41 protein-coding genes and 1 tRNA gene (2 of these 42 only partly in view) are annotated in these 57,671 nt (G+C 61.3%); 20 read left to right on the top strand and 22 right to left on the bottom strand.

The features are described 5' to 3' along the window. Positions 1–623, bottom strand: partial view of a response regulator transcription factor gene (locus AWM79_RS05090; RefSeq protein WP_017131248.1) — the 5' portion only. It extends 79 nt beyond the left edge of the window; 623 of the gene's 702 nt are visible here — the first part of the coding sequence; it begins with the start codon at positions 621–623; the stop codon falls past the left edge of the window. Between the two features lie 157 nt (positions 624–780). Between AWM79_RS05090 and AWM79_RS05085 the strand changes: the two genes are divergently transcribed. Together AWM79_RS05085 and AWM79_RS05080 are read left to right on the top strand one after the other, a co-directional pair. After that, on the top strand, positions 781–1,938 hold the full coding sequence (locus tag AWM79_RS05085) for an efflux RND transporter periplasmic adaptor subunit (RefSeq protein ID WP_017131247.1): 1,158 nt from the start codon (positions 781–783) through the stop codon (positions 1,936–1,938). Positions 1,939–1,940: 2 nt separating this feature from the next. Further along, the gene (locus AWM79_RS05080; protein ID WP_017131246.1) at positions 1,941–5,030 is read left to right on the top strand and encodes an efflux RND transporter permease subunit; all 3,090 of its coding nucleotides are present in this window, start codon (positions 1,941–1,943) and stop codon (positions 5,028–5,030) included. Positions 5,031–5,137: 107 nt separating this feature from the next. On the opposite strand, the gene AWM79_RS05075 is transcribed toward AWM79_RS05080, so the two are convergent. The 10 genes from AWM79_RS05075 to AWM79_RS05030 all read right to left on the bottom strand — a co-directional run bounded on the left by AWM79_RS05075 (position 5,138) and on the right by AWM79_RS05030 (position 15,253). Beyond that, positions 5,138–5,773 carry an FMN-dependent NADH-azoreductase gene (locus AWM79_RS05075; protein ID WP_060782302.1) on the bottom strand — a complete coding sequence of 212 codons (636 nt, stop codon included), beginning with the start codon at positions 5,771–5,773 and terminating at the stop codon, positions 5,138–5,140. 39 nt (positions 5,774–5,812) lie between these two features. Beyond that, positions 5,813–6,253: a carboxymuconolactone decarboxylase family protein gene (locus tag AWM79_RS05070; protein ID WP_060782301.1), complete on the bottom strand. Its 441-nt coding sequence runs from the start codon at positions 6,251–6,253 to the stop codon at positions 5,813–5,815. Between the two features lie 321 nt (positions 6,254–6,574). After that, the gene (gene dctM / locus AWM79_RS05065) at positions 6,575–7,858 is read right to left on the bottom strand and encodes a C4-dicarboxylate TRAP transporter large permease protein DctM (protein WP_017131243.1); all 1,284 of its coding nucleotides are present in this window, start codon (positions 7,856–7,858) and stop codon (positions 6,575–6,577) included. Next, a complete protein-coding gene (locus AWM79_RS05060; RefSeq protein WP_017131242.1) occupies positions 7,858–8,496 on the bottom strand; it encodes a TRAP transporter small permease in 639 nt (212 codons plus the stop codon). The genes dctM and AWM79_RS05060 overlap by 1 nt, the downstream gene beginning before the upstream one ends. Positions 8,497–8,607: 111 nt before the next feature. After that, entirely contained in the window at positions 8,608–9,594 is a 987-nt protein-coding gene (locus AWM79_RS05055) for a TRAP transporter substrate-binding protein (RefSeq protein WP_060782300.1), read from the bottom strand. 190 nt (positions 9,595–9,784) lie between these two features. Further along, on the bottom strand, positions 9,785–10,597 hold the full coding sequence (locus tag AWM79_RS05050; protein ID WP_060782299.1) for an HpcH/HpaI aldolase/citrate lyase family protein: 813 nt from the start codon (positions 10,595–10,597) through the stop codon (positions 9,785–9,787). 69 nt (positions 10,598–10,666) lie between these two features. Further along, complete coding sequence (locus tag AWM79_RS05045) at positions 10,667–11,881, bottom strand: CaiB/BaiF CoA transferase family protein (RefSeq protein WP_060782298.1); 1,215 nt, start codon at positions 11,879–11,881, stop codon at positions 10,667–10,669. After that, entirely contained in the window at positions 11,881–13,230 is a 1,350-nt protein-coding gene (locus AWM79_RS05040) for an MmgE/PrpD family protein (RefSeq protein ID WP_017131238.1), read from the bottom strand. Before AWM79_RS05040 ends, AWM79_RS05045 begins: the two co-directional genes overlap by 1 nt. 10 nt (positions 13,231–13,240) lie before the next feature. Next, positions 13,241–14,404, bottom strand: coding sequence for an acyl-CoA dehydrogenase family protein (locus AWM79_RS05035; protein WP_060782297.1), 1,164 nt, complete (start codon positions 14,402–14,404; stop codon positions 13,241–13,243). Between the two features lie 21 nt (positions 14,405–14,425). Continuing rightward, positions 14,426–15,253, bottom strand: a complete 828-nt coding sequence (locus AWM79_RS05030; protein WP_208599929.1) for an HTD2 family dehydratase — start codon at positions 15,251–15,253, stop codon at positions 14,426–14,428. 130 nt (positions 15,254–15,383) lie between these two features. Between AWM79_RS05030 and AWM79_RS05025 the strand changes: the two genes are divergently transcribed. From AWM79_RS05025 to AWM79_RS05015, 3 genes are all read left to right on the top strand, one after another. Beyond that, on the top strand, positions 15,384–16,277 hold the full coding sequence (locus AWM79_RS05025; protein WP_060782296.1) for a LysR family transcriptional regulator: 894 nt from the start codon (positions 15,384–15,386) through the stop codon (positions 16,275–16,277). Between the two features lie 132 nt (positions 16,278–16,409). Continuing rightward, the gene (gene tal, locus AWM79_RS05020) at positions 16,410–17,330 is read left to right on the top strand and encodes a transaldolase (protein WP_060782295.1); all 921 of its coding nucleotides are present in this window, start codon (positions 16,410–16,412) and stop codon (positions 17,328–17,330) included. A gap of 214 nt (positions 17,331–17,544) precedes the next feature. Further along, positions 17,545–19,005, top strand: a complete 1,461-nt coding sequence (locus AWM79_RS05015) for a DHA2 family efflux MFS transporter permease subunit (protein WP_017131233.1) — start codon at positions 17,545–17,547, stop codon at positions 19,003–19,005. An 89-nt stretch (positions 19,006–19,094) separates the two neighbouring features. Here AWM79_RS05015 and AWM79_RS05010 read toward each other — a convergent pair whose 3' ends face one another. The 3 genes from AWM79_RS05010 to AWM79_RS05000 form a co-directional block, all read right to left on the bottom strand. After that, positions 19,095–19,493, bottom strand: a complete 399-nt coding sequence (locus tag AWM79_RS05010; RefSeq protein ID WP_017131232.1) for a VOC family protein — start codon at positions 19,491–19,493, stop codon at positions 19,095–19,097. Between the two features lie 100 nt (positions 19,494–19,593). Then, a complete protein-coding gene (locus AWM79_RS05005) occupies positions 19,594–20,865 on the bottom strand; it encodes a Zn-dependent hydrolase (RefSeq protein ID WP_060782294.1) in 1,272 nt (423 codons plus the stop codon). A gap of 96 nt (positions 20,866–20,961) precedes the next feature. Beyond that, the gene (locus tag AWM79_RS05000) at positions 20,962–22,452 is read right to left on the bottom strand and encodes an NCS1 family nucleobase:cation symporter-1 (RefSeq protein WP_060782293.1); all 1,491 of its coding nucleotides are present in this window, start codon (positions 22,450–22,452) and stop codon (positions 20,962–20,964) included. Between the two features lie 667 nt (positions 22,453–23,119). Here AWM79_RS05000 and hydA point away from each other — a divergent pair. The 3 genes from hydA to preA all read left to right on the top strand — a co-directional run bounded on the left by hydA (position 23,120) and on the right by preA (position 27,385). After that, on the top strand, positions 23,120–24,559 hold the full coding sequence (gene hydA / locus AWM79_RS04995) for a dihydropyrimidinase (protein WP_060782292.1): 1,440 nt from the start codon (positions 23,120–23,122) through the stop codon (positions 24,557–24,559). Between the two features lie 177 nt (positions 24,560–24,736). Continuing rightward, positions 24,737–26,104, top strand: a complete 1,368-nt coding sequence (locus AWM79_RS04990) for an NAD(P)-dependent oxidoreductase (RefSeq protein WP_017131228.1) — start codon at positions 24,737–24,739, stop codon at positions 26,102–26,104. Further along, complete coding sequence (preA, locus tag AWM79_RS04985; RefSeq protein ID WP_060782291.1) at positions 26,105–27,385, top strand: NAD-dependent dihydropyrimidine dehydrogenase subunit PreA; 1,281 nt, start codon at positions 26,105–26,107, stop codon at positions 27,383–27,385. A 16-nt stretch (positions 27,386–27,401) separates the two neighbouring features. Here the strand turns inward: preA and AWM79_RS04980 are convergent, their stop codons facing one another. Then, positions 27,402–28,022 (bottom strand): TetR/AcrR family transcriptional regulator, encoded by a 621-nt coding sequence (locus AWM79_RS04980; RefSeq protein ID WP_017131226.1) that lies wholly within the window; start codon positions 28,020–28,022, stop codon positions 27,402–27,404. Positions 28,023–28,632: 610 nt separating this feature from the next. Between AWM79_RS04980 and AWM79_RS04975 the strand changes: the two genes are divergently transcribed. The 8 genes from AWM79_RS04975 (at position 28,633) to glgX (ending at position 41,986) form a co-directional block, all read left to right on the top strand. Beyond that, complete coding sequence (locus tag AWM79_RS04975; protein ID WP_060782290.1) at positions 28,633–29,652, top strand: alpha/beta fold hydrolase; 1,020 nt, start codon at positions 28,633–28,635, stop codon at positions 29,650–29,652. 14 nt (positions 29,653–29,666) lie between these two features. Continuing rightward, entirely contained in the window at positions 29,667–30,620 is a 954-nt protein-coding gene (locus tag AWM79_RS04970; protein WP_017131225.1) for a D-2-hydroxyacid dehydrogenase family protein, read from the top strand. Positions 30,621–31,148: 528 nt separating this feature from the next. Continuing rightward, positions 31,149–32,714 carry a glycogen synthase GlgA gene (glgA, locus tag AWM79_RS04965; protein WP_060782289.1) on the top strand — a complete coding sequence of 522 codons (1,566 nt, stop codon included), beginning with the start codon at positions 31,149–31,151 and terminating at the stop codon, positions 32,712–32,714. Positions 32,715–32,728: 14 nt separating this feature from the next. Further along, positions 32,729–34,534, top strand: coding sequence for a malto-oligosyltrehalose trehalohydrolase (gene treZ, locus AWM79_RS04960; RefSeq protein WP_060782288.1), 1,806 nt, complete (start codon positions 32,729–32,731; stop codon positions 34,532–34,534). Beyond that, positions 34,531–36,612, top strand: coding sequence for a 4-alpha-glucanotransferase (gene malQ / locus AWM79_RS04955; RefSeq protein WP_060782287.1), 2,082 nt, complete (start codon positions 34,531–34,533; stop codon positions 36,610–36,612). The genes treZ and malQ overlap by 4 nt, the downstream gene beginning before the upstream one ends. After that, positions 36,609–39,362 carry a malto-oligosyltrehalose synthase gene (locus AWM79_RS04950; protein ID WP_060782286.1) on the top strand — a complete coding sequence of 918 codons (2,754 nt, stop codon included), beginning with the start codon at positions 36,609–36,611 and terminating at the stop codon, positions 39,360–39,362. The genes malQ and AWM79_RS04950 overlap by 4 nt, the downstream gene beginning before the upstream one ends. Positions 39,363–39,383: 21 nt before the next feature. Further along, positions 39,384–39,674 (top strand): DUF2934 domain-containing protein, encoded by a 291-nt coding sequence (locus AWM79_RS04945; protein ID WP_017131220.1) that lies wholly within the window; start codon positions 39,384–39,386, stop codon positions 39,672–39,674. Between the two features lie 161 nt (positions 39,675–39,835). Further along, a complete protein-coding gene (glgX, locus tag AWM79_RS04940) occupies positions 39,836–41,986 on the top strand; it encodes a glycogen debranching protein GlgX (protein WP_017131219.1) in 2,151 nt (716 codons plus the stop codon). Positions 41,987–42,127: 141 nt separating this feature from the next. On the opposite strand, the gene glgB is transcribed toward glgX, so the two are convergent. The 3 genes from glgB to AWM79_RS04925 form a co-directional block, all read right to left on the bottom strand. Then, positions 42,128–44,362, bottom strand: a complete 2,235-nt coding sequence (gene glgB, locus AWM79_RS04935) for a 1,4-alpha-glucan branching protein GlgB (RefSeq protein ID WP_017131218.1) — start codon at positions 44,360–44,362, stop codon at positions 42,128–42,130. Next, the gene (gene treS, locus AWM79_RS04930; RefSeq protein WP_060782285.1) at positions 44,359–47,697 is read right to left on the bottom strand and encodes a maltose alpha-D-glucosyltransferase; all 3,339 of its coding nucleotides are present in this window, start codon (positions 47,695–47,697) and stop codon (positions 44,359–44,361) included. The genes glgB and treS overlap by 4 nt, the downstream gene beginning before the upstream one ends. Positions 47,698–47,877: 180 nt before the next feature. Further along, entirely contained in the window at positions 47,878–49,875 is a 1,998-nt protein-coding gene (locus tag AWM79_RS04925; RefSeq protein ID WP_017131217.1) for an alpha-1,4-glucan--maltose-1-phosphate maltosyltransferase, read from the bottom strand. A 224-nt stretch (positions 49,876–50,099) separates the two neighbouring features. Between AWM79_RS04925 and AWM79_RS25245 the strand changes: the two genes are divergently transcribed. Continuing rightward, complete coding sequence (locus tag AWM79_RS25245) at positions 50,100–50,267, top strand: hypothetical protein (protein WP_017131216.1); 168 nt, start codon at positions 50,100–50,102, stop codon at positions 50,265–50,267. Between the two features lie 46 nt (positions 50,268–50,313). Beyond that, a complete protein-coding gene (locus AWM79_RS04920; RefSeq protein WP_017131215.1) occupies positions 50,314–50,553 on the top strand; it encodes a DUF3203 family protein in 240 nt (79 codons plus the stop codon). Between the two features lie 130 nt (positions 50,554–50,683). Here AWM79_RS04920 and AWM79_RS04915 read toward each other — a convergent pair whose 3' ends face one another. Both AWM79_RS04915 and AWM79_RS04910 read right to left on the bottom strand, forming a co-directional pair. Next, positions 50,684–51,430 (bottom strand): SDR family oxidoreductase, encoded by a 747-nt coding sequence (locus tag AWM79_RS04915; RefSeq protein WP_060782284.1) that lies wholly within the window; start codon positions 51,428–51,430, stop codon positions 50,684–50,686. A gap of 267 nt (positions 51,431–51,697) precedes the next feature. Further along, a complete protein-coding gene (locus AWM79_RS04910; RefSeq protein ID WP_060782283.1) occupies positions 51,698–52,822 on the bottom strand; it encodes an MFS transporter in 1,125 nt (374 codons plus the stop codon). 315 nt (positions 52,823–53,137) lie between these two features. Between AWM79_RS04910 and mrdA the strand changes: the two genes are divergently transcribed. Next, complete coding sequence (mrdA, locus tag AWM79_RS04905) at positions 53,138–55,030, top strand: penicillin-binding protein 2 (RefSeq protein WP_017131212.1); 1,893 nt, start codon at positions 53,138–53,140, stop codon at positions 55,028–55,030. Positions 55,031–55,133: 103 nt separating this feature from the next. Here the strand turns inward: mrdA and AWM79_RS04900 are convergent. Together AWM79_RS04900 and AWM79_RS04895 are read right to left on the bottom strand one after the other, a co-directional pair. Next, positions 55,134–55,218 (bottom strand) — tRNA-Leu (locus AWM79_RS04900). Between the two features lie 434 nt (positions 55,219–55,652). Further along, on the bottom strand, positions 55,653–56,525 hold the full coding sequence (locus tag AWM79_RS04895) for a LysR family transcriptional regulator (RefSeq protein ID WP_017131211.1): 873 nt from the start codon (positions 56,523–56,525) through the stop codon (positions 55,653–55,655). Between the two features lie 250 nt (positions 56,526–56,775). Here AWM79_RS04895 and ampC point away from each other — a divergent pair, with 250 nt between their 5' ends. Continuing rightward, a protein-coding gene (gene ampC / locus AWM79_RS04890; RefSeq protein WP_060782282.1) for a class C beta-lactamase crosses the window boundary here: on the top strand, positions 56,776–57,671 show its 5' portion. The gene runs 271 nt beyond the window's last position; only the first 896 of its 1,167 coding nucleotides appear in the window; its start codon is at positions 56,776–56,778; its stop codon lies off the right edge, out of view.

The raw sequence follows: 57,671 nt of genomic DNA, 5'->3' as shown, positions 1-57,671 counted from the left end.
TCGTCGAACTTGCGCCGCAGCTTGGAAATCGCCACGTCCACCGAACGATCGGTGCCGTTGAACTCGATGCCGCGCAGACGTTGCAGGATCTGGTCGCGGCTGAGAACCTCACCGGCATGTCGGGCCAGCACCACCAGCAGGTTGTATTCGCCGCAAGACAGCTCCACGGGCTGCTCACGCCAGCTCACGGTGCGCTCGGACAGGTCGATGCACAGGCTACCCATCAGGATCTGGTCGCTAGCCACCTGCGGCTCGCTGAGGCTGCTACGGCGCAACAGCGTGCGAACCCGAGCCAGCAGCACCCGCGGCTCGCAGGGCTTGCTCACATAGTCATCGGCGCCCATTTCCAGGCCTAGCACTTGGTCATGGCTGTCGTCGCGGGCGGTGAGCATCAGGATCGGCAGCGTCGCCGAATCGGCCCGCAACAGCCGACAGACCTGCAGGCCATCGAGACCGGGCAGCATCAGATCGAGGATCACCAGGTCCGGCGGATTCTGCCGGGCCTGCTCGCGTACCTGGTCGCCACGGGCCAGCACATTGACCTGATAGCCGTTGCGCTCCAGATAACTGGCAATCAGTTCGCAAAGCGCGGCGTCGTCTTCGACCAGGAGAATCGTCGGCATAAATTAACCACAAGTAGGTGAACAACCGTAAAGGATATACGCCCTTTCGTGTGCGCGAGCACCAGCTTCACACTTTTTCACCAACCACCTACACAGCTTCACAGCACCTGTTGACAGCCACCCTTAGCATGCCTGGGGTCATTACTGGAACTTGATTATGTTGAAGAAGCTGTTGGCCCTGCCTTGCCTGTCGGCCCTGGCTCTGCTGTTGAGCGCCTGCGATCGGTCCGTGGGCGAGCCCGAAGCCCCGCCCGCGCCCAAGGTGCGGGTCGAGACCATTCACAGCCAACCGCTGTCGATCAGCAGCGAACTGAGCGGGCGCATTGCCGCGCCGCGCATCGCCCAAGTCCGTGCGCGGGTTGCCGGTGTGGTGCTCAAGCGTATGTTTGCCGAAGGCAGTGACGTCAAACAGGGCGATGTGCTGTTCCTGATCGACCCGGCACCGTTCAAGGCCGACCTCGACAGCGCCATGGCCAGCCTGCAGAAAGCCCAGGCTAATGCGTTCCAGGCGAAATTACAGCACCAGCGCTACCGCGAACTGGTGGACAGCAACGCCATCAGCCGCCAGGACTACGACAACGCCCAGGCCGCCGCGCGCCAGAGCGCCGCCGATGTCGCCGCCGGTCAGGCTGCGGTGCAGCGAGCGAAACTGAACCTGGACCATGCCACCGTCACCGCACCGATCTCCGGGCGTATCGGTCGGGCGCTGGTCACCGAAGGCGCGCTGGTCGGCCACAACGAAAGCACCGCACTGGCGTTGATCCAGCAGTTGAACCCGATCCATGCCGATCTGGCCCAGTCCACCCGAGAGCTGAACGATCTGCGTCGGGCCTTTCGCGCCGGTCAGTTGCAACAGGTCGGGCAGAACCAGGCCAAGGCGACGTTAATCCAGGACGACGGCAGCGCCTATCCGTTGCCCGGCAAGCTGCTGTTCACCGATATCAGCGTCGACCCAAGCACCGGGCAGATTATTCTGCGCAGCGAGTTCCCGAACCCGGATCTCGACCTGCTGCCGGGCAGCTTCGTGCGAGTCAAGGTCGAACAGGCGTTCAACCGCGAAGGCATCAGCGTGCCACAACGGGCGATCCTACGCGACAGCGCCGGGGTGCCTCTGGTGCTGCTGGTGGACGCCGACCAGCGCGTGAGTCAGCAGCCGGTCAGCCTCGGCGCGGCGCAGAACGACCGCTGGATCGTCAACGATGGCCTCAAGCCTGGCGACCGCATCATCATCGAAGGCCTGCAGCACGCCCGCCCCAACGAACGGGTGCAGGTCGATGACGGCCCTATTTCCCTGGCCCGGTCCGAAGGACAGTGAGCATGCCGCATTTCTTTATCGACCGCCCGATCTTCGCCTGGGTGGTCGCGTTGTTTATCCTGCTGGCCGGCGCGCTCGCCATCCCCAAGTTGCCGGTGGCGCAGTACCCTAACGTCGCGCCGCCCAAGGTGGAAATCTACGCGGTGTACCCCGGTGCCTCGGCGCAGACCCTCGACGAAAGCGTGGTCAGCCTGATCGAACAGGAACTCAACGGCGCCGATCATTTGCTCTACTTCGAATCCCAGAGCAGCCTGGGCAGTGCCACCATCACCGCGACCTTCCAGCCCGGGACTAGCCCAGAGATGGCCCAGGTGGATGTGCAGAACCGCCTCAAGGCGGTCGAGCCGCGCCTGCCCGCCGCCGTCACCCAGCAAGGCTTGCAGGTGGAGAAGGCTTCTTCCGGCTTCCTATTGCTGGCTACCCTCACCTCCCATGACGGCCAATACGACGATACCGCGCTCAGCGACTACCTGGCACGCAACGTGATGAACGAGATCAGGCGTCTGGACGGCGTCGGCAAAGCCCAACTCTACGGAGCCGAACGCGCCCTGCGAATCTGGATCGACCCGCAAAAGCTGGTGGGCTTCAACCTCACCGCCGCCGACATCAGCGCCGCCGTGGCAGCGCAGAACATCCAGGTTCCGGCCGGCAGCATCGGCGACCTGCCGGGGCCGTCGACCCAGGAAATCACGGCGGCGGTGCTGGTCAAGGGCCAGCTATCGCTCCCCCAGGAATTCGCCGATATTGTCCTGCGGGCCAACCCGGACGGGTCCAGCGTGCGCGTCGGCGATGTCGCCCGGGTCGAAGTGGGCAGCCAGGAATACCAATATTCGACACGCCTCAACGGTAAGCCCTCGACCGCCTTCAGCGTGCAACTGGCGCCCGGCGCCAACGCCCTGAAGACCGCGACGCTGGTGCGGGAGAAAATGGACGAACTGTCGCGCTACTTTCCGGCGAACGTGGAATACAAGATTCCCTACGACACCTCGCCGTTCATCAAGGTCTCGATCACCAAGGTGCTCTACACCCTCGGCGAAGCCATGCTGTTGGTGTTCGCCGTGATGTTCCTGTTCCTGCAGAATATCCGCTATACGCTGATCCCGACGCTGGTGGTGCCGGTGGCGCTGATGGGGACCTTTGCCACCATGCTGGCCCTGGGTTTCTCGATCAACGTGCTGACCATGTTCGGCATGGTGCTGGCCATCGGTATTCTGGTGGACGACGCCATCGTGGTGGTGGAGAACGTTGAGCGGATCATGGTCAATGAAGGCCTGGCGCCGAAAGCGGCGACTCGCAAGGCCATGGGCCAGATCAGCGGAGCAATCGTCGGCATCACCCTGGTGCTGGTGGCGGTGTTCATTCCCATGGCCTTTATGCAGGGCTCGGTCGGAGTGATCTACCAGCAGTTCTCGTTGTCCATGGCCACCTCGATCCTGTTCTCGGCGTTCCTTGCCCTGACCCTGACGCCGGCGCTCTGCGCGACCCTGCTCAAGCCAATCGCCAGGGACCGGCACGATGCCAAGGGGGGGTTCTTCGGCGGGTTCAATCGACGCTTCGAACAGATGAGCGCAGGCTACGAACGCTGGGTAATCCAAATCCTGAAACGCAGCGGTCGTTACCTGCTGCTCTACGGCTTGCTGCTGGTGGTTCTCGGCCTGCTGTTCAGCCGCCTGCCAGCCTCGTTCCTGCCGGTGGAAGACCAGGGCTACACCATCACTGATATCCAACTGCCGCCGGGTGCGAGCAAGAACCGCACGGTCAAGGTCGTGGAGCAAATCGAGGCCAATAACGCCACGGAGTCCGGTGTCGGAGACACCACCATGATCCTCGGTTTCAGCTTTTCCGGCAGCGGCCAGAACGCTGCGCTGGCCTTTACCACCCTCAAGGACTGGTCACAGCGCGGTGCCAGGGACACGGCGGCAGCCATCGCCGAACGGGCGAATATCGCCTTCGGCGACCTCAAGGATGCGCTGGCCTACGCCATCCTGCCGCCGCCGGTGAATGGCCTGGGCACCTCCAGCGGCTTCGAGCTGCGCCTGCAGGACCGTGGCGGCGTCGGTCATGCAACCTTGATGCTGGCCCGTACAGAGCTGCTGGCGGCGGCGGAAAAGAGCGAGGTACTGGCTAATGTCCGCGAAAGCGCCCTGGCCGAAGCACCGCAGGTGCAATTGGAAGTCGACCGCAAACAAGCCAATGCTTTGGGCGTGTCGTTCGCCGATATCGGCAATATCCTCGCCACCGCTGTCGGTTCGTCCTATGTCAACGACTTCCCGAACCAGGGACGCATGCAGCGGGTGGTCATCCAGGCTGAGGGCGACAAGCGTGCCCAGGTGGAGGACCTGCTGAAGATCCATGTGCGCAACAACAACGGCAAGATGGTACCGCTGTCGGCTTTTGTCGAAGCTCGCTGGATCCAGGGTCCGGCGCAACTGACCCGATACAACGGCTACCCGGCGATTGCTATCTCCGGCGAATCGGCGCCCGGCTACAGCACGGGCCAGGCCATGGAGGAAATGCAACGTCTGGTGACGCGGTTGCCAGCGGGCCTGGGCCTGGAATGGACCGGGCTGTCGTTGCAGGAGCGCTTGTCCGGCTCCCAGGCACCGATCCTGCTGGGCCTGTCGTTGCTGGTGGTATTCCTGTGCCTGGCGGCGTTGTACGAGAGCTGGTCGATTCCGACCTCGGTGCTGCTGGTGGTGCCGCTGGGGGTACTCGGCGCGGTGCTGGCGGTGACCTTGCGCGGAATGCCCAACGATGTGTTCTTCAAGGTGGGGCTGATCACCATCATCGGTCTGTCGGCGAAGAACGCGATCCTGATTATCGAGTTCGCCAAGAGCCTGTACGACGAAGGGCATGACCTGCCGAGCGCCACGGTGAAGGCCGCACGGCTGCGCTTGCGACCGATTATCATGACTTCGCTGGCGTTCATTCTCGGCGTGGTGCCGCTGGCAATCGCCACCGGGGCCAGTTCGGCGAGCCAACAGGCCATCGGTACCGGGGTGATCGGCGGGATGATCAGTGCAACCCTGGCGGTGGTGTTCGTACCCATGTTCTTTGTAGTAGTCATGAAACTGGTCACGCGCAAGGCTTGAGACTCTCAGGCCTTGCGCGTGACCACCAGCATGGGCATAGGCCGTACTTTCAACCCCTCGGTGAAAGCGCAAAGGCCGGTGTCCGGGTAGCAAACCCGGCGCGTTGATCAGGCGGCCTTCAGCGCCCACTGCCGAGCAACGACCGCCAGCTCGGCCTTGGCCCGTTCCAGGGCCTCAAGGCGCGCCTCGGCCTCGGCAAACTGCAACGGCTGGGCGTCGACGAACTGCGGGGCCTGCACGCCGATAAAGGCAAACGCCGCCTTCAGCGCCGGGGTCAACGCATCCATCGACGCTAACGGACTGCCGGGGCGCAGATCGGCGCCCCGGCTGGTCAGGAACAGCACCTTCTGCCGGCTCAACTGGCCGACAATGCCCTGCGGGGTATTCAGATAAGTCAGATCGGTACGGATGATGTTGTCGATAAAGGCCTTGAAGGTCGAAGGCATCGACCAGTTGTACATCGGCATGGCGAACAGGCAGGCATCGGCCTCTATCAATCGTTTGCACAGCGCATCCGAGGCAGCAAGTGTCTGCTTCATGGCCTCTGTGCGCGCCTGCGAGGGAGTATAAGTAGCGACCGCAAAGTCCTCGGTGACATGCGCGGGAGTTTCGACGCTCAGGTCCAGGTAATCGATTTCCAGCTCAACACCGAGTTCGTGCAACTGCTCGATAAAGTACCGGGACAACGCTCTGGAGTTGGACCGTTCGCCTTTGGCGCTGGCGTCAACATGCATCAGTTTCATTACGAATAACCTCTTGGTGCACCAGGGAAAATATTGACCTCAAACCGACAACTGTTGGCGGAACGCCACGGCCAGGCGGTTCCAGCAGTTGATCGAGGCAATCGCCACGCTCAGGTCGACCAGTTCGCATTCGCTGAACTGCAGGCGGACATGGGCGTATAATTCGTCACTGATTGGATTATTGGCGAGCAAGGTCAAGGCCTCGCTCCAGGCCAGCGCCGCCCGCTCGCGAGGGCTAAACAGAGGCGAGTCACGCCACGCCAAGATACCGTACAGGCGCCGTTCGGTTTCACCCTGACTGCGGGCCTCCTGGCTGTGCAGGTCGGCGTAGAACGAGCAATGGTTGAGTTGCGAGACCCGCAACCTCACCAATTCTAGCAGGGGCTTTTCAATGGACAGGCCGAAGCTGACCTCTTCCAACAGCAGCAGCCCCTTAAGAGCCTGGGGTGAAGCAGCATAGAAATCCAGGCGCGGTTCCAAGGTATGACTCCATCGTGATGACTCATAACGCTGTTCACATGCTGCCCAGCCTAAGGCTTCGACATTGAATGGCGGATAGCCAATCCGAGCTTTTTTGCAGAGGCCAACGCCACACCCTGATTGGCTGGCGGGACTTGCCGCAAATTGGCTGAGGGACGCATCGCCCAGCCACTGCCTGAACTCACCTACAGGCTGTCGCTGCTAGGACTGTCTCGCCAGGCAATGCCGTTTGAGTAAAGCGATGAAGTGCTCAAAGACCGCTACGAACCCATTCGCGGCGGCCTTTCAATGAAGTATCAGTAGTCTATGCCATCAATCCACTCACGGCATCCCCAGCCAGTGCGGCAAGGCCAGCGAGATAATTGGTACGTAGGTCACCAAAATCAGGAACGCCAGCAGAATCATCAACCACGGCAGCGCCGCACGAATGGTCTGGCCGAGGCTCAGACCGGTCACCGCCGAGGTCACGAACAGGTTCAGGCCCACTGGCGGATGCACCAGACCGATTTCCATGTTGACCACCATCACGATGCCCAGGTGAATCGGGTCGATACCCAGCTTCATGGCGATCGGGAAGAAGATCGGCGCGAGGATCAGTACGATGGCCGACGGTTCCATGAAGCTGCCCGCCACCAACAGCACGACGTTGACCACCAGCAGAAAACCAATAGGCGTCAGGCCTTCGGAGACCACCCAGTTGGTGATCTGTTGCGGGATCTGTTCGGTGGTCAACACATGGGCGAAGAGGATCGCGTTAGCAATGATGAACATCAGCATAATCGACAGACGACCGGACTCCATCAGCACTTTCGGGCAGTCGCGGATCTTCATGTCCTTGTAGATGAACAGTGCGACAAACGCCGAATACACCGCTGCCACCGCTGCTGCTTCGGTCGGGGTGAACAGACCGCTGTAGATGCCGCCGAGGATGATCACCAGCAACAGCAAGCCCCAGAACGCCCGGCGGGCCGCCGACAGCCACTCACGCAAAGTCGCTCGCGGTTGCGCCGGGAGCTTCTTGATCCGGGCGACGATATAGATCGCCACCATCAGCATCAGGCCCAGCAACAGCCCTGGAATCACCCCGGCCATAAACAGCTTGCCCACCGAGGTCTCGGTCGCCGCCGAATACACCACCATCACGATCGACGGCGGAATCAGGATACCCAAGGTACCGGCATTGCAGATGATCCCGGCACCGAATTCCTTCGGATAACCGGAGCGCACCATGCCCGCCACGGCAATCGAGCCGACTGCCGCCACGGTGGCCGGCGACGAGCCGGACAAGGCTGCGAACAGCATGCAGGCCAGCACGGCGGCAATCGCCAGGCCACCACGGATATGCCCGACGCAGGCGTTGGCGAAATCGATCAGGCGCCTGGCCACGCCGCCGGTGGTCATGAAGGCACCGGACAGCAGAAAGAACGGGATCGCCAGGAAGGTGTAGCCGTCGGAGGTCTCGAACAACTTGATCGCCAGGGAACTGAGGGAGTCCTGGCTGAAGATCAGGATCGACACCGCCCCGGACAACCCCAGGGAAATCGCAATGGGCACCCCGAGGAACATGAAAGTGAACAACAGCAGGAACAGACAGAGTACGGCCATCAGTGCTGCTCCTTGTGCTCGCCAGCGAGCTTGCTGGCTTCGCCGGCTTCATCGGCCAGACCGAGACCGCTCTGGCGCCGGGTAAAGATGCGATAGAAGATTTCCAGGTAGCGGATCAGTACCAGGGCAAAGCCGATGGGCACGATCACTACGATGTAGCCGACCTTGATGCCGAATTGGTCGAGGTCCTCGGCGCCGATGCTGGCGGTCAGCAAAGCGTTCAACCACTTGTAGCTGGCCACCATGAACAGTCCGGCGTAGGCCAGGCAGCAGGCACAAGCCAGCAGCGCCAGGTAGCGTTGCACCGGGCGCGGAGTCAACTTGACCACGGCATCGACACCCAGATGGCCGGCAGTGCGCACCCCGTAGGAAATGCCGAAGAAGATCAACCAGCCGAACATGGCCTTGGTCAACGCCACGCTCCAGGTCATTTCCTGGGCCACGGTCATGGTGGCGTCGCCGAGGGCGTTGAAGAAGTCGCTGCTCCAGACCCAGCGATCGGCCAGGTTGAAGAACAGCGTGTAGACGTTGTTGGCCATCACGTAGACAAAGGTCACCAACGTCATGGCGGCCAGGAGGAAGGCGATCAGGCCCTCCTCGAAATGCTCCCAGATGCGACGCAGCGATTGCGCTTGCATGGACAGGACTCCGCGAGAGAAAAAAGAGAGAGACTCTTCTCGACCTGATCGTTCGCCACGCTCGGCATGGCAACGATCAGTCACAGGTGTGGTTCACAAACCCGCTGTCGGTCAAGGCTGGTTGGACTTGTCCGCCGCATTGATCAGGTCGGCACCGATTTCACCCTCGAACTTCTTCCACACCGGCTTCATTGCCTCGCGCCATTGCGTGCGCTCTTGTGGGGTCAGCTCGATGAGCTCGCTGGTCTTGGCGTCGATGATTTTCTGCTTCGCGGTCTGGTTCAGCGCTTCGGCCTGTTTGTTCACTTCAATGCTGACTTCGGCCATGGTCTTTTCCAGCTCACTGCGGATGTCAGCTGGCAGGCCGCTCCAGAACTTGCTGTTGGTGATCACCATGTAGTCGATCAGGCCATGGTTGGACGCGGTGAAGTACTTCTGCACCTCGTTAACCTTCTGGCTTTCATAGTTCGACCAAGTGTTCTCGGTGCCGTTGACAGTGCCGGTCTGCAGGCCCTGGTAAACCTCGGCGAAACTCATCTTGCGCGGGTTGGCACGGATCGCCTTGAACTGCTCTTCAAGCACACTGGAGGCCTGGACGCGGAACTTCAGGCCACGGGCATCGCCCGGCACCCGCAGTGCCTTGTTCGCCGACAGTTGCTTGAGGCCGTTGTGCCAATAGGCCAGGCCGAGAATCCCCTTATCCGTCATCGAAGTCAGCAACGCCTTGCCCTGGGCGGCTTGGAAACGGTCGACGGCGGCCAGGTCGTTGAACAGGAACGGCAGGTCATAAATCTGTACCTGCTTGGTGTACTGCTCGAACTTGGCCAGAGACGGTGCCAGCATCTGCACGTCGCCCAGCAGTAACGCCTCCATTTCCTTACCGTCGCCGAACAGCGAGGAGTTTGGGTAGACCTCGACCTTGACCCGGCCAGGCAGGCGCTCTTCGACGAGCTTCTTGAATAGCAGCGCGCCCTGCCCCTTGGGCGTATTTTCCGCAACCACATGGGCGAACTTGATAACGATGGGATCGGCCGCCTGTACGAGGCCAGTGACAACCAGGGTAGCGGCGCAGAACAGCGCCCGTGTCAGCTTGAGCATGAAAATCACCTTCTTATTGTTGTGTTGTCAGGCAGGTTGCCTAAAGCGGTGCATGTAGTGAATTTCGAATTTTGAGTACCTGCGTTCGGCTCAGGCGAACACAAGCCAATGTGCCACCTCAACCACCACACGCACTGATCCTAGCGCATCGCAAAGCTCAATAGCTGCCCTGCATAGCGCTTTATCGAGTCTAGCCCAATGCCAGCAGGCGCCGCGCCCGCAGCAGCACCGGAGCATCGACCATTTGCCCATCGACCTGATAGGCCCCGGCGCCGTGAGTATCGGCAGCCACCACGCGCCGGGCCCATGCCAGGTCCTCGGCGCTAGGAACCAGTGCGGCGTGGATCACCGAGACTTGTCGGGGATGAATGCACAGCGCCCCGGCAAACCCCATGTCATAGGCATGGCGAATGGACCGGTGCAACCCTTCGGGGTCGTCGATAGCCGGATGCACACCATCCAGCGGCGCCACCAGGCCGGCGCTTCGAGAGTGGATGATCAACGCCAGGCGCGCCTGGTCAAGGGCCCATTGCGCGGCAGCCGAGCCATTGCTCAGGTTGAGGTCCAGGGCCAGGTCTAGGCCACCGAAGGACAAGCGCTCGACACCGGGCGCCACCGCGATCTGCGCCAGGGCCAGCAGCCCGCGGGCACTTTCGATGATCGGCCAGACGCGCTTGCCGGTGTTAGCCACCGCCTGGATCTGTGAGGTATTCTCAACCTTGGGCAACAACACGCCGACAACGCCGGGATGGTCCCTGCAGAATGCCAGGTCGGCGCTGTGTTCGGCATGATTCGGGGCATTGACCCGCACCAGGACCTGGGCCTGGGGATTGGCGGCGAAGAACTGCCCGAGATTGTCGCGGGCGATGCGCTTGAGCGGCTCCTCGACGGCATCTTCGAAGTCGACAATCACCGCATCGGCGCCGCTGGCCAGGGCCTTGGCGAAACGCTCGGGACGGCTGCCGGGCACGAAGAGCGCGCAACGGACAATAGGTGAAGACATGCTGTGTTCCTTGTTTTAATTCATATCAACCGGCTGGTAATGAAGCGCGGGCCACAAGGTATGCACGGCTCAGATCACGCCGTCCGCGCGCAACCGCGCCATCGCCTGCGCCGTGAAGCCTAACTCGCCCAGGATCACCTCGGTGTGCTGCCCCAGCCCCGGTACCGCGTCCATCCGGGGTTCGAACGCCGCATTACGCGCCGGCGGCAACAGTGACGGTAGTTTTCCCGAGGGGCTGTCGATCTCACGCCAGCCATCACGGGCCTTCAGTTGCGGGTGGTCCCAGACGCCCTGCATGTCGTTGACCCGGGCGTTGGCGATCTGCGCCTCTTCCAGCCGCGTAATCAGTTGCTCGACGCTAAGCCGGGCAAAGCTGTCGACTATGATCTGGCGTAGCGCTTCGCGATTGGCCGAACGCTTGAAGTTGGCCGAGAACCGCTCATCCACCGTCAACTCGGGCATCAGCAGCACCTTGTCGCAAAACGCCGCCCACTCGCGCTCGTTTTGCAGGCCCAGCATCACGGTGCCGCCATCGCCCGTGGGGAACGGACCATAAGGGTAGATCGTCGAATGCGCCGCGCCGGCACGGGGTGGTGGTGGGGCGCCATCGAAGGCGTAGTACATCGGGTAGCCCATCCACTCCACCAGGCTTTCCAGCATGCTCACCTCAACTCGGCTACCCTCCCCGGTCTTGCCCCTCAGTAGCAGCGCCGAGAGGATGCCGCTGTAGGCGTACATGCCGGCGGCGATATCGGCGATGGAACAGCCGGCCTTGGCCAACTGGTCGTCTCCCACGCCACCGGTCACCGACAGAAAACCGCCCTCGCTCTGGATCAGCAGGTCGTAGGCTTTTTTCTTTTCATAGGGGCCACCTTCGCCATAACCGGAGATATCACAGACGATCAACCGCGGAAAACGCTCGTGCAACGCCGCGAAGGACAAGCCCATGCGCGCGGCGGCTCCCGGCGCCAGGTTCTGGACCAGCACATCGGCCTGATCCAGCAGTTCTTCGAGGATATCCCCGGCCTGGTCCTGCTTGAGGTCCAGGGTCAGGCTTTGTTTCGAGCGGTTGGTCCAGACGAAGTGCGAGGCCAGACCGTGCACGCGCTGATCGTAGCCACGGGCGAAGTCGCCGCTGCCGGGGCGCTCGATCTTCACCACTCGCGCACCGAGATCCGCCAGTTGTCGGGTACAGAACGGCGCGGCGATGGCGTGCTCCAGGCTGATCACCGTGATGCCGTCCAGCGGACGTGGGGCCGAGGTGTTGTCTGCCGGCGTGTTCATCAGCACAGCTCCTGCAAATCAGTGGTATTACGCAGGTCCCAGACCTGACGGATCAACGCTTCACCCTGCTCGGGTGCACGAGCGCCGGAGAACCGCAACAGGCGGCGGAACTTGTCTTCCAGTTCGGCGCGCGAGAGGCTGTTGCCCGGATCGCCCTTCGGTTCGTCGATTGCCCCGTGCAGGGTCCGCCCGTCGACCGTGGTGACCGTCACCCGACCCAGCCAGCGTTGGGGATAAGCACCGTCGACCTCGGGGTCGAGAGTCATGCTGACCTTGTCGCGAAAGGCCGAGACGGCTGGGTCGGTCAGGGACAACTGATGAAATTCCGGCAACCCGGCGTTACCATGCACAGCAATCAGGCCCAGGACGGTGCCCATGGAGAACTTGGCCTGATGCACGGTCTGCGGCACCTTGACTCGCCCCAATACGTCGATGGCGCCCTGATGCACACAGGTTTCCACGTGCCGGATCTGCTCATGAGCCAAACCTTCCTGGCGCATCAGTTGCAGTAGCGCATCGGCGGCCGGATGGGTATGGCGGCAGGAGGCATGGAACTTGAACGAGGTTTCCACCAGCGCCCAGCGACTGCCCAGGCGGTCGGACAGCTTCGTCGGATCGGCATCGCTGGACATTCCGGCAGCCAGTCCCTGGTCGCCTTCGAGGATATTGCGCGCACCGGTCAAACCATCCGCTGTCAGGTACGCCGCCAACAGGCCATCGGCGGCAGCCTTGGCGGTGTGCAGTTGCTTGGAGTCGGCGGCATCGCGCAAGAACTCCCAGAGCCCGGCGGCCTGGGTGCCGGCGCTGCCGAGCAGGTTGAGGAACTGTTCCTGATTGAAGTTCATCAGCTTGCCCACGGCCACAGCGGCTGCCAGGGTGCCGACGGTAGCCGTGGTGTGAAAGATCCGATAGTGGGAGCGGCCAAGGAACTCGCCGATGCGAATCCCCGCCTCGTAGCCGGCAACCGACGCCAGCAGCAGCTCGCGGCCTGACTTGCCAAGATCCTGGGCCGCGGCCAGGGCTGCCGGGAAGACCACGGTGGCTGGGTGCAGCACGGAGCTGTTGTGCAGGTCGTCCTGCTCCACCAGATGGGACGAGGCGGCATTGACCAGAGCGGCGAAGTACGCCGAACTGCTCTGGCCATTGACCAGGATCCGCGCCGGACCAGAGACCGGCCCCATCTTGCGGGCATAAGCCTCAAACAGCGGAATCGGATGAGCGTGCTGGCTGGCCAGGGCCGAGGCCAGCCAGTCGAGGAACAGGTCTTCGGTGCGCTCGAACACGGCCTGAGGCACCTGCTCGTAACGCAGCTCGGCGAGGAAGGCGGCCAAGTCTTGGGTATGGCTCATGGGGTACTCCTCAGAAGCTGCGTGGCAGTTCGAGCAAGTGCTCGGCCACATAGGACAGGATCAGGTTGGTGGAGATCGGCGCGACCTGATACAGGCGGGTCTCGCGAAACTTGCGCTCAACGTCGTACTCGCAGGCGAAACCGAAACCGCCATGGGTCTGCAAGCAGGCATTGGCCGCCTCCCAGGAGGCCTTGGCCGCCAGGTACTTGGCCATGTTGGCGCTGGCTCCGGCGTTCTGGCCCGAGTCGTATTCCTCGCAGGCGCGCCAGCGCATCAGGTCGGCAGCCTCGATCTCGATATGTGCCTCGGCAATCGGGAACTGCACGCCCTGGTTCTGGCCGATGGGCCGGCCGAATACCACACGGTCACGGGCATAGGCGCTGGCCTTTTCGACAAACCAGCGACCGTCGCCGATGCATTCGGCGGCAATCAGCGTGCGCTCGGCGTTGAGGCCGTCGAGGATGTACTTGAAACCCTTGCCCTCTTCGCCGATCAGGCTGTCGGCCGGCAGTTCGAGGTTGTCGAAGAACAGCTCGTTGGTTTCGTGGTTGACCATATTGGCGATCGGCTGCACGGTCAGGCCGTTGCCGATGGCCTCGCGCAGATCGACGAGGAAGATCGACATGCCTTCGGATTTTTTCTTGACCTCGGCCAGGGGCGTGGTGCGGGCCAGCAGGATCATCAGGTCGGAGTGCTGGATCCGCGAGATCCATACCTTCTGCCCATTGATCACATACTTGTCACCGTGCCTGATGGCGGTGGTCTTGATTTTGGTGGTGTCGGTGCCCGTGGTCGGCTCGGTCACGCCCATCGATTGCAGGCGCAGTTCGCCGCTGGCCAGCTTCGGCAGGTAGAAGCTTTTCTGCGCGTCGCTGCCGTGGCGCAACAGGGTGAACATGTTGTACATCTGGCCGTGCACGGTGCCGGAGTTGCCACCGCAGCGGTTGACTTCTTCGAGGATCACCGAGGCCTCGGCCAGGCCGAGACCGGAGCCGCCGTATTCGCTCGGGATCATCGCCGCCAGCCAGCCGGCATCGGTCAGAGCCTTGACGAAGGCTTCGGGGAAGCCCTTTTCCTCATCGATCTTGCGCCAGTAGGCAGCATCGAATTCGGCGCATAGGGCGCGCACGCCTTCGCGGATGGCATTAAGTTCTTCGTTGTGATTCGGATTCATCGATGAATGGCCTTTTTCTTGTTAGTCGAAGTGCACTTCGGCGTGCTGGGCAATACCGCCCGCATTGCCTGCCCAGAGTTCGGCGATGCCGGGGCTGACGATCCGCCCGCCGACTTCAAAGGGTTGCGGAGCAATCAGGGGACGCAGGCCGCGATAGGAAAAGCGCCGCAGGGCTGCGCCGGGATGGGCCCGGCAGAAGGCCCGCAGGTTCAGGGTGGCAATCATCGGTCCGTGTACCACCAAACCCGGATAACCTTCGATTTCGGTGACGTAGGGGTAGTCGTAATGGATACGATGGCCATTGAAGGTCACGGCGCTGTAGCGAAACAGCAGGGTTGGCGTCGGCTCGACGACTTCGCGCCAATCGCCCGCGACCAGGGCCTGGCCGCTGTTCTGCTTGGGCGGCGTGGGTTCACGGTAGACGATGTCCTGTTCCTCGCGGATCGCCAGACGGCCATCCTGGGAATACTCATGTTGCACGGTGACGAACAGCAGCGAACCGGTGCGCCCCTGTTTTTCCTCGATCCGGGTGATGGTCGAGACCCGTGTGGCATCGTGACCGGCGCGCAGGCCGTGGAAGAACGTCAGGCGACCGCCCGCCCACATGCGATTGCGCTTGTCTGCCGGCGGCAGGAAACTGCCACGGGCCGGGTGGCCGTCGCTGCCCAATTGGCTCTCGACGAGTGGGTCCTGGAAAAAACACCATTGCCAGAGCGGCAGCAGGGCCTCGCCGTGGGAGGGCACGGTTTCTCCAAAGGTCGCGGCAATGCGCTTGAGCAGGTTGTGACTCAGTTGGTCGTGGGCCTCTTCGGTTCGTCCCAACCAGGCACTCAGATCCGTCACACTCATTGGAAGGTTTCCCCTTGCCGATTGTCGTTGTATGCCGATGATGCAAGTTGATCGCCGTTCCGAGAATTTACATTTCAATAAGCCGGCGTTCAGTTATGCTGAACGCTCAGCCGTTGATTAGGAAAGGTCCATGCATTTCGATCTGGCGGATTTGCGTCTCTTCATTCATATCGCCGAATCGCCGAGTCTGACCCAGGGCGCCAAGCGCGCCTTTCTCTCGCCGGCAGCCGCCAGTGCGCGGATCAAAGCGCTGGAGGCACAGCTCGACACACGCCTGCTGTACCGCGACAGCCGCGGCGTCGAAGTTACCCCGGCCGGCCAGCGTCTGCTGCAGCATGCGCGGTTGATCATGCGCCAGGTCGACTACCTGAAAAGCGAGTTCACCCGCTATGGCGGCGATTCTGCCGGGCATATCCGCATCTTCGCCAACACCACGGCGGTCACTGAGTTTCTTCCGGAAGTACTCGCCGGGTTCCTCTCGAAGCGTCCTGGTGTGACGGTGGACCTACAGGAACGCTTGTCTCGCGATATCGTTCGCGGTGTGCTCGACGGCACGAGTGACATGGGCATCATCGCCGGCCCGGTGGAGGCCAGCGGCTTGCAGGTGATGCACTTCAGCACCGACCGCCTGGTACTGATCGTGCCGGTGGATCATCCGCTGGCGAGCCGACAATCGGTAACACTGAAAAACACCCTGGCCTACCAGCATATTGGCCTACACGAAGGCAGCACCCTCCTGAGTTTCCTGCGCGAACAGGTCGAGCGACTGGGCAAGTCCCTGTCGCTGCGGATCCAGGTCTCCAGCTTCGAAGCTATCTGCCGGATGGTCGAGGCCGGCGTGGGCATCGGCATCATTCCCGAATCCGCCGCCCTGCGTCACAGCCGGACCATGCAACTGATAACAGTAGCCCTCGACGAACCCTGGGCGATTCGCGAACGCAGCATCCTGGTGCGAGAGCTGGAGGCCCTGCCCGGTACCATTCGCGCCCTGATCGCGACCTTGATGCCACCGCCCGAAGCCTGAATTGCCCTGCGTTTTTGGGTTGCACAACACTCGCGTTCGGCGGCATTCTTGGGTTATCCCTCCGACCGAACTTTTTACGCCACAGGCACTCAATCAGTGCATTGATCCACGCCCTTCCCGACAGAGACGCTCATGACTTCGAAGCTGGAACAACTCAAGCAGTTCACCACCGTGGTCGCGGACACCGGCGACCTCGAGGCTATCACTCGCCTCAAGCCGGTCGACGCCACCACCAACCCATCACTGCTGCTCAAGGCTGCCGCGCTGCCAGGCTACGCCGAGTTGCTGAAAAGCGCCGTGGCCCATGCCAAGGGCGATGTCGGCCTGGCCTGCGACCACTTTGCCGTAGCGGTCGGCGGTGGCATTCTCAAGGCGATTCCGGGACGTATCTCCACCGAGGTCGATGCCCGCCTGTCATTCGACGAAGCGGCGCTGTTGAGCAAGGCCAACCAGTTGATCGAGCTGTATGACAAGGCCGGCGTCGGACGTGACCGCGTGCTGATTAAGCTGGCTTCCACCTGGGAAGGCATCCGTGCCGCCGAGAAGCTGGAAAAGGCGGGTATCCAGACTAACCTGACCCTGCTGTTCTCCTTCGCCCAGGCGGCTGCCTGCGCCGACGCCGGGGTGTTTCTGATCTCGCCGTTCGTGGGGCGCATCTACGACTGGTACAAGAAGTCCACGGGCAACGAATACACCGGCGCCGACGATCCGGGCGTGCAGTCGGTGACCCGCATCTACAACTACTACAAGGCCAATGACTACCAGACGGTGGTCATGGGCGCCAGCTTCCGTAATATCAACCAGATCGAGCAGTTGGCCGGTTGCGACCGCCTGACCATCAGCCCGGACCTGCTGGAAAAGTTGGCCCAGGACTCAGGTACCTTGGCCCGCAAGTTGGCTCCGGGCCATGCTGGCGAAGCTCGGCTGAAGCTGACCGAGGCGCAATTTCGCTGGGCCTCCAATGAAGACGCCATGGCCACCGAGAAACTGGCCGAGGGCATTCGCCAATTCGCCCGTGACCAGGAGAAACTCGAAGCCCTGCTCTCCCGGTAATCCTGTTACTGATCGTTCTCGCGCTGGAGCGTGGGAACGATCAGATTGCCCGCAATGAGATGTCGCGGCGTGATCGCAAGACCAACCCCGTAACGCCCTTGGGCATTGCCTACAGACCTGCGCAACAATCCGTCACAACCTCACTACACTCTGTTCATTGAGCCCAACCGCCAGGCAAGCCTACACTCTCGCGCCTGCCCTGTGAGAGAACACCATGGCCACCCCCGACATCTCTCCCCACGATTGCCGACAACGCTGGCTCGCCCTGATGGTGTTGTGCCTCGGGGTCCTGATGATTGTGCTCGACACCACCATCGTCAACGTTGCCCTGCCATCGATCAAGACCGACCTGGGGTTCTCCGAAACCGCCCTGGCCTGGGTGGTGAACGCCTATATGCTGACCTTCGGCGGCTTCCTGTTGCTCGGCGGACGCCTGGGTGATCTGTACGGGCATCGCCGGCTGTTCCTGCTGGGTATCGCTTTCTTCACCCTGGCCTCCCTGGTCTGTGGCATTGCCCAAAGCCAGGCCGTGCTGGTCTGGGCCCGCGCCTTCCAGGGCCTGGCCGCCGCGGTAGTCACCGCCGTGGCGTTGTCATTGATCATGGACCTGTTCAGTGAGCCGGCCGAGCGTGCCAAGGCCATGGGCGTCTACGGTTTTGTCTGTGCCGGCGGCGGTAGCCTGGGCGCGCTGCTCGGCGGGGTGCTGACCAGCGCCCTGAGCTGGCACTGGATTTTCCTGGTCAATCTGCCGATCGGCATAGCGGTGATCCTGTTGTCCTTGCGCCTGTTGTCGAAAACCCTCAACGAGCACCCTTCGCGCCACCTGGATGTGGCCGGTGCCCTGACGGTGACGGCTTCGCTGATGCTGGCGGTGTACGCCATCGTCAATGGCAATGAAATGGGCTGGGGCTCCACCCGCACCATCTGGCAACTGGGCCTGGCCGGTGGCCTGTTGATTGCCTTCCTGGTGATCGAAACTCGGGTCAAGGTACCATTGATGCCGTTGCGCCTGTTTAGCCGGCGCAACCTGGCCATCGCCAATATCGTCAGCGTGCTCTGGGCCGCAGCGATGTTTGCCTGGTTCTTCCTGTCGGCGCTGTATATGCAACTGGTGCTGGGTTACACGCCGCTGCAAGTCGGCCTGGCCTTCCTCCCCGCGAACCTGATCATGGCGATTTTTTCCCTGGGTATTTCGGCCAGGCTGGTGATGCGCTTCGGCATCCGTAGCCCCCTGGCAGCCGGCCTGGCGCTGGCGACCCTCGGCCTGCTGCTGTTCGCCCAAGCCCCTGTGAATGGCGCTTTCATGCACGATATCCTGCCAGGCATGCTGCTGCTGGGACTGGGTGCTGGCATCGCGTTCAACCCACTGCTGCTGGCGGCGATGAACGATGTCGCACCGTCCGAGTCGGGCCTGGCGTCCGGGGTGGTCAATACCGCCTTCATGATGGGTGGCGCATTGGGGCTCGCCGCGCTTGCCAGTCTCGCTCAGGCGCGCAGCCAGCTGCACCTGAGCACTGGGTTATCGCCATTGGAGGCTCTCAACGAAGGCTATCAAGCCGCCTTCCTGGTGGGCGCCTTGTTTTCCGCGCTGGGCGCCGGTATCGCCGCGACGTTGATGCGCACGAAAACCGCCAGCAACATCGGCGGCGAGGCACCGTCGGCCAGTGATCACTGAGTGGACGAAGAGGTTTCGCCAGCCACTTTTTGTCGCTCGGCCCGGCTGCTCCGGCAGCCCCCCTTGCCGGGAATCGCCGCCCAGCCGGGTTAGGAGGCCAGCCCGAGGCCCGCGGCCAGCTCGGAAATCTCGATCAGGTTCAGGTCTGGATCGCGCACATACACCGAGCGGATCGGTGCACTGGCTCCGGTACGCATTACCGGCCCCTCGATGATCGGCCAGTCGGCCTGGCGCAACCGTTCGATCACCTGTTCCAGGGGAATGGCGGCGATAAAGCACAGGTCCAGCGCCCCTGGCACTGGCAGATGGGCCTTGGGCTCGAACTCATGGCCACGCACATGCAGGTTGATCTTCTGGTGGCCGAAGCGAAACGCCTTGCGCCCGCCGGCAAAGGTTTCCAGGCGCATGCCCAGCACCCGCACGTAGAAATCCTCGGCGGCCACGGCATCGATGGTGGTTAGCACCAAGTGGTCGAGATGGTCGATCATGGGTCAGCTCCTGAGGCCTATCGGACTCGTTGCGCTTGTGGCTTCTACTGCTACCGGACTCCAGACAATAGACCCCGTCCCAGGACCCGGTGCAATAACGTCAGGCGCCGGCAATCGCTTCGGACGCCGCCAGCATGGCTCGCAACAATACCGCGCAGCCCGCCGCCAGGTCCTTGGGATCGGCATTCTCGATTTCGTTGTGACTGATCCCGCCCTCGCACGGCACGAAAATCATCCCCGCCGGCCCCAGTTTCGCCAGGAAGATCGCATCATGCCCCGCGCCACTGACGATATTCATATGGGACAACCCCAACCCCTCGGCCGCATTACGCACTGCCTCGACACAACCCTTGTTGAAATACAGTGGCGGGAAATCCGCGGTCGGCGTCAGTTCGAAGCTCAACCCATGCTCGCTACACGTGTTATCGATGACCTCCCTGACCTCGGCAATCATCGAGTCCAGACGTGCCGGCTCCAGGTGCCGGAAGTCCAGGGTCATGCGCACTTCCCCTGGGATCACATTGCGCGAACCTGGATACGCCTGCAGGCAGCCGACAGTGCCGCAGGCATGAGGTTGGTGCCCGAGGGCCGCACGATTGACCGCCGCCACCACCGCCGCCGCGCCGACCAAGGCATCTTTGCGCAGGTGCATCGGGGTCGGCCCGGCATGGGCCTCGACGCCGTTGAGCCTGAGGTCGAACCACTTCTGGCCCAGCGCCCCCAGCACCACGCCAATGGTCTTGCGTTCATCCTCAAGGATCGGCCCCTGTTCGATATGCGCCTCGAAATAAGCCCCCACCGCGTGTCCGCTCGCCGCACGCGGGCCGGCGTAACCGATGGTGTTCAGGGCTTCGCCCACGGTGACGCCCTCGGCATCGGTCTTGGCCAGGGTTTCTTCAAGGCTGAACTCTTGCGCAAACACCCCTGAACCCATCATGCAAGGGGCGAACCGCGAGCCCTCCTCATTGGTCCACACCACCACTTCCAGCGGTGCCTCGGTTTCGATGCCAAGGTCATTGAGGGTACGCAACACCTCCACTCCGGCCAACACGCCGAAGCAGCCGTCGAACTTGCCGCCGGTGGGCTGGGTATCGATGTGGCTGCCGGTCATCACCGGTGGTAGCAATGGATTGCGCCCCGGTCGACGGGCAAAAATATTACCCACGGCATCAACGCTCACGGTGCAGCCGGCGTCCTTGCACCAGCCGACAAAAATATCCCGGGCCTGGCGATCGAGATCGGTCAGGGCCAGACGACAGACGCCGCCCTTGACCGTCGCGCCAAGCTGGGCAAGCTCCATGAGCGAATGCCACAAGCGCTCACTGTTGATGTGCTGATGGTCGGACTGCATAACGTGGGCCAACGCGTTCATGATGATCTCCTCAAACAGTTCCTGTTACACCGATCTTTCCCGCGCCAAGCAGGGCAATGTCGGCCTGGATGCTCCGTGCCGCCTTTTTTGGCAATATCAGACTAATGGCTTGGCGGCCACCACGGCCTTGTCGCTGCCCAACCGGCACAGCCCGTAATACAACACGCCACCCAGCGTCGAGCCGGTGAACCAGCCATAGTCGTAGAACCAGCTAAACGCGCTGCTGCCCAGGGATATCAGCGTCAGCACCACGGGCAGGCCGAAGGCCAGGAAACCGTTCCAATTCCACGCCGGGTAGACATCGTCACGGTACAGACCAGCCAGATCCAGGCGCTGCTGCTTGATGATGAAATAGTCCACCACCATGATCCCGGCAATCGGCCCAAGCAGGCTCGAATAGCCCAACAGCCAGTTGGAATACACCGTCTCCAGGCTTACATCGGAGACCAACAGGCCGAGCTTCTTCAGCAGCTCATGACTCATCAGCAACAACCCCACCAGACCGGTCAGCATGACCGCCGTGGTGCGATTGATCAGCTTGGGAGCAATGTTTTGGAAGTCATTGGTGGGCGAGACGATGTTCGCCGCTGTGTTGGTGGCCAAGGTGGCGATAATAATCAGGGCCATCGCCAGGGCCACCCAGACCGGACTCTGGATATGTCCGATCAGGCTGACCGGATCGGACACCGTCTGGCCCACCAGCGATGCCGAGGCTGCCGTCATTACCACACCCAAAGCGGCGAACAGGAACATCGTCAGCGGCAAACCGAGAATCTGCCCGACGATCTGGTCCTTCTGGCTTTTGGCATAGCGACTAAAATCGGGGATGTTCAGCGACAGGGTGGCCCAGAAGCCGACCATCGCCGTCAGCCCGGCAAAGAAGTAGCCGTAGACACTGGCACCTTCAGGCCGCTTGGGCGGCTGGGCGAGCAACTCGGTCAGGGAAATATGCGGCAAGGCCCACACCAACAAACCCAAGCCGACCAACACCAGCAGCGGTGCCGAGAGGACTTCCAGCCACTTGATCGACTCCGCTCCACGCAACACCACCCACAGATTCAGGCACCAGAAGATCATGAAGCCGATCGCCTCGCCGGTGCCGCCCAGGGACTTCCATCCCTCGAAGATAGAGCCGAGAAACAGGTGGATCGCCAGCCCGCCGAACAGGGTCTGGATGCCAAACCAGCCGCAAGCCACCAATGCGCGGATCAGGCACGGCACGTTGGAGCCGATCACCCCGAAGGACGAACGCAGCAGTACCGGAAACGGGATGCCGTATTTGGTGCCGGCGAAGGCATTGAGCGTCAGGGGAATCAGCACCACGATATTGGCCAGCAGGATTGCCAGCAGCGCTTCGCCCACTGTCAACCCGAAATACGCGGTGAGGACACCGCCCAAGGTATAGGTCGGTACGCAGATCGACATGCCGATCCACAAGGCGGTGATATGCCACTGGTTCCAGGTGCGTTCGTGAACCTTGGTCGGGGCGATGTCGTGGTTGTAACGGGGGCTGTCGAGGACGTCGTTGCCGGCTTCCAGTTCATACAAGCCATTACGCTCAGTCACTTGCGATCGGTTCTGTTGCATTGGCCGCTCCACTGTTGTTCTGATTATTCGCTCATCGGACTGGCTGCCGGAAAATACCGCGCGCCAGACGATGGCCGGAGATTCTGGGCAAAACACGCCTGCACACAGGCCTGCGGAAAACTCGCCATGCCTGCAAGTTTCCGCACGGAGCCTACGACACCTACGAACCGGTCAGCGTATTGTCGGCGGCAATCAGTAAACGTGCCGGGTTCTCCGAAAACTCGTCTGACCAATCCTAAAAACGGCTACAACTTGCTGATTTTTTTAGCTTTATAAAATATATCGGTGAGCCCCGGCAGACTTGTCTTCAAGCACTCAGGCTGAATGCAGACGCATGCTGCTAACTATCGGGACTCAACTTGCCATCAGTTGCCGGGTACCTGCTCAAGCAACTGATTTGCCCTATAAAATCTCGCCTAAATTTTAATCTTGTCAAGCATGTCAAAATGCAAAAAATCGTTTTTATTTTTAATAAGAATATTTAATTCTTTATTTTTCAATGAGTTATTTTAAATACAAACTTATAAAAAATAATCTTGCTCATTTCACAACAAACAACTAGATTTTAATCCTGACATCGCTGACAGGATTGGAACTCCCCTTCAGCACGCTTCCCGTACAAAACCTAGAACCGGCACCAGCCGGTCAAGCCTGCGAGGAATTCGGTATGTCCCTATTGATCCGTGGTGCCACCATCGTTACCCATGAAGAAAATTATCGCGCCGATGTGCTCTGCGCCGACGGTGTGATCAAAGCCATCGGCAACTCGCTTGAGGTTCCGTCAGGTTGTGAAGTTCTCGATGGCAGCGGGCAATACCTGATGCCAGGCGGCATCGATCCCCATACCCATATGCAATTGCCCTTCATGGGCACCGTCGCCAGCGAGGATTTCTTCAGCGGCACGGCGGCAGGTCTTGCCGGGGGTACCACCTCGATCATCGACTTTGTGATTCCCAACCCTCAACAATCCCTGCTGGAAGCCTTTCACCAATGGCGCGGCTGGGCTGAGAAATCTGCCGCCGACTACGGTTTTCATGTCGCTATCACCTGGTGGAGCGAACAGGTCCGCGAGGAGATGGCCGAACTGGTGAGTCACCACGGCATCAACAGCTTCAAGCATTTCATGGCCTACAAAAACGCGATCATGGCGGCCGACGATACGCTGGTGGCCAGTTTCGAACGCTGCCTGGAATTGGGCGCGATCCCCACGGTACATGCCGAGAACGGCGAGTTGGTCTACCACCTGCAGCGCAAACTGCTGGCGCAAGGCTTCAGCGGGCCTGAAGCCCACCCATTGTCACGTCCATCGCAGGTCGAAGGCGAAGCCGCCAGCCGCGCGATCCGCATCGCCGAAACGCTCGGTACGCCGCTGTACCTGGTGCATGTGTCAACCCGCGAAGCCCTCGATGAAATCACCTACGCTCGCGCTAAGGGTCAGCCGGTCTATGGCGAAGTACTGGCCGGGCACCTGTTGCTCGACGACAGTGTCTACCGCGATCCCGACTGGCAGACCGCCGCCGGGTATGTGATGAGCCCGCCGTTCCGCCCACGCGGCCATCAGGAAGCACTGTGGCGTGGCCTGCAATCGAACAACCTGCACACCACCGCGACTGACCATTGCTGCTTCTGCGCCGAACAGAAAGCCGTCGGGCGCGACGACTTCAGCAAGATCCCCAACGGCACCGCCGGAATAGAGGACCGTATGGCGGTGCTCTGGGATGAAGGGGTCAATACCGGGCGCCTGTCGATGCAGGACTTCGTGGCGCTGACCTCGACCAACACCGCGAAAATCTTCAACCTGTTTCCGCGCAAGGGGGCGATCCGCGTCGGCGCCGACGCCGATCTGGTGCTCTGGGACCCGCAAGGCAGCCGGACGATCTCCGCCAAGACGCACCATCAGCAGGTCGATTTCAATATCTTCGAAGGCAAGACCGTGCGCGGCATTCCCAGCCATACCATCAGCCAAGGCAAGTTGGTCTGGGCCGATGGCGAGCTGCGGGTCGAACGCGGTGCCGGACGCTATATCGAGCGCCCGGCCTACCCGGCGGTGTTTGACCTGTTGAGCAAGCGCGCCGAACTGCAACGTCCGACCGCCGTCAAGCGCTGAACGCCTGGCGGCCTGTGCGGTGCGTTCGCTAGCTCAAATTCGGATACCCGCAGGCCAGGGGCTTGTGGCATCCAAAATTGACTAACAGAGCTCGCCACGCAGGGGCTACTCGATCCGCCAGAGATAAAACCACTGCCCGCCTAGAGGCAATTCGCACAAAACCGTGAGGCCTTCACCGTGATCAAGACCCTGAGCCACCTTCCTCATCCCAGTGACAACCCGGCTGCCCTCGCCGCCCATTTCACCGACCTGGCGCCGCCGTTGAACGCTCGTCAGGCCCATCTGGAGGCATCGCGCTGCCTGTATTGCTACGACGCTCCGTGCGTTAACGCTTGTCCCAGCGACATCGATATCCCCTCGTTTATTCGCAATATTCATCAGGACAATGTCCAGGGCGCCGCGCAGAAGATTCTGGAGGCCAATATTCTCGGCGGCAGCTGTGCGCGGGTCTGCCCGACCGAAGTCCTCTGCCAGCAAGCCTGTGTGCGCAACAACAGCCAGGAATGTGCGCCGGTGCTGATCGGCCTGTTGCAACGCTTTGCCGTCGACAATGCGCACTTCAGCGAACACCCGTTCAAGCGCTCGGCCGCCAGCGGCAAGCGGATCGCCGTGGTCGGGGCCGGTCCCGCCGGCTTGTCCTGCGCCCATCGACTGGCCATGCACGGTCATGACGTAGTGATCTTCGAAGCGCGAGAAAAAGCCGGCGGCCTCAATGAATATGGGATCGCCAGATACAAACTGGTGGACGATTTCGCCCAGCACGAACTGGAGTTTCTATTGCAGATCGGCGGCATCGAGATCCGCCACGGACAGAAAATGGGTCGCAATCTGTCCCTAAGCGAACTGCACTCACAGTTCGACGCGGTGTTCCTCGGCCTCGGTCTGGCCGCCACCCGCCAACTGGGGCTGACCGACGAAGACGCACCGGGCCTGCTGCCCGCCACTGAGTACATCAGCGAACTGCGCCAGGCCAGCGACCTCAGCCAACTGCCGCTGGCCAACCGCTGCATCGTGCTCGGTGCCGGCAATACCGCCATCGACATGGCCGTGCAGATGGCCCGTCTTGGCGCCCAGGACGTCAACCTGGTGTATCGCCGTGGGCTGGAGGACATGGGCGCTACCGCCCATGAGCAGGCGATCGCCAAGGCCAATCAGGTGCGCCTGCTGACCTGGGCTCAACCGCAAGCGGTGCTGCTCAACGAGCGGGGTCAGGTGCGCGGCATGCGCTTTGCCCGTACCCGCCTGGAAAACGGTCGTTTGCAGAGCACCGGCGCAACCTTTGAACTGGCCGCCGACGCCATCTTCAAAGCCATCGGCCAGACCTTCGATGACACGGTCCTGGACGATCCGTTGGCCCGCGAACTGCGCCGCGTGGGTGATCGTATCGAAGTTGACGAGCACCTGCGCACCAGTGTGCCGGGCGTCTACGCTGGCGGCGACTGCATCAGCCTCGGCCAGGATCTCACTGTCCAGGCCGTCCAACACGGCAAGCTGGCCGCCGAGGCCATCCACGCCCAACTCTTGCTCAATGTGGAGGCTGCATAAATGGCCGATCTGTCGATTGTCTTCGCCGGCATCAAGGCACCCAATCCGTTCTGGCTGGCCTCCGCGCCGCCCACCGACAAGGCCTATAACGTGGTCCGTGCCTTCGAGGCCGGCTGGGGCGGCGCGGTCTGGAAAACCCTGGGGGAAGACCCCGCCGCGGTCAACGTGTCCTCGCGCTATTCGGCGCACTTCGGACCCAACCGCGAAGTGATGGGCATCAACAACATCGAACTGATCACCGACCGCTCCCTGGAGGTCAACCTGCGGGAGATTACCCAGGTCAAGAAGGACTGGCCGGACCGGGCGCTGATCGTGTCGTTGATGGTACCTTGCGAGGAAGACTCGTGGAAATTCATCCTGCCCCTGGTGGAAGCCACCGGAGCGGACGGCATCGAACTGAACTTCGGCTGTCCCCATGGCATGCCCGAGCGCGGCATGGGCGCCGCGGTCGGCCAGGTTCCCGAGTATGTGGAGATGGTCACGCGCTGGTGCAAGACCTACTGCTCGCTGCCGGTGATCGTCAAGTTGACCCCGAACATCACCGATATCCGCCTATCGGCCCGCGCAGCCCATCGCGGCGGGGCCGACGCGGTGTCGCTGATCAACACCATCAACTCCATCACCAGCGTCGATCTCGATCGCATGGTTGCCCTGCCCATGGTCGGCAGCCAGAGCACCCACGGCGGCTACTGCGGCTCGGCGGTCAAGCCCATCGCCCTGAACATGGTCGCGGAAATCGCCCGCGACTCGCAGACCCATGGCCTGCCGATCTGCGGCATCGGTGGCATCGGCAGTTGGCGCGATGCCGCTGAGTTCGTCGCCCTGGGTTGCGGCGCGGTGCAGGTGTGTACGGCGGCAATGCTCCACGGCTTCCGTATCGTCGATGAGATGAAGGACGGTCTGTCGCGCTGGATGGACAGCCAGGGCTATACCCGCTTGCAGCAGTTTTCCGGCAAAGCGGTCGGCAATACCACCGACTGGAAGTACCTGGACATCAACTATCAGGTCATCGCGAAGATCGACCAGGACGCCTGTATCGGCTGCGGCCGTTGCCATATCGCCTGCGAAGACACCTCGCACCAGGCCATCGCCAGCCTGCGCCAGGCCGATGGCAGCCACAGCTATGAAGTGATCGACGCAGAATGTGTGGGCTGCAACCTGTGCCAAATCACCTGCCCGGTAGCGGACTGCATCGAGATGGTGCCCCAGGCAACCGGCAAACCGTTCCTCGACTGGAACCACGATCCGCGCAACCCCTATCGGATCCAGGAGGCCAGCTAACCAGAGCACCGGGGGATCAGGGCTCCAACCCGATCCCTCGCAGGATGACCTGGGTCACTGTCTGCACCGCCTTTTCGAACTGCAGGTCCGACAGCGGCTGGTGATCGTTGAGAATCGCCACCTGATGGCTGAAGTCGGCATAGTGCTGGGTCGAGGCCCAGATCATGTACAGCAGGCTCAACGGCTCCACCGGCAGAATCCGACCGTCCTCCACCCACTGGCGAATCTTCGCCTCCTTCATCTTGGCCCAGTCATACAGGCCGAGATCGAGAGTCTCACCCAAGGCCGGCGCACCATGGATGATTTCATTGGCCCAGACTTTCGAGCCGTGGGGCCGGGTTCGCGAATGATTCATCTTGGCGCGAATATAGCTGCTCAGTACCACCCGAGGATCGTCGAACATCTCGAAACACAGGGCATCCTGCTTCCACACCTCCAGCAGATCGAGGAGTACCGCGTTATAGAGCTCGCTCTTGGTGCTGAAGTAATAGTGCAAATTGGAGCGCGGCAACTGTACCTCTTCGGCAATATCCGCCATGGCGGTGCCACCGAAGCCCTTTTCGGCAAAGACCTTCTCGGCCGCCAGGAGAATCTTCTCGACGTTACTGCGACGAATCCGAATCTTGTGATTGCCCATAAGGGCTCCCTGCAAACGACAGGCTCTAAGACTAACCCGTGCCGGATACGCGGTATAGCGCAATCGCGGGCACGCCCGTGAACAACCTCAACGGACACGGACCATCCCACCTCATCGCCTTGCTGGCCGACCTGTACATCGCATGCAAACCGTTACCTGATCGATAAGGAAACCTATCAAGAACATAATAAGCAGACTTGTCGATAAAATTAGTGACAGTAAATGTATTACTCTCCGCTCAACGTCGCGGCCATTTATGTCTAAATTAATCTTCATCCAGGCCGGGCCATCACCCCTTCCAAACATTCTCTATGGATTCACCGCACACAAACGAAAAATAATCATATGACGTGTGTCCATCATTTCGCACAAACAAACCTTATACCCATGAAAAACAGTGTAAATATAGTAAAAATTTAGAGAAAATAGCACTGTGAATTGCAAGAAAATTCGCACAAAATAAAATCAAACTAGATAAAACAAAAAAATAACCAAGGTCGCATTCAGCTTAAAATCGCAGGCATCTAACATGATGAATTAACCCTACTCACCTTAATCCAAGGTTAATCGTAAACTACCAGTATCGGCCTACTTCTTCTGGAGATTCCCTATGTCGAATGCCCGCGCCCTTGTCCTCGGCAGCCTGTTCCTCGCTGCCTCATTGCCCGCGCTGTCCCATGCCACCGAAGGACCGGCCTACGGTCAGGAACTGCAAGGTTTCGACTATCCCTATCCGGTCGAACACTTTGCCTTCCAGTCTCAAGGCAAGGCTCTACGGATGGGCTATATGGACGTCAAGCCCAGCGGGCCGGCCAATGGTCAGAGCGTGGTGCTGATGCACGGCAAGAACTTCTGCGGTGCCACCTGGGAGGAGTCGATCAAGGCTCTGAGCGCGGCCGGCTACCGGGTCATCGCCCCGGACCAGATCGGTTTCTGCACCTCCAGCAAACCCGACAGTTACCAGTACACGTTCCAACAATTGGCGAGCAACACTCACGCCCTGCTGGAAAATCTCGGCATTCACAAGGCCGTGCTTCTCGGTCACTCCACCGGCGGCATGCTCGCCACTCGCTACGCATTGCTCTACCCCCGGCAGGTCGAGCGCCTGGCGCTGGTCAACCCCATCGGCCTGGAAGATTGGAAAGCCCTGGGCGTGCCCTACCGCACCGTCGACCAATGGAACGAGCGCGAGTTGAAGCTGACTGCCGATGGCATTCGCAACTACGAACGCAACACCTACTATGCCGGCCACTGGAAACCCGAGTTCGACCGCTGGGTCGATATGCTCGCCGGCCTGAACAAAGGCCCTGGGCAGGTCGCGGTGGCCTGGAACTCGGCGCTGATCTACGACATGATCTTCACCCAGCCGGTGTACTACGAGTTCAAGGACCTGAAGATGCCCACCCTGTTGCTGATCGGCACCGCCGACACCACGGCCATCGGCAGCGATATCGCGCCGCCGGAGGTCAAGGCTCGCCTCGGTCACTATGACGTGCTCGGCAAGCAGGTGACCAAGCTGATCCCGCACTCGACGCTGGTCGAATTCCCCGGCTTGGGCCATGCCCCTCAGATGGAAGAGCCGGCCCGTTTCCACAAGGCCCTGCTCGGCTGGCTGGCCGCCAAACAATAAAGAGGAAAGAGGCAATGACGTTGCAGATTGCGGTAATCGATGACTGGCAAGGCGTGGCGGGCGATGTCGTGGACTGGTCGGTACTGGAGGTCATCGGTCAGGTGAGCTTTCTCCACGACTACCCCGCCGCCACCGAAATCATGGCCGAACGCCTGGCAGGCTTCGATGTGATCTGCGTGATGCGTGAGCGCAGCACATTCGACGAGACCCTGCTGCGCCAGCTACCGCGCCTGAAACTGCTGGTGACCGGGGGCATGCGCAATGCCGCGCTGGATATCCAGGCCGCGACGGCCCTGGGTATCCCGGTCTGCGGCACGCAAAGCTACAAGCATGCCGCTCCGGAACTGACCTGGGCGCTGATCATGGCCCTGAGCCGCAACCTGTTGAAAGAAGCCAACGCCCTGCGCGCCGGTGACTGGCAGCAAGGGCTGGGCGGCGATCTCTACGGCAAGACCCTGGGCATTCTCGGTTTGGGCAGCATCGGCCAGAAAGTCGCTCGCTACGGCCAGGCATTCGGCATGCGGGTGATCGCCTGGAGCGAAAACCTCACGCCCGAACGCGCCGCCGAATCAGGTGTGGAATATGTCGGCAAACAGGCGCTGTTCGAACAGGCCGACCTGTTGTCCATTCACCTGGTGCTCAGTGATCGTTCCCGTGGCCTGGTGGACGTCCAGGCACTGGGCTGGATGAAACCGTCCGCCTTGCTGATCAACACCGCTCGCGGGCCGATCGTCGACGAACAGGCGCTGATCCATGCGTTGGAAAACGGCAAGCTGGCCGGTGCCGCGCTGGATGTCTACGAACAAGAACCACTGCCGAACAACCATCCATTGCGTACCCTGGAGAATGTCCTGGCGACTCCCCATATCGGTTATGTCAGCGAGAATAACTACCGGATGTTCTACAGCCAGATGATCGAGGACATCCAGGCCTGGGCGGCTGGACAGCCGATCCGGCGCTTGGGCTAAGCAGTTGCCTGCCCAGATCAGCCTATGGTGCAACTATTCCCCGACCCAGTAATCGAGGGATAGATCAGCGGGCTCTCTATCTGGGCGTATCACCCGCTGCTCCGCAATCATTAACGCACCATTATTGAGCGACTGGGCTTGGAACTGGCGTCAGTGAGGAGCAATCCTCCCAGGGTGTCCTTCAGCGGTGACGACGCTAGCGTCCGGACCTTAAGTCATACCGTCGGATATTTCCCACCTATTCGTCTAAGCGATGGCATCTCTTATACGCTGTTTGTTCAGGCCTATTGACCGCTCGGTCATTTCGTCGAGAAAAAGTCGAAACTTCTCAATAGTCGACCGGTCAGCTTAAAGGTAGGGCGTCTGTTTCGGTAGTCATGAGCACAGGCGTTCCCCCACTCTTTCATGTTCCGGTGCATTGGGCGGTTGTCGCCCAATCGCCCTGAATAGGTGTGGCCGACCAAAGGATGTGGTTTCGGCACGCTGTGTGAAAGGTTTGAGTCACATCAAATAAAATAGGAGAGGCACATGATCAGCGCTGCGTTGGAAGTTCAGGGGGAGGGTTTGAATCAAGCCAGCGAACCGGTCCACGTGTCAGTCCCCTTGGCGGGAGGGAAGACGTTGTCACCGCCAGTAGCCATCAACTCCAACAAGAAGAAAGTCCTGTTTGTCACCTCGGAATTCGCCGATCTGGTCAAAGCCGGTGGCCTGGGCGATGTCTCGGCGGCGTTGCCCAGGGCCATGCGTCATCTGCACGATGTGCGGGTACTGATTCCTGGTTACTCGCAGGTGCTGCACAGCGACAATCCGATCCACCTTGTCGGCGAACTGGGTGGCCATGCTGCCTTGCCACCGTGCAAGATCGGTCGTATGGACATGCCCGACGGCTTGGTAATCTACGTACTGATCTGCCCCGAGTTATTCGAGCGTGAAGGCACCCCCTATGGCGCCAACAACGGGCGCGATTGGCCGGACAACCATATCCGCTTCGCCCGCCTGGGCCTGGCCGCCGCCGATATCGCTGCCAACCTGGCACAGATCCACTGGACCCCCGACCTGGTCCATGCCCATGACTGGCCGGCTGGCCTGGCACCGGCCTATATGCACTGGCGCGGCCAGCACACGCCGACCCTGTTCACCATCCATAACCTCGCCTACCAGGGCGTGGTCAGCCTGGCCTGCTGCCCGGAGTTGGGGATCCCGCCCCACGCCCTGCAACAGGAGGGCATGGAGTTCTACGGCAAGCTGTCGTTTCTTAAGGCCGGTATGGCCTATTCGAGCCATATCACCACGGTCAGCGCCACTTACGCCGAGGAAATCACCACCCCGGAGTTTGGGTGCGGCCTCGACGGTTTCCTCGCCAGCAAGACCTACCAGGGCCTGCTCAGCGGCATTCCTAACGGTATCGATGAAAGCTGGGATGCGGCCACCGACAGCCACCTGGTCTGCCCGTTCAATATCGGCGACTGGGACAGCAAGGCCACCAACATCGCCCATGTGCGCCAGTTGTTCGGCCTGGAGCCCTCCAGCGGCCCGCTGTTCGCCGTGGTCTCGCGATTGGTCTACCAGAAGGGCCTGGACCTGACCGAAGCGGTCAGCGAATTTATCGTCCGCGCTGGCGGCCAGATCGCCATTATCGGCCGTGGCGAGCCGGAAGCAGAACAGGCGTTGCGCCAGCTGGCCCTGCGTTTCCCAGGCCAGATCGGTGTGCGCATCGGCTTCAATGAAACCGATGCGCGGCGGATGTTCGCCGGCAGTGATTTCCTGCTGATGCCTTCACGCTACGAACCCTGTGGATTGAGCCAGATGTATGCTCAGCGTTTCGGCTCGTTGCCGGTGGCGCGCAATACCGGCGGCCTGGCCGACACCATCGAGGACGGCGTAACCGGTTTCCTCTTCGACGAATCCACCGTACAAAGCTACGAAGCAGCCCTGCACCGGGCCTTCAAGGTCTTCGCCTATCCGCCGCTGTTCAATGCCATGCGCTGCCGGGCGATGGCCGCGCCGTTCAACTGGTGTAAGGCGGTGGAGCCCTATGCGCAACTGTATGAAACCTTGGTGGCCAATTCCCGGAGCAGTTCAGGCAAGCGCTGAGGAGGCCTTCAGAGATGCCGATAGGGACTTCGCAAACCTGGCCTCACGGTGCCATTATGCTGGACGCGGAACATACCCGCTTTGCGCTCTGGGCACCGGACAGCCGTTACGTCAGCGTCGAACTGGAGGATGGTCGCTCGCTGGCCATGTCACCGAAGCACGACGGCTGGTTCACCCTGCAAACCTGCTGCGCGGCCGGCACCCGCTACCGCTACAACATCGAGGGTGACCTGCTGGTCTGCGATCCGGCTTCCCGCGCCCAGGCCGGTGGCGTGCGGGCCGCGAGCGTGGTGGTCGATCCGCTCGCCTATCATTGGCAGCATAACGATTGGCAAGGGCGGCCCTGGCATACGGCGGTGATCTACGAGCTGCATGTCGGTGCCTTCGGCGGCTATCGTGCGCTGGAGCGACACCTGCCGCGCCTGGCCGCGCTGGGGATCACCGCCATCGAATTGATGCCCCTCGCCGAGTTTCCCGGCAAGCGCAACTGGGGTTATGACGGTGTGCTGCCCTATGCTCCGCACGCCGCCTATGGTTCGCCCGAAGAGCTCAAGCACCTGATCGATAGCGCCCATGGCCATGGCCTGATGGTGATTCTCGACGTGGTCTACAACCACTTCGGCCCAGACGGCAATTTGCTCGGGCACTATGCCAAGGACTTCTTCCTGGAAGATCGCCAGACACCCTGGGGCGCGGCCATCGACTTCCGCCGCCGGCAAGTGCGCGACTTCTTTATCGACAATGCCCTGATGTGGCTACAGGAATACCGTTTTGACGGCCTGCGACTGGATGCCGTGCATGCCATCAACGACAGCGCCTTTCTGCGCGAGCTGTCTGACAAAGTGCGCCAGCAGCTCGACCCGACACGGCAGGTCTGGTTGACCGTGGAGAACGAGTTCAACCAGGCCAGCCTGCTGGAAGAGGCCTACGACGGACAATGGAACGATGACGGTCACAACGCCCTGCATGTGTTGCTGACCGGCGAGATCGAGTCCTATTACGCCGATTATGCACGGCAAACCACCACCAAACTGGCACGCTGCCTGAGTCAGGGTTTTGTCTACCAGGGCCATCTCAACCGTCACGGCCAGAGTCGCGGCGAACCGAGTGCGCACCTGCCGCCCACGGCCTTTATTCTGTTCCTGCAGAACCACGACCAGATCGGAAACCGGGCCCTCGGCGAGCGCCTCAACCAACTGTGCCCCGCTCCAGCCCTGCGCGCGGCCACGGTGCTGTTGCTGTTGTCGCCGATGATCCCGCTGATGTTCATGGGCGACGAGATCGGTGCCGAGGAACCTTTCCTGTTCTTCACCGATTACCAGGGTGAGCTGGCCGATGCCGTGCGCGAAGGCCGACGTGCGGAGTTCGCCGAGTTCGAAGACTTCGCCGACCCGCAACGGCGTGCGCATATCCCCGACCCGAACGCTACGAGCACTTTCGAGGCTTCATGCCCGGACCTCGACTCTCCCGTCCATTTCACCCGCCAGGCCACGGCGCGACTCTACCGGCAGTTATTGGCGATTCGTCACCGCGAATTGATACCCAGGCTGCCCGGCACCCAGGCGCTAGGCGCCGACGTGCTGGCTGACGGCGCCCTCAGTGCGCGGTGGCGGTTGGGCGACGGTAGCCTGCTGCGCATCGACCTGAATCTCAGTGCCGCTCCCGTCGATCATCGCGCCGACAGCACCGCCCGCTGGTTGTTCGAAAGTAGTCAGGGCGCTACCCGACAACTGGACCACGGTTGCCTGGCGCCTTACTGCGCCCTGGTCAGCCTGAGCACCGATGAAGACTTATCGTCCCTTGATGGAGAATTCCCGTGAGCGATACGCAGTTGGAAATGCTTGCGAGCCAAGCGGGCCTGGCCGTTGACTGGATCGATGCCAATGGTCGTCCTCAAAAGGTCCGCTCCGAAGTCCTGCGCAAGGTCCTGGCCGGCCTCGGGCATCCGGCCGATGACGATGCCGCCATTGAAAGCAGCCTGTTAGAGCTGCTGCGAATCCAACAGGACAGGCGCTTGCCGCCGCTGCTGACAGCAGACGTCGGCCAGGGGCTGGACCTCGCCCACTACTTCGCCCCCGACACGCCTTGTGAGATTCACCTGGAAGACGGCACACTGTTCAACCTGCGGCTGGACAACAACGCGGTGTTGCCAGGACAGGTACCGGTCGGCTACCAAAGCGTGAGTATCGAAGGTCAGCATTTCACCCTGGCCGTCGCTCCCGAGACTTGCCACAGCACGGCCGCCGCCACTGGCGCCCGAACACCCCGGGCCTGGGGCCTGAGTGCCCAGCTCTACAGCTTGCGACGTCCCGGCGATGGCGGCTTCGGCGACACCCTGGCCCTGGAAAACCTGGTACGGGCAGCCGGCGAGCGAGGTGCCGATGCCCTGGCCATCAGTCCGTTGCATGCGATGTTCAGTTGTGACCCGCAGCGCTACAGCCCTTATTCGCCGTCCAGCCGCCTGTTCCTCAACAGTCTGTATGCCGCGCCGGGGGCTATCCTCGGGGAGCGTGCCCTGCGCATGGCCATCGACACCGCCGGGTTGACCGATGAACTGCAAGCTCTGGAACAGTTGCCGCTGATCGACTGGCCCCGTGCGGCCCGTGCCCGGCAACGACTGCTACGCGCCTTGTACGAGGGTTTCCGTCTCGGCGACCACCCCCTCGGCGCAGACTTCAATAGCTTTCGCCAGGCCGGTGGCGAAGCCCTGGAGAATCACTGTCGCTTCGAAGCGCTACAGGCCCTACGGGTTGCTCGCGGCGAAAGCAGCGACTGGCGTCACTGGCCCGAGGAATGGCGTCAGCCACGCGGCGCGGAACTGGCGCGCTTCGCTGAGGAACACGTTGAAGACATCGGTTTCTACGCTTTCAGCCAATGGCTGATCGCCCGCTGCCTGGAGCGCGCACAGGACGCGGCCTTGGGCAGCGGCATGCGCATCGGGCTGATCGCCGACCTCGCCGTTGGCGCAGACGGCGGCGGCAGCCAGGCCTGGAGCCGGCAGGATGAACTGCTGGCCGAACTCACCGTCGGTGCACCGCCCGATATCCTCAACCGCTCGGGACAGAGCTGGGGCATTTCCGCCTTCGCCCCCGAAGGCCTGAAGCGCCATGGTTTCCGCGCGTTCATCGAAATGCTGCGGGCCAACTTCGCCCACGCCGGCGGCCTGCGCATCGACCACGTGATGGGCCTGCAACGACTTTGGCTGATTCCCCTCGGCTCGCCGGCGAGCGACGGCGCCTATCTCTATTATCCTCTGGACGATCTGCTGCGTCTGCTGACCCTGGAGTCCTCGCGACACCAGGCCATCGTCCTCGGCGAAGACCTCGGCACGGTGCCCGAGGGCCTGCGGGAAAAACTCAGTGCCCGAGCGATCCTCGGCATGCGTGTGCTGCTGTTCGAGCAGGAGCACGACCATCGTTTCAAACCGATTCTCGACTGGCCGGACAATGCCCTGGCCACCACCAGTACCCACGACCTGCCCACCCTAAACGGCTGGTGGCATGCACGGGACATCGACTGGAATATCCGTCTCGGGCTGATCGACACCCCGACCGCCGATCACTGGCGCCAGACCCGCCAGCATGAACGCGAAGGCTTGCGCCGAGCCCTGAGCGCGGACCCGCAGAGCTTTCGCGACGAATCCCAAGAGACCGACCAGATGGTGGATGCCTGCATTCGTTTCCTCGGGCATACCCGTGCGCCACTGGTATTGTTGCCACTGGAAGACGCTTTCGCGGCACAAGAGCAACCGAACCTGCCGGGCACCCTCGACAGCCACCCCAACTGGCGCCGCCGCCTGCCGGGCTACAGCAACGAACTGCTGGACGATAGCGACGCGGCACGCCGCCTCGAACTGCTGGCCTGCGCCCGTCTTCAGGCCGCCGAGCGTGATCGATGAACAGGTTGGCGCAACCCGCCCTGCGTGCCACATTGCGACTGCAATTGCATAAGGACTTCACGCTCGATGCCGCCGTGCCCTGGGTGCCTTATTTCGCCCGGTTGGGCATCAGCCACCTGTACGCCTCGCCGCTGCTCAGTGCCCGGTCGGGTTCGATGCATGGCTACGACGTGGTCGATCCGACCCGGATCAATCCCGAGCTGGGCGGCGAACCGGCACTGCGACGGCTGGTGATGGCCCTGCGCGAACACGGCATGGGCCTGATCCTCGATATCGTCTCCAACCATATGGCGGTGGGCGGTGCCGACAATCCCTGGTGGCTCGACCTACTGGAATGGGGGCGATACAGCCCCTATGGCGAGTTCTTCGACATTCAGTGGCATTCGCCGGACCCATTGCTCGAAGGCCAGTTGCTGATGCCGTTTCTCGGCAGTGACTATGGCGTCGCCTTGCAGGAAGGCACCCTGCCCCTCTGTTTCGATGCCGCACGCGGCGGTTTTCGAGTGGAGCATTATCAGCACCACTTCCCGATCTGCCCCAGGGACTATGGGCAGATTCTCGCGGATCTGCCAGGCCTGGGAGACCTCGCCGCGCGCTTCAGGGCACTCAACACCCGCCCCGATGCTTACCATCAGGCCCGGCAATTACGCGCCGAACTGGCCAGCCGCACGGACAGCCACCCGGCGCTCCTGGCCAGCCTTGAACGCTACGACTCCCGTGACCCCGAAGGCTTTCAGCGCCTGCACCACTTGCTGGAACATCAACACTATCGTCTCGCCAGCTGGCGCACCGCAGGCGATGACATCAATTGGCGGCGCTTCTTCGATGTCAACGAACTGGCCGGCCTGCGCGTGGAGCGCCCGGCGGTGTTCGAGGCCACTCACCAGAAAATCTTTCAACTGATCGGCGACGGCCTGGTGGACGGCCTGCGGATCGACCATATCGATGGCCTCGCCGATCCACGGGGCTATTGTCGCCGGTTGCGGCGACGGGTCGATGCGCTGGCACCCGGACGGCACTTACCGATTTATGTCGAAAAGATCCTCGGCCCAGGCGAAAACCTGCACCGTGACTGGCGGGTCGATGGCACCACCGGCTATGAGTTCATGAATCAGTTATCACTGCTGCAACACGATCGCGCTGGAGCCGAACCCTTGGTGGAACTCTGGAGCCGTCTGAGCGAACGATCTGCCGAGTTTGCCCAGGAAACCCGCCTGGCGCGCCAACAGATGCTCAACGGCTCGCTGGCCGGCGACTTCGAAAGCGTCGCCCAGGCCCTGCTACAAGTAGCCCGCGATAACCTGATGACTCGCGACCTGACCCTGGGGGCGATCCGTCGCGCCTTGCAGGAACTGATCGTGCATTACCCGGTATACCGCACCTATATCAACGCCTGTGGCCGACCGGCCGAAGACGAGCGGTTTTTCCAGCAAGCCCTGGCTGGCGCTCGCACCACTCTCGGCGAAGCCGATTGGCCGGTCCTCGACTGCCTGCAACGCTGGCTGGGAGGCCAGCGCTGGCGCGACCGTGCGCCAGGTCGTCAGCGCAAACGGCTCAAGCACGCCTGCGTGCGCTTTCAACAACTGACCTCGCCAACCGCCGCCAAGGCCGTGGAGGACACAGCCTTCTATCGCTCGGCGGCGCTGCTCTCACGCAACGACGTGGGCTTTTGCACCGAACAGTTCAGTGCACCCGTGGAAGATTTCCATCAGGCCAATCAACAGCGCCTGCAAGCCTTTCCCGACAACCTGCTGACCACCGCCACCCATGACCACAAGCGCGGTGAGGACAGCCGCGCACGGCTGGCCGTATTGAGTGAATGCAGCACCACCTATATCGGCTGGATCGAGCAATGGCGCGAGCAGGCGGCAACCTTGCGCGATGATCCGGCGGCCCCCTCGGCAGGCGACGAACTGATACTTTACCAGGCCTTGCTCGGCAGTTGGCCGTTGGGCCTCGCAGCCGATGACCTGCCTGCCTTGCGCCAGTACGCCGAACGCCTGCGGCAATGGCAACGCAAGGCTTTGCGCGAGGCCAAGCTGCTGAGCAGTTGGGGCGCGCCGAACCAGGCCTATGAAAACGCCTGCCATGCATTTCTCGACACCTTGCTGCTCAAGCCCGAGGGGCAGGCATTGCGCAGTGCCATCGCGGCGGCGGCGCACTGCATCGCTCCCGCCGGTGCGCTCAACAGCCTGGCCCAATGCCTGCTACGAATGACCGTGCCGGGGCTACCGGACCTGTACCAGGGCAATGAGTTCTGGGACTTCAGCCTGGTGGATCCAGACAACCGACGGCCCGTGGACTTCGCCGCTCGACAGGCCGCGTTGCAGGCATCGACAGACCCTGCCGCGCTGATCAGCGACTGGCGCAGCGGCTGGATCAAACAAGCGCTGATTGCCCGCACCCTGGCGCTCCGGGCCCGTCACGCCAGCCTGTTCAGCGCCGGCGACTATCAAGCGCTGCCAGTGTCCGGCGAACAGGCTGGCAAGGTGCTGGCGTTCAGTCGTGCGACCGCGACGCAAACGGCCATTGTGATCGTGCCCAGGCTGGCCCAGCCCTTATTGGCTGCCGGCGAGTGGCCGTGGGTAGCGACAGCGGTTTGGGGCGATACGCGGATCAGACTGCCGTTCACCGCACCGGTCGACAAATTAAAGGGACTTTTCTCAACCTGCACAGTCACACCCCATGGAGAACTGAGGGTCGGTGACGCACTGGGAGACTTCCCGGTCAATCTCTTTATCCACCCTTGAGTTCATTTCAGGAGCATGGCGATGAGTACCGACGAAAAACGCATTCGTGAATTTGCTTATCAGATCTGGCAATCGGAGGGGCAGCCTGACGGCCAGGAAGCCCGCCACTGGGACATGGCTCGCAAGCTGGCCGAAGCCGAGGCACTGGCACCGAGCAAACCGGCAACCGCCAAAGCCAAACCGAAGACGGTTGTGACCCCCACCAAGAGCACCGCGAAACCGCCGGCCAATCCTATTGCCCCGCCTGTCGCCAAACACTTGGAGCCGGTGCCAAAGAAACCGCGAGCACCACGCAAACCGGCAGCCACTTGAGCTGAACGCGCTTCGGACAGCCCGCCGACCCCGTCACGCTCGTTGGCCCGCCCCCCCTTTTGACACTCTGAGCCAAGACACTGTGGGAGCAGGCTTGCCCGCGAATAGGACCTAACAATCGCCGAAAGCCTGGCTCTTGGCGAAGATTGCAGGAGCATCACATGACCCAACCCAAGAAAACACCGGACACCGAAGCCTCGCGCATCCGCGAAGGCCTGCCCTTCCCACTCGGCGCTACCTGGGATGGCCTGGGGGTCAATTTCGCCCTGTTCTCCGCCCACGCCACCAAGGTCGAACTCTGTCTGTTCGACGCCAACGGCGAGGTTGAACTGGAACGCATCGAACTGCCCGAATACACCGACGAGATCTATCACGGCTACCTGCCCGACGCCCACCCAGGGCTGATCTACGGTTATCGGGTGCATGGCCCTTACGACCCGCAGAACGGCCATCGCTTCAACCCCAACAAACTGCTGATCGACCCCTACGCCAAGCAACTGGTCGGAGAGCTCAAATGGTCTGAAGCGCTGTTCGGCTACACCATCGGCCATCCGGACGCCGACCTCAGTTTCGACGAGCGTGACAGCGCGCCCTTCGTGCCCAAGAGTAAGGTCATCGACCCCGCCTACACCTGGGGTCGGGATCAGCGGGTCAGCGTGCCCTGGGACCGCACGATCATCTACGAAACCCATGTGCGCGGCATCAGCATGCGTCATCCCGCCGTGCCCGAGGAGGTACGCGGCACCTTTGCCGGATTGATGGTCGATGACCTGCTGGAGCATATCCGCAAGCTGGGCGTCTCGTCGGTCGAGCTGCTGCCGATTCATGCCTTCGTCAATGACCAGCACTTGCTGCACAAGGGCATGACCAACTACTGGGGCTACAACAGCATCGCTTTCTTTGCGCCCGACCCGCGCTACCTGGCCAGCGGCAAAATCGCCGAGTTCAAGGAAATGGTCGCGCACCTGCACGAAGCCGGTCTGGAACTGATTCTCGACGTAGTTTACAACCACACCGCCGAAGGCAACGAGCAAGGCCCGACACTGTCCATGCGCGGTATCGACAACGCCTCCTACTACCGCTTGATGCCGGACGATAAGCGCTTCTACATCAACGATTCGGGCACCGGCAACACCTTGGATTTGAGCCATCCCTGCGTACTGCAGATGGTCACCGACTCGCTACGCTATTGGGCCACGGAAATGCACGTGGATGGCTTCCGCTTCGATCTGGCGACCATTCTCGGACGCTATCACCATGGCTTTGACGAGCGGCACAGTTTCCTCGTCGCCTGCCGTCAGGATCCGGTGTTGCGCCAGGTCAAAATGATCGCCGAACCCTGGGACTGCGGGCCGGGCGGTTATCAGGTCGGCGGTTTTCCGCCGGGCTGGGTGGAATGGAACGATCGCTTTCGCGACACTGTGCGTGCCTTCTGGAAAGGCGACGATGGCCAGCTCGCTGACTTCGCCGGACGCATGACCGCCTCCGGCGAATTGTTCAACCAGCGCGGTCGGCGCCCTTATGCCTCGGTCAACTTCATCACTGCCCACGATGGTTTCACCTTGCACGACCTGGTGTCCTATAACGACAAGCACAACGAGGCCAACGACGAAAACAACCAGGACGGCAGCAACAACAACCTGTCCTGGAACCATGGCGTCGAAGGCCCCACCGACGATCCGGCGATCAACACCCTGCGCCTGCGCCAGATGCGTAACTTCTTCGCCACCCTGTTGCTGGCCCAGGGCACGCCAATGATCGTCGCCGGCGACGAATTCGCCCGTACCCAGCACGGCAATAACAACGCCTATTGCCAGGACAGCGAAATCGGCTGGGTCAACTGGGACCTGGACGACGACGGCAAGTCCCTGCTGCGCTTCGTCAAGCGCCTGATCAAGCTGCGGCTGGCCTACCCGATTCTGCGTCGGGGGCGCTTCCTGGTGGGCGACTACAACGAGGCAATCGGCGTCAAGGACATCACCTGGCTGGCCCCGGACGGCAATGAAATGACCACCGAGCAATGGCACGACAACCATGGTCGCTGCCTGGGCATGCTGCTCGACGGACGAGCTCAGGTTTCCGGCATCCGCCGCGCCGGGGCTGATGCCACCTTGCTGATCGCGCTCAATGCCCACCATGACGGGGTCAACTTCCGCCTGCCCGAAGTCCCTCAAGGCATGTACTGGACTTGCATGATCGATACCAACGACGCGGCGATCAAGGGCCAGGAGCGTTTCGCATTCAACAGCGAATACACCTTGACCGGACGCTCGCTGGTGATGTTCGAATTGCAACGCGATGACGAAGACTGAGAAGCCTGTGAGTCGATAGCAACAGAAGTCGCATGGCGACCACCTTGGACGAGAGTCGGAACGCCGTGCTGGGACGCGGCGTTCCGACAAACTCGCTCGCCACCGCCCGCCGTACTCACTCAGTCGAGGCAGTGAATCGTCTCAGTCACGCGCCAGCGGCTGCAACATCAACACCGCCAGCGGTGGCAGGTTCAGCACCAGCGACGAGGCCTGTCCATGACTGGCGCGGTCTTCGGTGAAGGCCCCGCCACCATTGCCATAGTTGGAGCCGGCATAGATCGCCGCGTCGCTGTTGATCACCTCCTTCCACTGTCCGGCAAAGGGCACCCCAATCCGGTAGGCCTCGCGGGGTACGGGCGTGAAGTTGGCGACCACCAGCAGCGGTCGCCCTTCGCGGCTCCAGCGCAACCAGGCATAGACACTGTTGATGGCATCATCGCCGATCAACCACTGAAAGCCCTGGGGAGCATCGTCCTGGTCGTGCAGCGCCGGCTCCTCGCAATAGAGCCGGTTAAGGTCGCTCACCAGCTTCTGCACGCCCAGATGCTCAGGGTATTGCAGCAAGTACCAATCCAGTTGCTGGTCGTGATTCCACTCGCGCCACTGGCCGAACTCACAGCCCATGAACAGCAACTTCTTGCCTGGATGCGCCCACATGAAACTCAGGTAGGCTCGCAGGTTGGCAAACTTCTGCCAGCGATCGCCAGGCATTTTGTCGATCAGCGAATGCTTGCCATGGACCACTTCGTCATGGGAAATCGGCAGGATAAAACGCTCGGACCAGGCATATACCAGGCCGAAACTCAGCTCGTTATGGTGGTGTGCGCGGTACACCGGGTCTTGCTGGATGTAATGCAGCGAGTCGTGCATCCAACCCATGTTCCACTTATGAGTGAAACCCAAGCCGCCCTGCTGGGTACCCTGGCTAACCCCCGGCCAGGCCGTTGACTCCTCGGCAATCACCAGAGCACCCGGCGCCTCCAGCGCTACCACATCATTGAGATGACGGAGAAAGTCGATGGCTTCGAGGTTCTCCCGGCCACCATGGCGATTGGGCACCCATTCCCCGGCCTTGCGCGAGTAATCGCGGTAGAGCATCGACGCCACCGCGTCCACCCGCAACCCGTCGACATGGAAATGCTTGAGCCAGTGCAACGCCGACGCCAGCATGAAGCCATGTACCTCGGTACGCCCGAGGTTGTAGATCAGCGTATCCCAATCCTGGTGAAAGCCTTCCAGCGGGTTGCCGTACTCGTACAGCGCCGTACCGTCGAATTGCGCCAGGCCATGGCTGTCGGTGGGAAAATGCGCCGGCACCCAGTCGAGAATCACACCGATATTGGCCTGGTGACAGGCATTGACGAAGGCGGCGAACTCCTCCGGCGGGCCATAGCGGGCACTGGGCGCGAATTGCGACAGCGGTTGATAGCCCCAGGAGCCACCGAAGGGATGCTCCATGATCGGCATCAATTCGATATGGGTGAAGCCCAATTGCCGGACATAGGGGATCAGCCGTTCAGCCAGCTCGCCCCAACGGTACTGGCGAGACACCTCGCCCGCTTCATCGATCTCGCACTGCCAGGAGCCGGCGTGCAGTTCGTAGATTGACAGCGGTGCATTCGGCCGTTGCCGTTCGCCACGCGCTTGCATCCATTCCTGGTCCTGCCATTCGATGTGCAGCGGCGATGCCACCTGCGAGGCGGTATCCGGCGGCAACTGGGTAGCCAGTGCCACCGGGTCGGCCTTGAGCGGCAGGATCGCCTCGGCGCCGAGTATCTCGTACTTGTAGGCCTCCCCCGGCTGCAGGCGCGGGATAAAGATCTCCCAGACCCCGCTCGAATGACGCAGGCGCATCGGATGGCGACGACCATCCCAGATATTGAAATCGCCGACCACCGAGACCCGCCGGGCGTTCGGTGCCCAGACCGCGAAACGCACGCCGTCGATGCCTTCGACCGTCATCGGTTGGGCACCGAAACAGCCGCTCAGGTCACGATGATTGCCCTCGGCGAACAGATACAGGTCCATCTCCCCCAGCAGGGGTCCGAAACTGTAGGGATCTTCGCAGACCTGCTCGCCGCCGGCCCAGTGGATACGCAGCAAGTAGGGTTGGCGATCAGCGCACCGACCGACATACAGGCCAGGCACCGCACTGTTGTCCAGGCTAACCAGCACCCGCTCGCTGCCACGGGCCAGAACCTGGACACTCAGGGCACCCGGCAGGAACGCGCGGATGAACTGCCCGCCAGCACCGTCATCATGGGGACCGAGAATGGCAAACGGGTCCTGGTGTTCAGCACGCACCAGCGCTTCGATATCGTGGTCGGCAGGTAATAGACCGACTTTTATTTTACCTGGATCCTGACTTGAATTCATTGCTGCTCTCCACCGGACAAGGATTTCACCTCACTCAACAACCCGCTCAAACCGTGCAGGGGCACGGGGAGCCAGGTTGGACGGTTCTGCGCCTCATAGGCAATTTCGTAGGCAGCCTTCTCCAGACTGAACAGGACCAGGGCCGCTTCCGCGCCCGCCGGGTCCCGCCATGCATGAGCAAGATTAGTAGTTGCCTGCCGATAGGCCCGAATAAAAGCCTCGCGTGAATCCTTCAGGTAACACTCGGCAATACGCTGCAAGGCGGCCTGGGCCGATGCCGAGGCATGGGCGGCGTGTGAGCGGTCAAGGGCCATCGCCGCGGCATAGTCGAACGAGCGCAACACCCCGCTGACATCCTTGTACGGACTGTGCTTGCCCCGGCGCTCCGGCAACGAGCGTGCCGGTTCGCCTTCGAAGTCGATCAGGTAAGCGTCACCTTGCACCACCAGCACCTGCCCCAAATGCAGGTCGCCGTGCACGCGAATGCGCAAACCGCCCTGCACTTGCGCCGCAAGGGCCTGGACGTGAGCGACGATGGCTTTTTTTTGCGCCGCCAGGTGCGTGATCAAGGCCCGGTCCGGCGCTGCAAATTGCGCCTGATGCTGTTCGAGCAATCGCAGGGCCCGAGTTATCTGACCGCCGATCTGCTTGCCCCAAGCCTGGCTGTCCTTGGCCGTACTGACCTGAGCGCAAAAATTCGAGTTGGCGGTCGGCGCGGCCAGCACCTGGTGCATTTCGCCCAGGCGCTGGCCCAACAAACCGGCGAAATTCGCCAGCTCGCCGAGTGCATTGAACGGCTGCTCATGCTCGACAATCCCATCGGCCAGTTCATCGCGGATCGCCCGCTCCAGATTGTTCTGAGTCCAGACCCAGGCATCGCCCTGGTTGTTCAGCAAGCCCTGGGCAATCATCAACAGGCTTTCCCCGCCCGCCGGATCACGCCGCACCACCGAACCCAGTAGCGGTGAAATATGCTTGAAGCCGGCGGCGCTGAGGTAGGCGCTCATTTCCAGTTCAGGGTGAATGCCGGCGCTGACCTTGCGGATCAGCTTGAGCATCACCCGCTCGCCCACCACCACCGAACTGTTGGACTGTTCGGCGGACAGGTACCGCACCTCGGCATCTGCGGGCAGCGGCTGCGCCATCAATTCGGGGCTGGCTTGGAAATGCAGCTCGCCCGCGCTGCCGCTCAGCACGCTGCCTGCCTGCATGCCCTGGATCACCGCCCGCACAAAGCTCTCGAGGCTGAAGGCATCGGTGATCAAGCCGACCTGACGACCGCGACGAACCCTGGCCAACGCCAGTTGTTGTGGCAATGCGGCATGGATCTGCTCTTCGGCCAGCAAACCGAAAGGTATCTGGTAGCGGCTGACTTGGCCGCCAACGCTCACCTCGATTTCGCTGAGCAACACCGGCTGCTGGGCATCGCCGAAACGCAAGCCATAGACCAGATGCACCTGCTCGATGGCGGCATCTTTGTTGGCGAACCATCGCCGCTTGGGCAGCCACTCAGGCAACGACACCTGCTCCAGGGTGATGCGCGAAGGGGCCTCGAGCAATTCTTCAAGGCGCTTTTTTAAGACCAGGGTAGTGAAGTCCGGCAGGCTCTGGGGTGCTTCCACATGCCAGCTCGGCATCTGGGTCTCGGCAGCCAGGAGAAACCAGTAGAAACCGTAGGGCGCCAGGGTCAGCAGAAAATTCAACTGGCCGATGGGAGGAAAGGCGTTGCCGCCCAGCATTTCCACCGGCACCTTGCCGGCAAAGTGCGACAGGTCAAGCTCCGCCGCCTGGGCGGTGCGCGAGACATTGGCGACACACAGAATGATTTCGCTCTTGCCATCCGGCCCGGTGTATTCGCGGGTGTAGGCCAGAATCCGGCGGTTGGCCGGCGAAAGCATTTTCAGGCTGCCGCGACCGAACGCTTTCTGCTGCTTGCGCACCGCCAGCAGGCGACGGGTCCAGTTCAGCAACGAATGGGCATCGCCGGCCTGGGTCTCGACATTGACCGACGGATAACCATAGAGCGGGTCCATGATCGGCGGCAACACCAGGCTGGCCGGATCGGCACGGGAGAAACCGCCATTGCGGTCGATCGACCACTGCATCGGCGTGCGCACGCCATCGCGGTCGCCCAGGTAGATATTGTCGCCCATGCCGATTTCATCGCCGTAATACAGGGTCGGTGTGCCCGGCATCGACAGCAGCAGGCTGTTGAGCAGCTCGATCCGCCGACGGTCACGCTCCATCAACGGCGCCAGACGTCGGCGAATACCCAGATTGATCCGGGCGCGGCGGTCGGCGGCATAGTAATTCCATAGATAGTCGCGCTCGTGGTCGGTGACCATCTCCAGGGTCAGCTCGTCGTGGTTGCGCAAGAAAATCGCCCACTGGCAATTGGCGGGAATCTCCGGGGTCTGGCGCAGGATGTCGGTGACCGGAAAACGATCCTCCTGGGCCAGCGCCATGTACATGCGCGGCATCAACGGAAAGTGGAAGGCCATGTGGCATTCGTCGCCGTTGTCGCCCTTCTGTTCGCCAAAATACAACTGGGTATCTTCCGGCCACTGGTTGGCTTCGGCCAGCAACATGCGGTCGGGGTAATGGGCATCGATTTCGGCACGGATCTGCTTGAGCACCTGGTGGGTCTCGGGCAGGTTCTCGTTGTGGGTGCCGTCGCGTTCGATCAAGTAGGGAATGGCATCCAGGCGCAGGCCGTCGATGCCCATGTCGAGCCAGTAGCGCATCACCGACAGCACTGCCTTCATGACCTGTGGATTGTCGAAATTCAGGTCCGGTTGATGGGAGTAGAAGCGGTGCCAGAAGTATTGGCCGGCGACCGGATCCCAGGTCCAGTTGGATTTCTCGGTGTCGAGAAAGATGATCCGGGTCTCGGCATACTTGTCATCGGTGTCGGACCACACGTAGAAGTCTCGGGCACTGGAACCTGGCTTAGCCTTGCGGGCTCGCTGGAACCAGGGGTGCTGGTCGGAGGTGTGATTGATCACTAGCTCGGTGATCACCCGCAGGCCACGTTTGTGCGCCTCGGCGATAAACCGCCGGGCATCGGCGAGGGTCCCGTAATCGGGGTGAACCCCACGATATTCGGCGATATCGTAGCCATCGTCGCGGCGTGGCGAGGGGTAGAACGGCAATAGCCAGATGGTGTTGACGCCGAGGTCGGCGATATAGTCGAGCTTGGCGATCAACCCGGGAAAGTCGCCGATGCCATCGTTGTTCGAATCGAAAAAAGACTTTACATGTACTTGATAAATAACCGCGTCCTTGTACCAGAGCGGGTCATTGATAAAGGTTGCTGGGCGGGATTTCTTCGCCATGGGTAACTCCTTGAATAGTGGCGAGCGGGCTTGTCAAAACGCCGCACCGCCCGCTGGGCTGCGAAGCGGCCCTGAATCCAGGCAACGCGTTGCATCAGAAAGAACGCGTTCAATGGTTTTAGCGAGGACGGCGCCGCCGAGCGCGGCGGTGCGACGTTTTGACAAGCCCCCTCGCCACACTCACATCGTGGTGATCCGCCAGATTCCAAATGGCTGGTGCCAGGGCTCGATGCGCATCCACTGGGTCTTGCCATACCAGGTCCAGGTATGGCCATTCATCAGGTCCTCGCCCTGGGTCGCGGCATCGTCGGCCAGGCCGAACTCCCACAGCGGCAGCTCGAAATGCGCCTCCTGGGCGTTGTGCGGGTCGAGGCTGACCGCCACCAGAATGAAACTCTCGCGGTCGGCGGTGCGTTTGCCGAAGTACAGGATGTTGTCGTTCCAGGCGTTGTAGACCTGCAACCCCAAATGCGTCTGCAACGCCGGGTGCTGGCGGCGGATACGGTTGAGCTGGGCAATCTCGGCAATGATGTTGCCCGGCGTATTGAAGTCCCGTGGACGGATCTGGTACTTCTCCGAGTCCAGGTACTCTTCCTTGCCCGGCACCGACGCCGATTCGCAAATCTCGAATCCCGAATACATACCCCACAGGCCAGAGCCCATGGTTGCCAGGACCGCGCGGATAAGAAAGCCGGCGCGGCCCGACTCGTGCAAGAAGGCCGGGTTGATATCCGGGGTATTGACGAAAAAGTTCGGCCTGTAGCACTCGCGCCAGGGCGACTGGTTCAGTTCGGTGAAGTAACTCGCCAGTTCGGCCTTGGTATTGCGCCAAGTGAAGTAAGTGTAGCTCTGGGAGTAACCGATCTTGCCCAGGCGCGCCATCATCGCCGGCGTGGTGAAGGCCTCGGCGAGGAAGATCACTTCAGGGTGGCGAGCGCGAACATCGGCAATCAACCATTGCCAGAAAGGCAGCGGTTTGGTGTGCGGGTTATCGACCCGAAAGACCTTGACGCCCTCCTCGACCCACGCGAGGACGATGTCGCGCAGCTCGATCCATAGGCTGGGGATGGCCTCGGCGGTATAGAAGTCGACGTTGACGATATCCTGATATTTCTTCGGCGGGTTCTCGGCGTATTTGATCGTGCCGTCAGGCCGCCAGTTGAACCAGCCAGGATGTTGGCGCAGCCAGGGATGGTCCTGGGAACACTGAATGGCGAAATCCAGGGCGATCTCCAGGCCATGGTCGGCGGCGGCGGCCACCAGTCGCCGGAAGTCGTCGCGGCTGCCCAACTGCGGATGAATCGCCTCGTGCCCGCCCTCTTCGCTACCAATCGCATAGGGGCTGCCCGGATCGTCGGGACCGGCGTTCAAGGCGTTGTTCGGGCCTTTGCGGTGGCGCCGCCCGATGGGGTGGATCGGCGGAAAATACAGCACATCAAAGCCCATGTCGCGAATCGCCGGCAAGCGTGCGTGCACGTCATCGAAGGTGCCATGGCGCGAGGCGCGGTCGGTGACGGAGCGCGGGAACAATTCGTACCAACTGGCGAACTGTGCCAGGCTGCGTTCCACTTCCAAGGGAAAATCATAGCTGCGGCTGAGGTAGGCATGAGGATCGCCGAGGCGCACCAGCACCGCCGTGGCGGGTGTGAGCAGGCACTCGACTTGGCCATCCGTCGACAACCCGGACAATTGCTCATGCAACGCCATCAGCCGTTGAGCCAGATCACCTTGGCTACGTTCGCTGGCCTGGCGGATATGCTCGCGACCTTCCTGCAGTTCGAGGTCGATCGGTACCCCGGCCAAGAATTTTTTCTCCAGCTCGTAGCAAAAACTGCCGAATTGATCGATCCAGGCCTCGATCCGATACACATAATGGCCCTGGCCGCCGACCCGCAGCCGACCCTGCCAGGCGTTATTGCCCTGGTCGGTCATCACCGAACGCTGCCAGTCGGCCACACCGGAGGCCTTCCAAGCCAGCATCACGGCCAACTTGTCATGCCCGTCGGTAAACACCTTGGCACTCACGACCAGCTCTTGTCCGACCACCGCCTTGACCGCGAATTGCCCGCCATCCACGGACGGACTCACGTTCTCGATGGCAATGCGTGGCAACAATAGCGCCTGAGACAGAGGCAGGACTTCGCTGATTTCCTCGTCCAACGATTTATCAGTTGTCATCGAGCATCACTCCTTACGCCCTGTGGACGCTCTACCTTGCGTAATCAAGATTCGCGACGGGCTTCATCCTGAAAGGCCGCTCAAGTTCGGAGCCGGGACACCACCAAAAAGTTCAGACGGATTTGCCGGGAACGTCCATTCGTCAAAAAAGTGCAGTCAATCTTGAATGAACAAGGTCAACCGTTACACGAGGCACCCAGACCGTGCATAAAAGAGGTCACTTCATGAATATTCCGATTCCGGCGCAAACGCCCGATCCCAATATCGACCAACCGACCTTGCCGCCGACCGAGCCCCAGCCGGTACCGGAGCAAGAGCCGCCCGGCAGCCCCCCGCCACCCAAAATCGACCCGCCAACCACGCTACCGCCGGTGATCGCCAAGCCAGCATAGACTCGGTTCCAAGAGTGACGGGGCGCCAGAGCAAAAGGAGTACACCATGCCCATCAAGATCGATCGATCCAACCAGACCTGCACCCTGGAAGAACACGACACCTGTGTCCACGGTTTGGCCAAGAACGTCAGGATCACTACCGACGACGCCAAAAGCATGTCCCGCGCCGAACTCAACGGCAAGGCGATCTGGATTACCGAAGCAGAAGCCGACGCCTTGACCGGCGCCGGTGCCGTCGATGGCCGCCACCACGTCAAGGTCACGTCCAACCAGTCGGTGATTTGATTGGCGCGCCGCCGCGTGCCCGTCCTGTCGTCCAGCGACGGCGGTACCTCAAGCGTGGGACCGCACGCGCTAAGGCCATTTCCTCCGTGCCTGCGGCCCATTCGCGATCACCGCGAGACGGTGAACTGCGTCAGCGCCCGCCAGCCAGGTCGATAAAGGTGCCGGTGGCATAGGAAGCCTGGTCCGAGAGCAGCCAGATAATACCTTCGGCCACTTCTTCGGCGCGACCGCCACGCCCCATCGGAATCGCCGACGCCAGCTTGTCGACCCGCTTGGAATCGCCGCTCAGGGCATGAAATCCGGTGTAGATAAAACCGGGACGCACGGCGTTGACCCGAATCCCCTCGCCCGCCAGCTCCTTGGACAGGCCCAGGGTGAAGGTGTCGAGCGCGCCCTTGGAAGCGGCATAGTCGACGTACTCATTCGCCGAACCGATTCGCGCCGCCGCCGAGGACACGTTGACAATGTTTCCACCCTGCCCGCCATGGCACAGCGACATGCGCAGCACCGCATGCTTGGAGCAGAGAATCGGCCCCAGCACGTTGGTCTTGAGGGTTTGCAGAATGCGGAATTCGGACATTTCATCGACCCGCGACCGGTGTCCGACCGTTCCGGCATTGTTCACCAACGCAGTGACGGGGCCGAGTTCGGCATCCACTCGGCGGAACAGGTGGATCACGTCGTCCTCGCTGCTGACATCCGCCCGTACCGTGATGACCTGGGCGCCCAGTGCCCGGACCTGTTCCTGCACCTTATGGGCGGCGTCAGCGTCGGTCAGGTAGTTGATGCAGATCCGATACCCGTGCTGTGCGGCCAACAACGCTGTCGCCGCGCCGATACCACGGCTACCGCCGGTGATGACGATGACTTTTTCCATTGAGCCCTTCCCACACCGTGGTAACTCTGTGCGTTCCAGCATAACCGTGCCGGGCGCAGTTTGTGTAGCGGTCAAATACCCTAGTGACCTGTGTGGTGAGTCCTACTAGCCAATTTCGGTGCCACAAGCCCTGACCGGCGTTGCTGTTCACCTCCGGCATCCTAACTTGGGCGAACCAACTCACCGCACAGGCTACCAGGTCGATTGGGGCGCTCATGCAGCCGGCAATCGTGCCCAGTGTCGCTGGGCAGACGCCAGGAATCAGGCCTAACGCCGCGACACCGCGCAACCCACCGCACTCAAGGCAATCGCCAGGCCGGCCAGGGAGTAGACCCAACTGGCCGAGGCCACCGGCAGCAACACCCCTGCCAGCAAAGGCCCGACACCGGCACCGATATCGCGCCACACTGCATTGGACGCCAGCGCCTGGACCCTTGCAGGGCCGGGGTTGCGTCGGGCCACCAGGGTCACCACTAGCGGCAGTTGCAACGCGCGCAGGATCAGCACCGATCCGGCGCCGAGGATCAGCCAATGGCTGCCGAAGGCTGCCAGGGCAAGGCCACTGAGGATCGACAACAGCAGCAACATCCGCACCACGCCATAGCTGTCCGCCGCCCAGCCACCCAAGGGACTGAGGAGCATTTCCGAAATATAGCGCAGGGCCATCAATGCCCCGGCAATGATCACCGCATTGCCGCCCAGCACGGCGGAGGCCTGCAACGACAGGCCGAAGATAAACAGCCCATCCAACGCCACACCTTCGACAAACGACCAGATCGAGACACTGTCCGGCCATTTGAAGCGCCGTCCGGAAGGTGCCGACAACTCATGCCCCACCGTCGGCAAGCCGCGTGCCACCCACCAGCCGATCAGCGAGGCCGCACACAGCAGCAGGAAAATCAATCGCGGGCCGAACTGTAGGCTCAACCAGCCGCCCACGGACAACGCGATCATCGGACCGATGGCAATCACCGCCCGCGAATGCCCTGCCCGGCGCGCGGCCCCCGTCGGTTCCAGGGTTGCCAATACTTGCGTCGAGAGGTTCAACGCCGCATAAGACAAGCCCCAACCCAGGCGTAGCAACAACAGCCAGAAGAAGCCGCAGATCAACGAATTGCCCAGGGCACACACCGCACTGACACCCGCTGCCAGCATCAGCGTCGAGCGGTCTCCGTGGCGGGCGTAATAGCGCAGCACATAACCGTAACCGAAGATCCGCACCAGGCGGTTGGCCGCCAGCAGCACCCCGGCCTGGGCCAGGGTCACGCCAAAGGCCATGCTGTTCATCGGCAGCAACAAGTAAAGCAGGACATCGCCGGGCAGGCACAGGGCCAGAACGATGGCGGAACGGCGCGAGGCGGAATCAGTCGGGTGAGCAGCCACGGCAGGCATGTGAGACAGGTCTCTACGACGAAGAGGAGAAGCCGCCAAGCATGCCGGTTTGAAACAATCACTGACAATGCTTTTTGTAAAGCTGTTGCCGATGCGGCTGAGGCAACCGTGCTTCAACAGAGTGTTCGCAAGATCACGCCTGCCGGTCCCCCCCTGCCAATAGGCGAACTCCGTCTTTTGGCCGATTGCCCTCAATAAAGCCCCTAAATCCGCTACTTCTTGGTATCGTGTGCGCCCATTTAAGCACCTATCTATTTGTTTTTTCTATCAGTAACACTTTTATCATTGACTTCTTTTGTATAAGACAGGTTCCTCATGTCCGATCCCATTCATCTCAAGGATCACGAGACCGAAAAACACCTGGTCAACAAGCGCCTGATCGCCTGTGGCCTGCTGGTGCTGGGACTCGCTGCTGCCTTGGTGGGCCGCCTCTACTTTCTCCAAGTCACCGAGTTTTCCTATAACTCCACGGTCTCGGAAAATAACCGGGTCCATGTCTTGCCCATCCCGCCGGAACGCGGGCTGATCTATGATCGCAACGGCGAAGTGCTCGCCGACAACCAGCCCAGTTTCAATATGACCCTCACCCGCGAACGTGCCGGTGACGTCGGTCACGTGCTGGACACGGTAATGAGCATCCTCAATCTGCCGGAAGAAGACCGGGCCCTGTTCGGCAAGGCGCTCAAGCAGTCGCGCCATCCCTTCGAGCCGGTGACCCTGCTCTACGAACTGACCGAACAGCAGATCGCCCTGCTGGCCGTGAACGAATTCAAATTGCCGGGGATCGAGGTCGAACCGCAGTTCGTGCGACATTACCCACTGGGCGAGCATTTCGCCCATTCGGTGGGTTATGTCGGACGGATCAACGAGAAGGAAATCAAGCAACTCGATCCCGTGGAATACCGCGGCACCCAGTCCATCGGCAAGACCGGCATCGAGCGCTTCTACGAGAAAGAACTGCACGGTCACGTCGGCTACGAGGAAGTCGAGACCAACGCCCAGGGCCGGGTCATGCGGGTGCTCAAGCACACCGATCCGATTCCCGGCAAGAACATCGTCCTAAGCCTGGATATCAAACTCCAGGAAGTCGCTGAGAACGCCCTGGGCGACCGACGCGGCTCAGTGGTGGCGATCGATCCGAAGACCGGCGAAGTGCTAGCGATGGTCAGCAAGCCGAGTTTCGATCCGAACCTGTTCGTCACCGGTATCCGCGCCAAGGATTACTCGGCCCTGCGCGATTCCATCGACCGTCCGCTGTTCAATCGTGCCCTGCGCGGGCTCTATGCCCCCGGCTCGACAATCAAGCCGGAGGTGGCTATCGCCGGTCTCGACAGTGGAGTGATTTCACCCTCGACACGGGTGTTCGACCCCGGCTACTTCCAACTGCCCAACGTCGATCATAAGTACCGCAACTGGAACCACAGCGGCGACGGCTGGGTCGATTTGAACGCGGCGATCATGCGTTCCAACGACACCTATTTCTATGATCTGGCGAGCAAGCTGGGCATCGATCGGCTGCACGATTACCTGTACAAGTTCGGGATTGGGCAGAAAGTCTCCCTGGACATGTTCGAGGAGTCTTCGGGGCTGATGCCCTCTCGCGAATGGAAACGCGCCACCCGCCGCCAAACCTGGTTTCCGGGAGAAACGGTGATTCTCGGGATCGGCCAGGGCTACATGCAGGTCACTCCGTTGCAACTGGCCCAGGCCACCACATTGATTGCCAACAAGGGAGTGTGGAATCGCCCACACCTGGCCAAGTCGGTCGACCAGGTGGCACCGGTGGACGAGAACCCGATCCCGAATATCGTGTTGCGCGACGCCAAGCAATGGGAACAAGTCAACTACGCCATGCAACTGGTGATGCATGACCCACGCGGTATTGCCCGAGCGGCGGCCGTCGGCGCGCAGTACCGGATTGCCGGCAAGAGCGGTACCGCCCAGGTGGTGGCGATCAAGCAAGGGGAACGCTACGATCGCCTGAAGACCTCCGAGCGTAACCGCGACAACGCGCTCTTCGTCGGTTTCGCTCCGGCGGAAGATCCGCAGATCGTGATTTCGGTGATGATCGAGAACGGCGAGGCCGGTGGCCGAGTAGCCGGCCCTGTGGTGCGCGAAATCCTCGATGCATGGCTGCTGGACAAAGACGGCAAGCTCAAGCCGCAGTACGCGCATCCACTCAAGCCCCATGAGGATCCCAAGGTCTGATTGGGGCGATAGCCCAAGAACACCGCTAACAGCCTACGATAGTGCGTTAGCTCAAGTTTGAATGATGGTGATGCGGGCTGGAACGAGCGGCTTTGGTGGGGAATGGTGCCTCGAACCGGAGTCGAACCGGTACACCTTGCGGCGGCGCATTTTAAGTGCGATGTGTCTACCAATTTCACCATCGAGGCGGTGTAGCAGGCGGCAAATTAGACATCAAAAGACAGCACAAATCAACAGCTTAAGAAGACTGTAAGACCCCGTGGCCACTCAGAAAAGCAAATTCGCCGAGAGGGTGTAGGCATGTCGATACGCAAGCAATTGCGCTTGCGTCAGCCACTGTGCCCACTTGCGGCCAGTCCCGTGTCATGCGCCGACTCCGTCTGCGCCCCTATGACACAACGCTTGAATCATCACTTCGATTGATCATTCAAATCGCAAAACAGAATTTTTTATTTCCTGCGATTCGCTACAAGATGGGCCACCTTCTACCCCGCCGGACCCTCAATCATGAATCTGAATTTGACCATTGCTTGTGCAATCGTAGTGTCTTTTGCCATTGCCCTGATTCACGTCTGAAGCTGCGCACGATCTTTGCTGGCGGTTATGCACATCGCCAAGCGGCTCAGGAAAGCTGCTCAACCAGCCAACGGCGAAAGGTAGCCATCGCCGGTGTCGGCGCACGTGACTGTAGCCTTGTCAGCCAGTAACTGCCCGTGGCGATGCTTATATCGAAGGGTTGGCGAATATCACCGGAGTCCAATTGCCGGGAGAACATCATCGACGGTGCCAGGGCCACGCCTACCCCTTGCAGCGCTGCCTCTATCATCGCCAACGAAGAATCGAAGACAATGCTGTTGCAGACCTGGCTGTTGCTCGGCAATCCGGCAGCCTGAAACCATTCGGACCACTCGTCCACGCAGTAGGAACGCAGCAATGTCTGTTTCAACACATCCGCCGGGGTGTGGAGTTGCCGTTCGATTTCCGGAATGCATAAGACCGACAGTGGCGCCTCCAACAAGCGCATGGCGTCGATTCCATGCCATGCCCCCGCGCCAAATCGGATGGCGAAGTCGAGCCCTTCGGTAGCCACATCCACCCGGTTGTTGTGGGTCGACAGACGCAGGTCGATAAACGGATGGCTGGCCTGAAAATCCCTTAGCCGTGGCAATAGCCAACCCACCGCGAAGGTGCCTACCGCTCCCACTGTCAGGACCTCGCGGTAATGCCCGCCCTCGAACCGGCCCAAGGTCTGCGCGATGCGATCAAAGGAGTCGCGTAGCACCGGCAACAGGCTTTCGCCTTCGGCGGTCAGCATCAGTCCGCGGGATAGACGCTTGAACAACGTAACCTTCAACTGACTTTCAAGCCCCTTGACTTGATGGCTGACCGCCGCTTGGGTTACGCACAACTCCACTGCAGCCCGGGTAAAACTCAGATGCCGTGCCGAGGCTTCGAATGCACGTAGCGCATTCAGGGGCAGGTGAGGTCGAAGCACGCTTTAACTCCTAGTTTTTCTAATGGCTAATCCGAAAATTTGTCGTTTGTCGCTAACCAGATCATCGCTTAGATTGAGCCTCGCAGTGCAATCAAGGTCCCTTGTTGTCCCGAATTTCACAGCCTTTACCAAAGTCCGATATATCGATCGTTACCCCATCAGCTATGTCGAACACGGACGTGTTTTGCGCTGAAGCCTGCTCGGCGAAAACGTAACAAAATAAGACAACATCCACGGAAAATAGCCGACTATGCCAAAAAATATCCCTTTCAGTAGCACATTATTCGCTACCACCCTTTGCCTACTCAGCTCCGTAAGCTGCCTGGCCACCGCCGCGACACCCATCGAACTCAAGGCAGTGGTGGACGCCACGATTCAGCCGCTTATGCAGGAACAGGGCATTCCCGGCATGGCCGTAGCCGTGCTCGCCCAGGGCAAGACACATTACTTTAACTACGGTGTCGCCTCCAAGACCGGCAAAGAGGCAGTGAGCGAAAACACCCTGTTCGAGATCGGCTCGGTCAGCAAGACCTTTGCCGCCACCCTGGCCGGCTACGCCGTCGCCCAGGGCAAGTTGTCGCTCGCGGAAAACGCCAGCCACTACCTGCCCGAGCTGCGTGGCAGTGCCTTCGACAAGATCAACGTGCTTGACCTTGGCACCTACACCGCCGGCGGCCTGCCCTTGCAATTTCCCAGTGAAGCGGACAGTTCCGACAAGATGATGAGCTATTTCCAACACTGGAAACCGCCTTATCCTGCCGCCGAACAACGGCAGTACTCGAACCCGAGCATCGGCCTGTTCGGCTATATGGCAGCCAGGAGCCTGGGCCAGCCGTTCGACGACCTGATGGAAAAGACACTGCTCCCAAAAATGGGACTGCAGAGCACTTACATCAGGGTTCCGAAGGCTCAGATGAGCCGTTATGCCCAGGGCTACAGGAAAGACAACTCCCCTTCCAGGGTTGGCCCTGGAGCGTTGGACTCCGAAGCCTATGGCATCAAGACCACCTCCAGCGATCTGCTGCATTACGTTCTGGTGAACATGAACCCACAACAGTTGGAAGCACCGTTGCAGCAGGCAATCGCCTTGACACACACCGGCTACTACCAGTTCGGGAACACCACACAGGGCCTGGGCTGGGAGCT

It is taken from the genome of Pseudomonas agarici (genome assembly GCF_001543125.1).
Classification (GTDB): Bacteria; Pseudomonadota; Gammaproteobacteria; order Pseudomonadales; family Pseudomonadaceae; genus Aquipseudomonas; species Aquipseudomonas agarici.
The sequence above is the reverse complement of the archived record's forward strand: the minus strand, read 5'-3'. Positions and strand labels throughout refer to the sequence as shown.

Bases quoted from the DNA above. Each gene is read 5' to 3' on its own strand.
- AWM79_RS05085 (WP_017131247.1), top strand. From the start codon at position 781: ATGTTGAAGAAGCTGTTGGCCCTGCCTTGCCTGTCGGCCCTGGCTCTG.
- AWM79_RS05080 (WP_017131246.1), top strand. From the start codon at position 1,941: ATGCCGCATTTCTTTATCGACCGCCCGATCTTCGCCTGGGTGGTCGCG.
- AWM79_RS05075 (WP_060782302.1), bottom strand. From the start codon at position 5,773: ATGAAACTGATGCATGTTGACGCCAGCGCCAAAGGCGAACGGTCCAAC.
- dctM (WP_017131243.1), bottom strand. From the start codon at position 7,858: ATGGCCGTACTCTGTCTGTTCCTGCTGTTGTTCACTTTCATGTTCCTC.
- AWM79_RS05060 (WP_017131242.1), bottom strand. From the start codon at position 8,496: ATGCAAGCGCAATCGCTGCGTCGCATCTGGGAGCATTTCGAGGAGGGC.
- AWM79_RS05055 (WP_060782300.1), bottom strand. From the start codon at position 9,594: ATGCTCAAGCTGACACGGGCGCTGTTCTGCGCCGCTACCCTGGTTGTC.
- AWM79_RS05050 (WP_060782299.1), bottom strand. From the start codon at position 10,597: ATGTCTTCACCTATTGTCCGTTGCGCGCTCTTCGTGCCCGGCAGCCGT.
- AWM79_RS05045 (WP_060782298.1), bottom strand. From the start codon at position 11,881: ATGAACACGCCGGCAGACAACACCTCGGCCCCACGTCCGCTGGACGGC.
- AWM79_RS05040 (WP_017131238.1), bottom strand. From the start codon at position 13,230: ATGAGCCATACCCAAGACTTGGCCGCCTTCCTCGCCGAGCTGCGTTAC.
- AWM79_RS05035 (WP_060782297.1), bottom strand. From the start codon at position 14,404: ATGAATCCGAATCACAACGAAGAACTTAATGCCATCCGCGAAGGCGTG.
- AWM79_RS05030 (WP_208599929.1), bottom strand. From the start codon at position 15,253: ATGAGTGTGACGGATCTGAGTGCCTGGTTGGGACGAACCGAAGAGGCC.
- AWM79_RS05025 (WP_060782296.1), top strand. From the start codon at position 15,384: ATGCATTTCGATCTGGCGGATTTGCGTCTCTTCATTCATATCGCCGAA.
- tal (WP_060782295.1), top strand. From the start codon at position 16,410: ATGACTTCGAAGCTGGAACAACTCAAGCAGTTCACCACCGTGGTCGCG.
- AWM79_RS05015 (WP_017131233.1), top strand. From the start codon at position 17,545: ATGGCCACCCCCGACATCTCTCCCCACGATTGCCGACAACGCTGGCTC.
- AWM79_RS05010 (WP_017131232.1), bottom strand. From the start codon at position 19,493: ATGATCGACCATCTCGACCACTTGGTGCTAACCACCATCGATGCCGTG.
- AWM79_RS05005 (WP_060782294.1), bottom strand. From the start codon at position 20,865: ATGAACGCGTTGGCCCACGTTATGCAGTCCGACCATCAGCACATCAAC.
- AWM79_RS05000 (WP_060782293.1), bottom strand. From the start codon at position 22,452: ATGCAACAGAACCGATCGCAAGTGACTGAGCGTAATGGCTTGTATGAA.
- hydA (WP_060782292.1), top strand. From the start codon at position 23,120: ATGTCCCTATTGATCCGTGGTGCCACCATCGTTACCCATGAAGAAAAT.
- preA (WP_060782291.1), top strand. From the start codon at position 26,105: ATGGCCGATCTGTCGATTGTCTTCGCCGGCATCAAGGCACCCAATCCG.
- AWM79_RS04980 (WP_017131226.1), bottom strand. From the start codon at position 28,022: ATGGGCAATCACAAGATTCGGATTCGTCGCAGTAACGTCGAGAAGATT.
- AWM79_RS04975 (WP_060782290.1), top strand. From the start codon at position 28,633: ATGTCGAATGCCCGCGCCCTTGTCCTCGGCAGCCTGTTCCTCGCTGCC.
- AWM79_RS04970 (WP_017131225.1), top strand. From the start codon at position 29,667: ATGACGTTGCAGATTGCGGTAATCGATGACTGGCAAGGCGTGGCGGGC.
- glgA (WP_060782289.1), top strand. From the start codon at position 31,149: ATGATCAGCGCTGCGTTGGAAGTTCAGGGGGAGGGTTTGAATCAAGCC.
- treZ (WP_060782288.1), top strand. From the start codon at position 32,729: ATGCCGATAGGGACTTCGCAAACCTGGCCTCACGGTGCCATTATGCTG.
- AWM79_RS04950 (WP_060782286.1), top strand. From the start codon at position 36,609: ATGAACAGGTTGGCGCAACCCGCCCTGCGTGCCACATTGCGACTGCAA.
- AWM79_RS04945 (WP_017131220.1), top strand. From the start codon at position 39,384: ATGAGTACCGACGAAAAACGCATTCGTGAATTTGCTTATCAGATCTGG.
- glgX (WP_017131219.1), top strand. From the start codon at position 39,836: ATGACCCAACCCAAGAAAACACCGGACACCGAAGCCTCGCGCATCCGC.
- glgB (WP_017131218.1), bottom strand. From the start codon at position 44,362: ATGAATTCAAGTCAGGATCCAGGTAAAATAAAAGTCGGTCTATTACCT.
- treS (WP_060782285.1), bottom strand. From the start codon at position 47,697: ATGGCGAAGAAATCCCGCCCAGCAACCTTTATCAATGACCCGCTCTGG.
- AWM79_RS04925 (WP_017131217.1), bottom strand. From the start codon at position 49,875: ATGACAACTGATAAATCGTTGGACGAGGAAATCAGCGAAGTCCTGCCT.
- AWM79_RS25245 (WP_017131216.1), top strand. From the start codon at position 50,100: ATGAATATTCCGATTCCGGCGCAAACGCCCGATCCCAATATCGACCAA.
- AWM79_RS04920 (WP_017131215.1), top strand. From the start codon at position 50,314: ATGCCCATCAAGATCGATCGATCCAACCAGACCTGCACCCTGGAAGAA.
- AWM79_RS04915 (WP_060782284.1), bottom strand. From the start codon at position 51,430: ATGGAAAAAGTCATCGTCATCACCGGCGGTAGCCGTGGTATCGGCGCG.
- AWM79_RS04910 (WP_060782283.1), bottom strand. From the start codon at position 52,822: ATGCCTGCCGTGGCTGCTCACCCGACTGATTCCGCCTCGCGCCGTTCC.
- mrdA (WP_017131212.1), top strand. From the start codon at position 53,138: ATGTCCGATCCCATTCATCTCAAGGATCACGAGACCGAAAAACACCTG.